At 64.7% G+C, this 56,127-nt stretch carries 52 protein-coding genes (1 of these 52 running past the window's edge); 18 read left to right on the top strand and 34 right to left on the bottom strand.

The window, feature by feature from the left end; all coding sequences use genetic code 11:
* The 3 genes from AC07VU_RS27250 to AC07VU_RS27240 all read left to right on the top strand — a co-directional run.
* On the top strand, positions 1-499 hold the final stretch of the coding sequence (locus tag AC07VU_RS27250; protein ID WP_009045724.1) for a C4-dicarboxylate transporter DctA. It extends 815 nt beyond the left edge of the window; the window shows 499 of its 1,314 coding nt (coding positions 816-1,314); its start codon lies off the left edge, out of view; the stop codon is at positions 497-499.
* A gap of 83 nt (positions 500-582) precedes the next feature.
* The gene (locus AC07VU_RS27245) at positions 583-1,287 is read left to right on the top strand and encodes a FadR/GntR family transcriptional regulator (RefSeq protein WP_274302068.1); all 705 of its coding nucleotides are present in this window, start codon (positions 583-585) and stop codon (positions 1,285-1,287) included.
* A 44-nt stretch (positions 1,288-1,331) separates the two neighbouring features.
* Positions 1,332-2,042, top strand: a complete 711-nt coding sequence (locus AC07VU_RS27240) for a GntR family transcriptional regulator (RefSeq protein ID WP_274304687.1) — start codon at positions 1,332-1,334, stop codon at positions 2,040-2,042.
* 81 nt (positions 2,043-2,123) lie between these two features.
* Here AC07VU_RS27240 and yjiA read toward each other — a convergent pair whose 3' ends face one another.
* The 3 genes from yjiA to AC07VU_RS27225 all read right to left on the bottom strand — a co-directional run bounded on the left by yjiA (position 2,124) and on the right by AC07VU_RS27225 (position 5,526).
* Positions 2,124-3,095: a GTPase gene (gene yjiA, locus AC07VU_RS27235; RefSeq protein WP_495030822.1), complete on the bottom strand. Its 972-nt coding sequence runs from the start codon at positions 3,093-3,095 to the stop codon at positions 2,124-2,126.
* A gap of 151 nt (positions 3,096-3,246) precedes the next feature.
* On the bottom strand, positions 3,247-3,444 hold the full coding sequence (locus AC07VU_RS27230) for a YbdD/YjiX family protein (protein ID WP_007930039.1): 198 nt from the start codon (positions 3,442-3,444) through the stop codon (positions 3,247-3,249).
* A gap of 15 nt (positions 3,445-3,459) precedes the next feature.
* Positions 3,460-5,526 (bottom strand): carbon starvation CstA family protein, encoded by a 2,067-nt coding sequence (locus tag AC07VU_RS27225; protein WP_277589649.1) that lies wholly within the window; start codon positions 5,524-5,526, stop codon positions 3,460-3,462.
* A 209-nt stretch (positions 5,527-5,735) separates the two neighbouring features.
* On the opposite strand from AC07VU_RS27225, the gene AC07VU_RS27220 reads away from it, so the two are divergent.
* Entirely contained in the window at positions 5,736-6,197 is a 462-nt protein-coding gene (locus AC07VU_RS27220) for a methyltransferase family protein (protein ID WP_007930037.1), read from the top strand.
* A 53-nt stretch (positions 6,198-6,250) separates the two neighbouring features.
* Positions 6,251-6,619: a PilZ domain-containing protein gene (locus AC07VU_RS27215; RefSeq protein ID WP_457274968.1), complete on the top strand. Its 369-nt coding sequence runs from the start codon at positions 6,251-6,253 to the stop codon at positions 6,617-6,619.
* A 25-nt stretch (positions 6,620-6,644) separates the two neighbouring features.
* On the opposite strand, the gene AC07VU_RS27210 is transcribed toward AC07VU_RS27215, so the two are convergent.
* The 4 genes from AC07VU_RS27210 to katB all read right to left on the bottom strand — a co-directional run bounded on the left by AC07VU_RS27210 (position 6,645) and on the right by katB (position 11,091).
* Positions 6,645-7,373 (bottom strand): hypothetical protein, encoded by a 729-nt coding sequence (locus tag AC07VU_RS27210; protein ID WP_495030821.1) that lies wholly within the window; start codon positions 7,371-7,373, stop codon positions 6,645-6,647.
* A gap of 24 nt (positions 7,374-7,397) precedes the next feature.
* Positions 7,398-8,765: a DNA repair protein RadA gene (gene radA, locus AC07VU_RS27205; RefSeq protein WP_007930034.1), complete on the bottom strand. Its 1,368-nt coding sequence runs from the start codon at positions 8,763-8,765 to the stop codon at positions 7,398-7,400.
* A gap of 46 nt (positions 8,766-8,811) precedes the next feature.
* The gene (locus tag AC07VU_RS27200; RefSeq protein WP_495030820.1) at positions 8,812-9,360 is read right to left on the bottom strand and encodes an ankyrin repeat domain-containing protein; all 549 of its coding nucleotides are present in this window, start codon (positions 9,358-9,360) and stop codon (positions 8,812-8,814) included.
* A 189-nt stretch (positions 9,361-9,549) separates the two neighbouring features.
* Positions 9,550-11,091 (bottom strand): catalase KatB, encoded by a 1,542-nt coding sequence (katB, locus tag AC07VU_RS27195; RefSeq protein WP_009045732.1) that lies wholly within the window; start codon positions 11,089-11,091, stop codon positions 9,550-9,552.
* 286 nt (positions 11,092-11,377) lie between these two features.
* Between katB and mscL the strand changes: the two genes are divergently transcribed.
* Positions 11,378-11,791, top strand: coding sequence for a large-conductance mechanosensitive channel protein MscL (mscL, locus tag AC07VU_RS27190; protein ID WP_007930031.1), 414 nt, complete (start codon positions 11,378-11,380; stop codon positions 11,789-11,791).
* A gap of 57 nt (positions 11,792-11,848) precedes the next feature.
* Here the strand turns inward: mscL and AC07VU_RS27185 are convergent, their stop codons facing one another.
* Positions 11,849-12,625: a ferredoxin--NADP reductase gene (locus AC07VU_RS27185; protein ID WP_457274971.1), complete on the bottom strand. Its 777-nt coding sequence runs from the start codon at positions 12,623-12,625 to the stop codon at positions 11,849-11,851.
* A 228-nt stretch (positions 12,626-12,853) separates the two neighbouring features.
* Between AC07VU_RS27185 and AC07VU_RS27180 the strand changes: the two genes are divergently transcribed.
* Positions 12,854-13,978 carry a methyltransferase gene (locus AC07VU_RS27180; protein ID WP_495030819.1) on the top strand — a complete coding sequence of 375 codons (1,125 nt, stop codon included), beginning with the start codon at positions 12,854-12,856 and terminating at the stop codon, positions 13,976-13,978.
* A 212-nt stretch (positions 13,979-14,190) separates the two neighbouring features.
* Here the strand turns inward: AC07VU_RS27180 and AC07VU_RS27175 are convergent, their stop codons facing one another.
* From AC07VU_RS27175 to AC07VU_RS27165, 3 genes are all read right to left on the bottom strand, one after another.
* Positions 14,191-14,358, bottom strand: coding sequence for a DUF2474 domain-containing protein (locus AC07VU_RS27175; protein WP_023969448.1), 168 nt, complete (start codon positions 14,356-14,358; stop codon positions 14,191-14,193).
* Between the two features lie 91 nt (positions 14,359-14,449).
* Positions 14,450-15,457 carry a cytochrome d ubiquinol oxidase subunit II gene (cydB, locus tag AC07VU_RS27170; RefSeq protein WP_053262756.1) on the bottom strand — a complete coding sequence of 336 codons (1,008 nt, stop codon included), beginning with the start codon at positions 15,455-15,457 and terminating at the stop codon, positions 14,450-14,452.
* Between the two features lie 3 nt (positions 15,458-15,460).
* Positions 15,461-16,897 (bottom strand): cytochrome ubiquinol oxidase subunit I, encoded by a 1,437-nt coding sequence (locus AC07VU_RS27165; RefSeq protein ID WP_102681518.1) that lies wholly within the window; start codon positions 16,895-16,897, stop codon positions 15,461-15,463.
* Positions 16,898-17,398: 501 nt separating this feature from the next.
* On the opposite strand from AC07VU_RS27165, the gene AC07VU_RS27160 reads away from it, so the two are divergent.
* Entirely contained in the window at positions 17,399-18,667 is a 1,269-nt protein-coding gene (locus tag AC07VU_RS27160) for an MFS transporter (RefSeq protein WP_277589652.1), read from the top strand.
* Between the two features lie 21 nt (positions 18,668-18,688).
* Here AC07VU_RS27160 and AC07VU_RS27155 read toward each other — a convergent pair whose 3' ends face one another.
* The 3 genes from AC07VU_RS27155 to AC07VU_RS27145 all read right to left on the bottom strand — a co-directional run bounded on the left by AC07VU_RS27155 (position 18,689) and on the right by AC07VU_RS27145 (position 20,280).
* The gene (locus AC07VU_RS27155; protein WP_277589653.1) at positions 18,689-18,967 is read right to left on the bottom strand and encodes a hypothetical protein; all 279 of its coding nucleotides are present in this window, start codon (positions 18,965-18,967) and stop codon (positions 18,689-18,691) included.
* A 242-nt stretch (positions 18,968-19,209) separates the two neighbouring features.
* A complete protein-coding gene (locus AC07VU_RS27150; protein ID WP_009050978.1) occupies positions 19,210-19,761 on the bottom strand; it encodes a DJ-1 family glyoxalase III in 552 nt (183 codons plus the stop codon).
* Between the two features lie 69 nt (positions 19,762-19,830).
* Entirely contained in the window at positions 19,831-20,280 is a 450-nt protein-coding gene (locus AC07VU_RS27145; RefSeq protein ID WP_037035572.1) for a DUF4879 domain-containing protein, read from the bottom strand.
* 205 nt (positions 20,281-20,485) lie between these two features.
* Here AC07VU_RS27145 and AC07VU_RS27140 point away from each other — a divergent pair, with 205 nt between their 5' ends.
* Positions 20,486-21,781 (top strand): NCS2 family permease, encoded by a 1,296-nt coding sequence (locus AC07VU_RS27140; protein WP_009045742.1) that lies wholly within the window; start codon positions 20,486-20,488, stop codon positions 21,779-21,781.
* Entirely contained in the window at positions 21,778-22,857 is a 1,080-nt protein-coding gene (gene trmA / locus AC07VU_RS27135; RefSeq protein ID WP_495030818.1) for a tRNA (uridine(54)-C5)-methyltransferase TrmA, read from the top strand. The genes AC07VU_RS27140 and trmA overlap by 4 nt, the downstream gene beginning before the upstream one ends.
* A gap of 170 nt (positions 22,858-23,027) precedes the next feature.
* On the opposite strand, the gene AC07VU_RS27130 is transcribed toward trmA, so the two are convergent.
* The 7 genes from AC07VU_RS27130 to AC07VU_RS27100 form a co-directional block, all read right to left on the bottom strand.
* Positions 23,028-24,371 carry a TolC family outer membrane protein gene (locus tag AC07VU_RS27130; protein ID WP_495030817.1) on the bottom strand — a complete coding sequence of 448 codons (1,344 nt, stop codon included), beginning with the start codon at positions 24,369-24,371 and terminating at the stop codon, positions 23,028-23,030.
* Positions 24,368-25,720 (bottom strand): HlyD family type I secretion periplasmic adaptor subunit, encoded by a 1,353-nt coding sequence (locus tag AC07VU_RS27125; protein ID WP_495030816.1) that lies wholly within the window; start codon positions 25,718-25,720, stop codon positions 24,368-24,370. Before AC07VU_RS27125 ends, AC07VU_RS27130 begins: the two co-directional genes overlap by 4 nt.
* The gene (locus AC07VU_RS27120) at positions 25,717-27,501 is read right to left on the bottom strand and encodes a type I secretion system permease/ATPase (RefSeq protein WP_495030815.1); all 1,785 of its coding nucleotides are present in this window, start codon (positions 27,499-27,501) and stop codon (positions 25,717-25,719) included. Before AC07VU_RS27120 ends, AC07VU_RS27125 begins: the two co-directional genes overlap by 4 nt.
* A gap of 218 nt (positions 27,502-27,719) precedes the next feature.
* Positions 27,720-28,340 carry a heme acquisition protein HasA gene (locus tag AC07VU_RS27115; protein ID WP_007928863.1) on the bottom strand — a complete coding sequence of 207 codons (621 nt, stop codon included), beginning with the start codon at positions 28,338-28,340 and terminating at the stop codon, positions 27,720-27,722.
* Between the two features lie 81 nt (positions 28,341-28,421).
* Positions 28,422-31,106, bottom strand: a complete 2,685-nt coding sequence (locus AC07VU_RS27110) for a TonB-dependent receptor (protein WP_495030814.1) — start codon at positions 31,104-31,106, stop codon at positions 28,422-28,424.
* A gap of 132 nt (positions 31,107-31,238) precedes the next feature.
* Positions 31,239-32,243, bottom strand: coding sequence for a FecR family protein (locus AC07VU_RS27105; protein WP_277589659.1), 1,005 nt, complete (start codon positions 32,241-32,243; stop codon positions 31,239-31,241).
* 63 nt (positions 32,244-32,306) lie between these two features.
* Entirely contained in the window at positions 32,307-32,825 is a 519-nt protein-coding gene (locus AC07VU_RS27100) for an RNA polymerase sigma factor (protein ID WP_007928868.1), read from the bottom strand.
* A 256-nt stretch (positions 32,826-33,081) separates the two neighbouring features.
* On the opposite strand from AC07VU_RS27100, the gene aroQ reads away from it, so the two are divergent.
* Together aroQ and AC07VU_RS27090 are read left to right on the top strand one after the other, a co-directional pair.
* Positions 33,082-33,531 (top strand): type II 3-dehydroquinate dehydratase, encoded by a 450-nt coding sequence (gene aroQ, locus AC07VU_RS27095; RefSeq protein ID WP_007928871.1) that lies wholly within the window; start codon positions 33,082-33,084, stop codon positions 33,529-33,531.
* Positions 33,528-34,382, top strand: coding sequence for a shikimate dehydrogenase (locus AC07VU_RS27090; RefSeq protein WP_495030813.1), 855 nt, complete (start codon positions 33,528-33,530; stop codon positions 34,380-34,382). Before aroQ ends, AC07VU_RS27090 begins: the two co-directional genes overlap by 4 nt.
* Positions 34,383-34,468: 86 nt before the next feature.
* Here the strand turns inward: AC07VU_RS27090 and AC07VU_RS27085 are convergent, their stop codons facing one another.
* Positions 34,469-35,668, bottom strand: coding sequence for a benzoate/H(+) symporter BenE family transporter (locus AC07VU_RS27085; protein WP_495030812.1), 1,200 nt, complete (start codon positions 35,666-35,668; stop codon positions 34,469-34,471).
* A gap of 134 nt (positions 35,669-35,802) precedes the next feature.
* Here AC07VU_RS27085 and pdxR point away from each other — a divergent pair, with 134 nt between their 5' ends.
* Positions 35,803-37,290 carry a MocR-like pyridoxine biosynthesis transcription factor PdxR gene (pdxR, locus tag AC07VU_RS27080; RefSeq protein WP_495030811.1) on the top strand — a complete coding sequence of 496 codons (1,488 nt, stop codon included), beginning with the start codon at positions 35,803-35,805 and terminating at the stop codon, positions 37,288-37,290.
* A 4-nt stretch (positions 37,291-37,294) separates the two neighbouring features.
* On the opposite strand, the gene AC07VU_RS27075 is transcribed toward pdxR, so the two are convergent.
* Both AC07VU_RS27075 and quiC read right to left on the bottom strand, forming a co-directional pair.
* Positions 37,295-37,972, bottom strand: coding sequence for a TetR/AcrR family transcriptional regulator (locus AC07VU_RS27075; RefSeq protein ID WP_007928882.1), 678 nt, complete (start codon positions 37,970-37,972; stop codon positions 37,295-37,297).
* A gap of 104 nt (positions 37,973-38,076) precedes the next feature.
* A complete protein-coding gene (gene quiC, locus AC07VU_RS27070) occupies positions 38,077-39,987 on the bottom strand; it encodes a 3-dehydroshikimate dehydratase QuiC (protein ID WP_062824518.1) in 1,911 nt (636 codons plus the stop codon).
* A gap of 646 nt (positions 39,988-40,633) precedes the next feature.
* On the opposite strand from quiC, the gene AC07VU_RS27065 reads away from it, so the two are divergent.
* Entirely contained in the window at positions 40,634-41,971 is a 1,338-nt protein-coding gene (locus AC07VU_RS27065; protein ID WP_007928884.1) for an MFS transporter, read from the top strand.
* 91 nt (positions 41,972-42,062) lie between these two features.
* On the opposite strand, the gene AC07VU_RS27060 is transcribed toward AC07VU_RS27065, so the two are convergent.
* From AC07VU_RS27060 to AC07VU_RS27045, 4 genes are all read right to left on the bottom strand, one after another.
* Positions 42,063-42,941: a DMT family transporter gene (locus AC07VU_RS27060; protein WP_274304706.1), complete on the bottom strand. Its 879-nt coding sequence runs from the start codon at positions 42,939-42,941 to the stop codon at positions 42,063-42,065.
* 122 nt (positions 42,942-43,063) lie between these two features.
* The gene (locus AC07VU_RS27055; protein ID WP_274304707.1) at positions 43,064-43,879 is read right to left on the bottom strand and encodes a sugar phosphate isomerase/epimerase family protein; all 816 of its coding nucleotides are present in this window, start codon (positions 43,877-43,879) and stop codon (positions 43,064-43,066) included.
* A gap of 2 nt (positions 43,880-43,881) precedes the next feature.
* Positions 43,882-44,937: a Gfo/Idh/MocA family protein gene (locus tag AC07VU_RS27050; protein WP_495030810.1), complete on the bottom strand. Its 1,056-nt coding sequence runs from the start codon at positions 44,935-44,937 to the stop codon at positions 43,882-43,884.
* A 503-nt stretch (positions 44,938-45,440) separates the two neighbouring features.
* Positions 45,441-46,217: an IclR family transcriptional regulator gene (locus AC07VU_RS27045; RefSeq protein ID WP_495030809.1), complete on the bottom strand. Its 777-nt coding sequence runs from the start codon at positions 46,215-46,217 to the stop codon at positions 45,441-45,443.
* A gap of 209 nt (positions 46,218-46,426) precedes the next feature.
* On the opposite strand from AC07VU_RS27045, the gene AC07VU_RS27040 reads away from it, so the two are divergent.
* Positions 46,427-48,154: an FAD-dependent oxidoreductase gene (locus AC07VU_RS27040; protein WP_274304710.1), complete on the top strand. Its 1,728-nt coding sequence runs from the start codon at positions 46,427-46,429 to the stop codon at positions 48,152-48,154.
* Positions 48,155-48,387: 233 nt separating this feature from the next.
* On the opposite strand, the gene pcaG is transcribed toward AC07VU_RS27040, so the two are convergent.
* The 3 genes from pcaG to pcaQ form a co-directional block, all read right to left on the bottom strand.
* Complete coding sequence (gene pcaG / locus AC07VU_RS27035) at positions 48,388-48,993, bottom strand: protocatechuate 3,4-dioxygenase subunit alpha (protein WP_009045754.1); 606 nt, start codon at positions 48,991-48,993, stop codon at positions 48,388-48,390.
* A gap of 10 nt (positions 48,994-49,003) precedes the next feature.
* A complete protein-coding gene (gene pcaH, locus AC07VU_RS27030) occupies positions 49,004-49,723 on the bottom strand; it encodes a protocatechuate 3,4-dioxygenase subunit beta (RefSeq protein WP_007928900.1) in 720 nt (239 codons plus the stop codon).
* 103 nt (positions 49,724-49,826) lie between these two features.
* Positions 49,827-50,756, bottom strand: coding sequence for a pca operon transcription factor PcaQ (gene pcaQ / locus AC07VU_RS27025; protein WP_457274996.1), 930 nt, complete (start codon positions 50,754-50,756; stop codon positions 49,827-49,829).
* 139 nt (positions 50,757-50,895) lie between these two features.
* On the opposite strand from pcaQ, the gene ypfJ reads away from it, so the two are divergent.
* Both ypfJ and AC07VU_RS27015 read left to right on the top strand, forming a co-directional pair.
* Positions 50,896-51,792, top strand: coding sequence for a KPN_02809 family neutral zinc metallopeptidase (gene ypfJ, locus AC07VU_RS27020; protein ID WP_085534569.1), 897 nt, complete (start codon positions 50,896-50,898; stop codon positions 51,790-51,792).
* Positions 51,792-52,769: a hypothetical protein gene (locus tag AC07VU_RS27015; RefSeq protein ID WP_097135090.1), complete on the top strand. Its 978-nt coding sequence runs from the start codon at positions 51,792-51,794 to the stop codon at positions 52,767-52,769. Before ypfJ ends, AC07VU_RS27015 begins: the two co-directional genes overlap by 1 nt.
* A gap of 120 nt (positions 52,770-52,889) precedes the next feature.
* On the opposite strand, the gene AC07VU_RS27010 is transcribed toward AC07VU_RS27015, so the two are convergent.
* The 3 genes from AC07VU_RS27010 to AC07VU_RS27000 form a co-directional block, all read right to left on the bottom strand.
* Positions 52,890-53,483, bottom strand: a complete 594-nt coding sequence (locus tag AC07VU_RS27010; RefSeq protein WP_495030808.1) for an HAD family hydrolase — start codon at positions 53,481-53,483, stop codon at positions 52,890-52,892.
* A complete protein-coding gene (gene tesB / locus AC07VU_RS27005) occupies positions 53,480-54,349 on the bottom strand; it encodes an acyl-CoA thioesterase II (protein WP_007928905.1) in 870 nt (289 codons plus the stop codon). The genes AC07VU_RS27010 and tesB overlap by 4 nt, the downstream gene beginning before the upstream one ends.
* A gap of 101 nt (positions 54,350-54,450) precedes the next feature.
* On the bottom strand, positions 54,451-55,020 hold the full coding sequence (locus tag AC07VU_RS27000; protein ID WP_007928906.1) for a GNAT family N-acetyltransferase: 570 nt from the start codon (positions 55,018-55,020) through the stop codon (positions 54,451-54,453).
* Positions 55,021-55,094: 74 nt separating this feature from the next.
* Here AC07VU_RS27000 and AC07VU_RS26995 point away from each other — a divergent pair, with 74 nt between their 5' ends.
* Complete coding sequence (locus tag AC07VU_RS26995; RefSeq protein ID WP_062824509.1) at positions 55,095-56,015, top strand: histone deacetylase family protein; 921 nt, start codon at positions 55,095-55,097, stop codon at positions 56,013-56,015.
* The last annotated feature ends 112 nt before the right edge of the window (positions 56,016-56,127 follow it).

Here is a 56,127-nt window from a genome sequence, read left to right as displayed (position 1 = left end):
CGTACTGCCACAGATCATGCGCAAACTGGAGCACCTGGGCATCGGCAGCTCCACAGTCGGCCTGGTCATCCCGACGGGTTATTCGTTCAACCTCGACGGTTTCTCGATCTACCTGACCCTGGCCATCGTCTTCATCGCCAACGCCACCGGTACGCCGCTGTCGATGTCCGACCTGCTGACCATCCTGCTGGTGTCGCTGATCACCTCCAAAGGCGCCCACGGGATTCCCGGTTCGGCGCTGGTAATCCTGGCCGCCACCCTGACGGCGATCCCGGCTATCCCGGTGGTAGGCCTGGTGCTGGTGCTGGCGGTGGACTGGTTCATGGGCATCGGCCGGGCGCTGACCAACCTGATCGGCAACTGCGTCGCCACCGTGGCGATCGCCCGCTGGGAAAAAGACATCGATATTCAACGGGCCAACAAAGTCCTGAGCGGCCAGCAGGGCTATGGTTTCCAACCGCGCAAACCGCTGCCCGGCGCGCAGCAGCAGGAGTTCTGAGGCATGCCTTGTGCCTCTCGCCGGCAGGCACAACAATCAGCGCCTGCCATGGGCCTCATCCGCCATATTCCAGGGAGTGAACAGTGATCACCTCGTCAACGGTTGTAAATTCAGTGGTAGAAAAGCTGCGGGCGGCCTTGGCCCGTGGCCAATGGCGCTCCGGCGACATGCTGCCGGGGCAACGTGAATTGGCCGAGCAACTGGGCATCAGCCGCCCGAGCCTGCGCGAGGCGGTGACTGTTCTGGAAACCCTGGGCCTGGTGCGCTCCATGCCCGGCAAAGGCGTGGTGGTGCTGGAGGCCAGCCTCAACGAACAACCGGCAACGGACAGCGGCGTGGCGGGCGCCAGCCTCGAGGACGTGCTGCAACTGCGCTACACCCTCGAGCCATTCATCGTCGGCCTGGTGGCGCAGTCCATCAGCAGCAAGGAAGTGGGCCAGTTGCGCCTGACCCTGATGGACATGCGCGAAGCCCTGGACGCCAACGACAGCGAAGCCGGGATGAACGCCTACATCGCCTTCCACGAAGAACTGTTCACCCTGACCTCCAACCCGATCTTCCAGAACGTGGTGCAGCAGACCAGCAACGCCCTCAAGCAGAGCGCTGAGATCCTGCGCAACTCGCCGGAGCACCTGGCCGAACGCCTGGAAGAAAACGAAGCGGTAGTCCGGGCGATCCGCAACAAGAACAGCGCGCTGGCCAGTGCCGAAATGCGCCGGCACATCCTCAGGGAAGGCCAGCGCATGGGCATCGAGCTGAACATCCCGGACGACCATCTGGGCAACTAAGCCGCACAACACTTTCGTATCGGTAACCGGACTGGAGACAGGCCATGGCCAGCTACGCCTTGAACAAACTTGCATTCCCCCTCCCCGCTGCCCTGCCACGGCGCCGCAGCGGCGAGAAAAAACTGCTGGTCGACGATGTCTATCCGCAGATTTTCGATGCCATTCTCGAACAACGCATCGCCCCCGCCAGCCGGTTCACCGAGGACAGCCTCGGCGAAGTGTTTGGGGTCAGTCGCAGCATCATTCGCCAGGTCCTGGCGCGTTTGTCCCACCAGCAGGTGATTATCCTGCGGCCCAACCACCGGCCTCAGGTGGCAGCACCGGACCATGAACAGACGCGGCAGATCCTGCACGCCCGCCGCCTGACGGAAATCACCCTGGTCAGGCTCGCCTGCCAGCAATCGGCACCGCGCAACCTCAAGCGCCTGCGGGAGCTGATCGCCGCTGAGCGCGATTGCATCGACCGCGGCTTGCGTGGCCCGGCGATCCGCCTGTCTGGCGAGTTCCACCTGCAATTGGCCGAGGTGGCCGGTAACGCGCCGCTGGCGCATTTCCTCGGCAGCCTGGTGCCGCTGACGTCACTGGCGATTGCCCACCATGAAACCCGCGCCTGCAGCCATTGCGCCTGGCAAGAGCACGCGGCGATTGTCGATGCCATCGAAGACGGTGACGTAAAGGCCGCGGTCGCCTTGATGACCGGGCACCTGGATCACCTGGAGGAAAGGTTGCTCAAGGCCAGCGCGGTTCCACAGTAACCGGCGTTTCGCGAGCACACTCGCTCCTGCAGACCGGAGCGGGCTTGTTCGCGATGACCTCGTGGCAAATGTGTAACGAAACTACTGCGTCGCCATCCTGGCGAACCCGGCACGGATCTTCTCTTCCGGCAGATCGTCGGCAATGAACACAATCACGCTCTCCCGCGCCTCGCCTTCGGCCCATTCGGTATCCCAGTCGAAACCGTACAGCTTGAGCACGCCCTGGAACACCAGGCGCCGTGGCTCACCGGCAATGTTCAGCACGCCCTTGTAGCGCAGCAGCTGCTTGCCGTGCTCTTCCAGCAGTTCGTTCATGAACTCGCTGAGCCGGTCGATATCCAGCGGCGCGTCGGTGCGCAGCACCAGGCTGGAAATACGATCGATGGAGGGCGCCCTGCTCACCGGACGCAGGCTGACTCCGCCACCCAGGTCGGCATTCAGGTTGAAGCCTCGCACATCCAGCAGTTCGGCCAGGTCGATGCGGCCATGCTCGACCACACGGATCGGCGCACGGCGGTTGATCCGGGTCAGGCGCTCGCTCAGCGCATTGAAGGTCTGCTCGTCCACCAGGTCGCGCTTGCTCACCAGCAGACGGTCGGCGAAGCCGATCTGGGCCTGGGCGATGGTCTGGGTCAGGTGGTGCTCGGCATGCTTGGCGTCCACCAGGGTGATGATGCCGTCGAGGATATAGCGCTCGCGCAGCTCTTCGTCGATGAAGAAGGTCTGGGCCACGGGCGCGGGGTCGGCCAGCCCGGTGCATTCGATTACCAGCCGGTCGAAGGCGATCTCGCCGCTGTCCAGCCGTTCCAGCAACAGGTACAGCGCCTTGGTCAGATCGGTGTGGATGGTGCAGCAGACGCAGCCATTGGACAGCGTCATCACTTGCACCGGCTCGTCGCCCAGCAACTGGGTGTCGATACCGGCATCGCTGAATTCGTTTTCGATCACGGCGATTTTCAGGCCGTGTTCGGCCTTGAGCAGGTGACGCAGCAAGGTGGTCTTGCCCGCGCCGAGGAAGCCGCTGAGAACGGTGACGGGGATTGGAGAGGACAAAAGCGGTTCTCCTGAAAAAATGGGAACGCAAAAACAACGGTAGGAGCGAGTTTGCTCGCGAAGAACTCAAGGACACCGCGTGCGTTCAGAATGAACTCGGTGTCTTTACGTTTTTCGCGAGCACGCTCGCTCCTACAGAGGGACTAACGAATCAACAGCATTTTGGCCCGGCTTTGCCGCCGTACCGTGCTTCCTGGCGTTCCCGGAAGAACGCCTCGTACGACATCACCGGCTTGTCCGGGTGCTTGGTCTGCATATGCTCGACGTAGTTGTCGTAGTCGGGCATGCCGACCATCAGGCGCGCGGCCTGACCGAGGTATTTACCGAGGCGACTCAGGTCATTGAACACGATTGCAGTCCTCGATCAAGCATCTGGCAGTGCATGGAATGGCGACTCTTTATCCGTGCGTTCTTTTTTACCCCAGGCGGAAATACCCACCTTGAGTGCGTAGAACAGGATGCTGAATACCACCAGCAGGAACAGCACCGTCAGCGTGGCGTTGGTGTAGGCGTTGAAGATCACGTGCTGCATCTGCGTGATGTCCTTGGCTGGCGCGAGGATCTGACCATTGGCCAGGGCATCGCTGTACTTCTTGGCCAGGGCCAGGAAACCGACTGCCGGGTTGGCGTCGAACAGCTTGATGAGGCCCGCGGTGGTGGTGCAGATCAGCAGCCAGGCGGCTGGCAGCAAGGTCACCCAGATGTAGCGTTGACGCTTCATCTTGATCAGCACCACGGTGCCGAGCATCAGCGCGATACCCGCCAGCATCTGGTTGGAGATGCCGAACAGCGGCCACAGGGTGTTGATGCCGCCCAGCGGGTCGATCACGCCCTGGTACAGCAGGTAACCCCAGAGGGCCACGCAGCCCGCGGTGGCGATCAGGTTGGCGGTCCAGGACTCGGTGCGTTTCAGTGCCGGCACGAAGGAACCCAGCAGGTCCTGCAGCATGAAACGACCGGCACGGGTACCGGCGTCCACCGCGGTCAGGATGAACAGCGCTTCGAACAGGATCGCGAAGTGGTACCAGAACGCCATGGTGTTCTCGCCCGGCAGCACATGGTGGAGGATCTGCGCGATACCGACCGCCAGGGTCGGCGCACCGCCGGCACGGGCCAGGATGGTGGTTTCACCAATGTCCTTGGCCACTGCTTGCAGGGCGTCCGGAGTAATGGCGAAGCCCCAGCTGCTGACCGTCTGCGCCACAGTGACCACGTCACCGCCGACGATGGCCGCCGGGCTGTTCATGGCGAAGTACACGCCAGGCTCGATCACCGAAGCGGCAACCATCGCCATGATGGCCACGAAGGATTCCATCAGCATGCCGCCGTAACCGATGTAACGGGCGTTGGTTTCGTTATCCAGCAGCTTCGGCGTGGTCCCGGAAGAGATCAGCGCGTGGAAGCCGGACACCGCGCCACAGGCGATGGTGATGAACAGGAACGGGAACAGGCCGCCTTTCCAGACCGGGCCGGTGCCGTCGGTGAACTGGGTCAGCGCCGGCATCTTCAGCTCGGGCATGGTGATCAGGATGCCGATCGCCAGGGCGATGATGGTGCCGATCTTGAGGAAGGTCGACAGGTAGTCGCGAGGCGCCAGGATCAGCCATACCGGCAGCACCGCGGCGACGAAACCGTAGCCGATCAGCATCCAGGTGATCTGTACGCCGGTGAAGGTGAAGGCCTTGGACCACACGGGGTCCGCGGCAATCTGGCCCCCCAGCCAGATCGAGCCCAGCAGCAGGAGCACCCCGATGATGGAGATTTCACCGATGCGGCCCGGGCGGATGTAGCGCATGTAGACGCCCATGAACATCGCGATCGGGATGGTCGCCATCACCGTGAAGATGCCCCACGGGCTTTCGGCCAGGGCCTTGACCACGATCAGCGCCAGCACCGCGAGGATGATGATCATGATCAGGAAGCAGCCGAACAGCGCGATGGTCCCCGGGATCCGGCCCATTTCCTCACGGACCATGTCGCCCAGGGAACGGCCGTTGCGCCGGGTGGACATGAACAGGACCATGAAGTCCTGCACCGCCCCCGCCAGCACCACCCCGGCAATCAGCCAGAGCGTGCCGGGCAGGTAGCCCATCTGCGCCGCCAGTACCGGACCCACCAGCGGGCCCGCGCCGGCGATGGCCGCGAAGTGGTGACCGAAGAGAATGTGCTTGTTGGTCGGAACGTAGTCCAGACCGTCGTTGTTGAGCACGGCGGGGGTGGCCCGGCGCGCATCGAGCTGCATCACGTTGTTAGCGATGAACAGGCTGTAGTAACGGTATGCGACCAGATAGATGGCCACGGCAGCGACCACGATCCACAAGGCGTTGATCGCCTCGCCGCGGCGCAATGCCACTACGCCGAGGGCGCACGCTCCTACGATTGCCAGCAGCAGCCAGGGTAAGTGGCGTAGCGGGCTATTATTATTTTTCATTTTATTATTCCAGCCAGGGTGGACAAGAAAGACAGCCATCCGGAGTTTAGCGCTACTGGCCCCAAAGGCCACCCCCCACGTTGGTCTAGAGCGTCCTTTTGAGTTTTTTCCTAGGTTTTGCACCGCCTCGGTGCAAGCGTTCCCGGAGCACTGAACCACCCGAGCGAAAAAGCGGTCGCACCTGTAAGGACTCGTCGTCTGGAGTGCCCATGCCCGCGCCGCCCAATAGACCGCCGTTGTCACCGCCGCTGCTGTATCTGCTGTTCCTGGTGGCGGCGCTGTCGCTTGCCGACGGTGTGCCCTTGCCGGTCCCGGTCAACGGCTGGCTGCGCACCCTGGCCCTGCTGTTGATTATCGGCGGCCAGGGCCTGTCGTTCTGGGCGATGTGGCGTCTCAGGCAACGGCACACCACCACCAGCAATGCCGGCGAACCCCGGCGCCTGCTATGCGATGGCCCATTCGCAATCTCGCGCAACCCCATCAATCTCGGCGACACCCTGGGTTACTGCGCCATCGCCCTGTTGCTCGGCAGCCTGTGGCCGTGGCTGCTGTTGCCGCTGCTGATTTACCTGATGAACCTGACGGTGATCCGGCCGGACGAGCACCATCTGCTGGAGTTGTTCGGCGACCGCTACCGTGACTATTGCCGCAAGGTGCGCCGCTGGCTGTAGCGGGTTGGGCAAACCCGGGTCTATAGTCATTTCACCATGCAGAGGGGCTGCTCATGAGCGAACACCATTCCGATCGTCGCCGTTTCAAACGCATCGCCTTCGATGCCCGTACCGAACTGAGCCAGGGCCCTTATCGCTGGTCCGTGCAGTTGGTCGATCTCTCGCTCAGGGGCATGCTGATCCAGCGCCCCGATCCCTGGCTGGGGGACGAAAGCCAGCCGTTCGAAGCCGATGTTCATTTGAGCGATGACGCCGAAGTACGCATGGACGTGCGACTGGCGCACGACGATCACGGTCAGTTGGGCTTCGTCTGCCTGCATATAGACCTGGAGTCGATCGAACATCTGCGCCGGCTGATCGAACTGAATCTCGCCGACCCGCAGGAGCTGGAGCGCGAGCTGGGGGCGCTGCTGGAGGTTTGAGCGCCCGCCTCTTCCCGTCAGCCGTTCAGGGGAACGCCGAGGGCTCGGGGAACTCGCTTTCCATATCCCAATAACCGGGCTGTTGCCGACTGGCGGCGGTCCACTGTCCGTCCACCCAGCGATAAATCCGGTAGGTGGTCACAAAATCGTCACCCTCGCTGGCAGGCGCCGAAGACACCTGGGCGATCGACTCGGTAGCCCCCGATGCCGATGGAAGGATCTGCCAGGCCGCCTTGCCGGTCTGGGCCATCGCCAGCGGGCGCTGCTCCCCGTTTTCGTCCCGATACAGTACGGGCTCCAAGCGGCTTTGCGTCGGAGCCAGGATCTGCGTGGCCGGGCCGCTATAGCTGCCCATTGGAGCCGTCTGATCGACGGTGAGGAAAAATGCCGGGTATGGCAGGCCACTGAGTGGTGCCTTCTCCACCTTTGCCAGCGGGTAGCCCAGGGACTGCTCGGCCAGCACTTCGCCAACCTCCGATACCAGGCGCACCCGAGCCTCCAGCTGCGGCTGGTGCTCGCTGTCCGTCGACTCGTCGAAGGTTTCCTCGTCCAGGCCGCTGCCCCAGCTCTGCGCATGCAATTGCGCGGTAATGCGCCGGTCTTCCAGCACCTCGAGCACCGTGCCGTCGCCGACCAGCAGTTCCTGGGCGATCCGATAGCCGTGCGGCGCATCTTCCTGGCTGGCCGCAGCCAGGCCGCTGGCCCACAACAGCGTAAAACCAAGGGCGCCAAGGCCCGCTCCTATCATCCGCATCAACTGCTTCCTTTCAGTAAGGGGTCATTCGAACAGCGCATCCAGCGCCTGCTCCAGACGGGTTACCGCAATGATTCGCAGGCCCGGTGGAGGCTCTTTTGGGGCATTGCCCTTGGGCACGATGGCCCTCTTGAAGCCGTGCTTGGCCGCTTCCTTGAGGCGCTCCTGGCCGCTCGGCACCGGGCGCACTTCGCCGGACAGGCCGACCTCGCCGAACACCAGCAAGTCGTGGGGCAAGGGCCGATTGCGCAGGCTCGACATCACCGCCGCCATCAGCGCCAGGTCGGAGGCGGTTTCCAGCACCTTGACCCCGCCGACGACGTTGAGGAACACGTCCTGATCGTGGGTCGGAATGCCGCCGTGGCGGTGCAGTACCGCCAGCAGCATCGCCAGGCGGTTCTGGTCCAGGCCCAGGGTGACCCGCCGCGGGTTGGCCAGGTGGCTGTCATCCACCAGCGCCTGGACTTCCACCAGCATCGGCCGGGTGCCTTCCCAGGTAGCCATGACCACACTGCCCGGGACTTCTTCCTGGGCTCGAGTGAGAAAGATCGCCGAAGGATTGGAAACTTCTTTCAGGCCGCGGTCGGTCATGCCGAACACGCCCAGTTCGTTGACCGCGCCGAAGCGGTTCTTCACCGCCCGCAGCAAGCGCAGGCGGCCGTCGGATTCACCTTCGAAATACAGCACGGTGTCGACCATGTGCTCGAGAACCCGCGGCCCGGCCAGCGCGCCCTCCTTGGTCACGTGACCCACCAGGAAGATCGCCGTGCCGCTCTGCTTGGCGTAGCGCACCAGCAGCGCCGCGCTCTCGCGCACCTGGGAAACACCGCCGGGGGCCGATTGCAGTTGCTCGGTGAAGATGGTCTGGATCGAGTCGATCACCATGACCTTGGGCTTTTCCTGCCGGGCCGTGGCGATGATGGTTTCGATACAGGTTTCGGTCATCACCCGCAGCTGGTCCTGGGGCAGGCCCAGGCGCCGGGCGCGCATCGCCACCTGTTGCTGCGATTCCTCGCCGGTGACGTAGAGCGCCGGCATGCGCGTGGCGATGTTGCACAAGGTCTGTAACAAAATGGTCGACTTGCCGATCCCCGGGTCGCCGCCGATCAGCACCACCGAACCGTCGACCAGGCCGCCGCCGAGCACCCGGTCCAGTTCGCCGGAAGCCGTGGAAAAACGCGGGATCTCTTCGACGCTGACCTCGGCCAGGGTCTTGATCTGCGCCTGCTGCCCGGCCCAGCCGGTACGACCGCTGGGGGCCGCGGCACCGCCGCTTTCCACCATGGTTTCAGTCAGGGTGTTCCAGGCCCCGCATTCGCCGCACTGGCCGGCCCATTTGGGAAAGGTTGCGCCGCACTCGGTGCAGCCGTACATGCGCTTGGCCTTGGCCATCTGATCCCCCGGGCAAAAACCGCGATGATAGCTCAGCTGGAGCGGATCAGCGCGGCGCCACCGTGCGGATTTCGCCCTCGGCCAGACGCGTGGCGCTGTTGCCCAGCGAGTCCTCGGCATTCAGGTCGGCGCCCTTGGTCGCCAGGGCGTCGAGCAGCTCCACCCGCTTGAACAGCCCGGCGTACATCGCCGCCGTCTGGCCGGCGCCGTTGCGCTGGTCGGGGTTGCAGTCGGTGGCCAGCAGGCGCCGGGCGATCTTCACTTCGCCCTTGAAAATGGCGCCCATCAGCGCCGTGTTGCCCCTTTTATCCTGCACGCAGGCGTCGGCACCGGCGGCCAGCAAACGCTCCACCGCCGGCCCCTGGCCGTGATATGCCGCGAGGATCAGGGCGGTGTAACCCTTCTCGTCCTGGGTATCGAGGGAATAACCAGCCTCGATAAAGGTATTGAGCATCTCGACGTCACCGCGACGGGCCGCATCGAAGTAGTAATTCTCTAGTTGGACCTTGACCGCCACCGGGTCCGCGGGGGCCGGCTGCTGCGCATGAGCGCCCAGCGAGCAGGCGGCCAGCAGCAGCGAAATGAACAGGTGCATGGTGCGACTCCCTTGTCTCAAAGATTCTGTAGGAGCGAGGCTTGCCCGCGATGACTTCAACCGGGGCAAATACGCTCGTCAGTTAGAACGCCATCACCGGTATTGGGGCCGCTTTACGGCCTTTCGCGGGCAAGCCTCGCGCCTATATAAAGAGGAAGCGTCACGCCAGGGGCGTGACGCGGGGTGGGATCAATCCGACAGCTTGGCGGCCAGGGCCTTGACCCGGGCCAGGTCGCCCTTGGCCACCTTGGTCACGCCAGTGCCGTACTCCGGATCGGCCTTGTAGAGGAACGACAGCATGATGTGCTTGCTCTCGTCATCGGTGGTCGCCAGGGAACCGCCGAAGTTCTCGATCAGGTCCTGACGCTCCTTCTGGCTCAGCGAACGATACAGATCGCCGGCCTGCTTGAAGTTCTGCTCGCGCTGGATCTTCGCCTGCTGGGTGCTGCCACTCAGCGCCAGCTGGCTGTAACGCGCGCTTTGCGGCTCTTCACGCGGCATCAGGCGGCTCGGCTGGTAGTTCACGCCGGTGCTGGTGCTGCCGCTGTTCATCGCGCCGTCCTGGTTGCCATTGTTCACCGCGACTTTCGGCGCGTTGATCGGCAATTGCAGGGCGTTGGCGCCCAGGCGGTACAGCTGGGTATCGGCATAGGAGAACACCCGGCCTTGCAGCAGGCGGTCTTCCGACGGCTCGATGCCCGGCACCAGGTTGGCCGGGGCCATGGCCACCTGTTCGGTTTCCTGGAACACGTTGGCCGGGTTGCGGTTGAGCACCATCTGCCCGACCTTGCGCTCAGGCACGCCCGGCCAGATCTTGGTGGCATCCAGCGGGTCGAAATCGAACTTGGCCAGATCTTCCGGCTTCAGGACCTGGACATACAGGTCCCATTTCGGGAAGTCGCCCTTGTTGATATGCGTGACCAGGTCATTGGTCATATGGCTGTAATCACGCCCCTGCACCTCGACCACTTGTTTGGGATCGAGGTTGTTGATGCCCTGCAAACTCTTCCAGTGAAACTTCACGTAATGCACTTCGCCCTTGGCATTCACCAACTTGTAGGCGTGCACGCCGTTACCGTCCATTTCCCGGTAACTGGCCGGAGTGCCGGAATTGGAATACAGCTCGGTCAGGGTCCGGGTGGCTTCCGGAACATGGGAGAAGAAATCGAAGCGCCGGGAATCGTCATCCAGGTTGGTGCGCGGATCAGGTTTGAACGCATGCACCATGTCCGGGAATTTGATCGCGTCGCGAATAAAGAAAGTCGGGAAGTTGTTGCCGACCAGGTCCCAGTTACCGTCGGCGGTATAGAACTTGGTGGCAAAACCGCGCGGGTCACGCAGGGTTTCCGGCGAGTGGTTGCCATGCACTACCGCGGAAAAACGCACGAATACCGGTGTTACCTGGCCGGCGGCGAATACCTTGGCCTTGGTCAGGTCGCTCAGGCTGTCGGTCACGGTGAAGGAACCATGGGCACCGGTGCCACGGGCATGCACCACCCGCTCTGGAATGCGCTCGCGATCGAAACGCTGGAGCTTCTGGATCAACTGCACATCCTGCAGCAGTACCGGTCCGGTAGCGCCCGCGGTCTGCGAGTTCTGGTTATCGCCCACCGCGGCCCCGTTATCGCGGGTCAGAGTGGCGGCCTGTACGGAAAGAGAAAGCATACTGGCGGCGAGTACGCCCAATACGCGTCGTTGGGAAAAACTCCCAAGGCCAATGATCATGGTCATGTTTTATTCCTCTGGTTTTAATCAAACGCATCCAGGTGCGCCTGTCAGAGGCTAGTGACCAAAGAGTCGAACTCTAAATAGAAAGGTCGCAACAGTCTGATTGAAAAAATATTCTGGTATGTAAGAGCAAGCGCAGGTATTTCGCGCGCGATTGATGGCACTTTGTAAACTATTTGCCGTTAACTCGGTCGATAACTGCGAACGCTGTAAGCAGTTGTTGCAAGCAAGATGCCTTGTGCTGAATTACACTGCGTTCACCAACCTCATCTGTAACAAGGAATAACCTATGGGCGTGCTAAGTGAGTTCAAGGCCTTCGCGGTCAAAGGTAATGTGGTCGACATGGCCGTCGGTATTATCATCGGCGCCGCATTCGGCAAGATCGTCTCGTCGTTTGTTGGCGATGTAGTCATGCCGCCAATCGGCTTGCTGATCGGTGGGGTGGACTTCAGTGATCTGGCGATCACGCTCAAGGAAGCTGTCGGCGAGACGCCGGCCGTGGTGCTGGCCTACGGCAAATTCATCCAGAGCCTGATCGACTTCATCATCGTTGCCTTTGCCATCTTCATGGGTGTGAAGGCAATCAACCGCCTGAAGCGCGAAGAGGCCGTGGCGCCAACCCTGCCGCCGGTTCCGACCAAGGAAGAAGAGCTGCTGGGCGAGATCCGCGACCTGCTCAAGGCGCAGAACAACAAGCCCTGAGACTCCTGCCGCAACAAAACGGCGCCCCCTGCAAGTCATGCAGGCGGCGCCATTTTTTTACCAGTAGTTTTCCACTGCCACCTGCCCGGGCCGCCGGGTCAGGCTCAGGTGCATGTCCCGTTGTTTGAGCAAGGCGCGGGTGTCGTCGATCATCTGGGGGTTGCCGCAGAGCATCACTCGCGAGTGCTCGGCGCTCAGGGGCACGCCAGCGACACGTTCCAGTTCGCCGCTCTCGATCAGATGAGTGATCCGCCCGTTGAGGCTGCCCGGATGCTGTTCACGGGTCACCGTGGTGATGACTTGCAGCTTGTGGGCAACTTCCGCCAGATAATCGCGCTGTTTCAGCTCAGCCAGCAATTGCTGATAAGCCAGTTCCTTGGCTTCGCGCACGCTGTAGACCAGGATAATCCGCTCGAATTTCTCCCAGACTTCGAAGTCCTGCAGGATCGAAACAAAAGGCGCGATCCCGGTGCCGGTGGACAGCAGCCAGAGGTCGCGGCCATCGACGAAACGGTCCAGGGTCAGATAACCGAACGCCTGCCGGTCCACCATCAGGGTATCGCCCTCCCCCAGCCGGCTCAGCTCGCTGGTGAACTCACCGCCAGGCACGACGATGGAGAAGAACTCGAGATACTCGTCGAAGGGCGAAGACACCATGGAGTACGCACGCCACACCGTGCTGCCATCGGCCTTGGTCACGCCCAGACGGGCGAATTGCCCGGCGCGAAAGCGAAAGCCCGCGTCCCGCGTGGCGCGCAGGGTAAACAGGCTGGGAGTCAGGGGCTGGACGTCGAGCAAGGTCTGGCGCGTGTATTTTTCTGCACTGGCAGTCATGGCAGGCTCCAATAAGCGAATGCCCTTAGTGTCCCGCAAAGCGCGCGGCAGAAACACCGGCGGTTTGTAATGGCATAGAGCGCGGGCAATCGAGCGCAAAAAAACGTACCATTGGCCCCCTCTTCGGGCACCTGCCACGCGGCCTGCGCGCCACCTGCCCGAACGGTCCAGCCCGCATCGCACCCCTCCCGCCGGCAGGACATTCACCGATTACCAAGAGTCCGTCCCATGCCCCTGCTCGAAAGCCCCTTCGCCCAGCTCGACCTGATCCGCCAGCCCGAACAACAGAACGAGCCCCTGCAAGCTTTCGACGCGGCGGACGAGTACCTGCTCAATCACCTGGCCGAACAGCAGCCGATGGCGGACACCCGGGTGCTGGTGCTCAACGACAGTTTCGGCGCGCTGGCGGCCAGCCTGGTCGGACGCGTACAGGTGCACAGCAGCGGCGATTCGTTTCTCGGCGCGCTGGCGCTGGAGAAAAACCTGGTGCGCAATGGCCTGCCATTCGACGCCGTAACAGTGGTACCGGCCAGCGAGCCGTTGACCGGGCCGTTCGACCGCGTATTGATCCGCGTGCCCAAGACCCTGGCCCTGCTGGAAGAACAGCTGATCCGCCTGCAAGGCCAACTGGCCCCGGGCGCCCAGGTGGTGGCGGCGGCGATGGTCAAACACCTGCCGCGGGCCGCCGGCGACCTGCTGGAACGCCATATCGGCCCGGTACAGGCCTCGCTGGCGGTGAAAAAAGCCCGTTTACTGATCGCCACCCCGGAGGCGAAAACCCCGGCGGTTTCGCCCTACCCGACCCGCTACAAGCTCGACGAGCCCGCCATCGAGCTGCTCAACCACGCCAACGTGTTCTGCCGCGAAGGCCTGGACATCGGCACCCGCGCCTTCCTCCCGCACCTGCCGAAAAACCTCGGCAAGGCCCGGGTCGCGGACCTGGGGTGCGGCAACGGTGTGCTGGCCATCGCCAGCGCCCTGCACAACCCCGACGCCCATTACACCCTGGTGGACGAATCCTTCATGGCCGTGCAATCGGCCCTGGAGAACTGGCGCGCGACCCTGGGCGAGCGCGAAGTGACCGTGCGCGCCGGCGACGGCCTGGCCGGCCAGGAGCCGCAGTCGCTGGACGTGGTGCTGTGCAACCCGCCCTTCCACCAGCAGCAGGTGGTCGGCGACTTCCTCGCCTGGCGCATGTTCCAGCAGGCCCGCGAAGCCCTGGTAGTGGGCGGCGCGCTGTACATCGTCGGCAACCGCCACCTGGGTTATCACAGCAAGCTGGCGCGGCTGTTCCGCGGCGTCGAGCAAGTGGCCGCCACGCCCAAGTTCGTGATCCTCAAAGCCCGCAAATAATCCCCCTCTCTGTAGGAGCGAAGCTTGCTCGCGATACGTGCCACGCGGAATGCCTGAAGCACTGCGTTATCGTTCATCGCGAGCAATCGAGCGTCGACCGACTGCTCCTACGAAAGAAAAAATGTAGCAACCCCAGACCAAAAAAAACCCTCCAGAGGAGGGCTATAAAACCGTGCCGCAAGGCAACGGGATGGGATGAGCGGTAGTAAAAATCAGTGCGTGGTCAGGCCCGCGGCGTTCATGAACATGCGCATCAGGCTGGCGACGATAAACAGCGCCAGCACGCTGCCGACCCAGATCCCGGCGAGCCAGCCCAGGCGCTGCCAGAGCGGTTTCTTCTCGGCTTCTTCGATTTCCTGCAACGTGGGTTTACCAGCCATCATCGAATACTCCTCTCGGAATGGAGACGATGACGTCGCTCGGGGCGCCATCGCGAGCAGGTCCGCTCCCGCACGGGGAGCGGCGCATTGACTAGTGGTAGCCGTCTTCGTGGGTGACCTTGCCGCGGAACACGTAGTAGCTCCAGAAGGTGTAACCCAGGATGAACGGGATGATGAACAGCGTGCCCACCAGCATGAAGCCCTGGCTTTGCGGCGGCGCGGCGGCGTCCCAGATCGAGATCGACGGCGGCACGATGTTCGGCCACAGGCTGATGCCCAGGCCGCTGTAGCCGAGGAAGATCAGCACCAGGGTCAGCAGGAACGGCGTGTAGTGAGCATTGCGGGCCACCGCGCGCAGCAGGCCGTACATGGTCACCAGCACCAGGATCGGCACCGGCAGGAACCAGAACAGGTTCGGCAGGGTGAACCAGCGCGAAGCGATTTCCGGGTGGGCCAGCGGCGTCCAGATACTGACGACACCGATCACCGCCAGCAGCACGAAAGCCAACGGCCGCGCCAGGTCATGCATCTGCTCCTGCAGCTTGCCTTCGGTCTTCATGATCAGCCAGGTGCAGCCGAGCAAGGCATAGGCCACCACCAGCGCAACGCCGCAGAACAGGGTGAACGGTGTGAACCAGTCCAGCGAACCGCCGGCGTACTGGCGGTCGACCACCGGCAGGCCATCGATGAAGGCGCCCAGCGCCAGCCCCTGGAAGAAGGTCGCCGCCACCGAACCGCCGATGAACGCCTTGTCCCAGATGTGGCGCTTGGCTTCCTTGGCCTTGAAGCGGAACTCGAAGGCCACGCCGCGGAAGATCAGGCCGATGAGCATCAGGATCAGCGGCATGTACAGCGCCGAGAGCACCACCGAATAGGCCAGCGGGAAGGCGCCGAACAGCGCGGCACCGCCCAGCACCAGCCAGGTTTCGTTGCCGTCCCAGACCGGGGCGACGGTGTTCATCATCACGTCACGGTCGCGGGAGTCCTTGACGAACGGGAAGAGAATCCCGATCCCCAGGTCGAACCCGTCCATGACCACGTACATCATGATGCCGAAGATGATGATCACGGCCCAGATCAGCGGAAGATCGATACCCATGACTCAATTCCCCTTGTTCAGGCTGGTGCCGTTGTCTTCGGCATCGTCGTCGGCGGCCGACAGCGGACGGGCCGGCGTGCGTTTCTGGCCAGGACCACCGTGGCTGACTTCCGCGCCTTCGTTGGTCTTCGGCCCTTTGCGCACCAGGCGCATCATGTAGCCGATACCGACCCCGAACAGCGAGAAATACACCACGACAAACAGCGCCAGGGTGATGCTCATCTGCATCAGGCTGTGCCCGGACGAAGCGTCCGCGGTACGCATCAACCCGTAGACCACCCACGGCTGGCGGCCGATCTCGGTGGTGAACCAGCCGGCGAGGATCGCGATCAGGCCGGATGGGCCCATCCACAGCGCCAGGTACAGGAACGCGCGGTTCTGGTAGATGCGGTCACGCTTGCGCAGCCACAGGCTCCACAGGCCGGTGAGGATCATCAGCATGCCGAGGCCGACCATGATCCGGAACGACCAGAACACGATGGTCGAATTCGGTCGGTCCTCTGGCGGGAACTCCTTGAGCGCCGGCACCTGCTTGTCCAGCGAGTGAGTGAGGATGAGGCTGCCCAGATACGGGATCTCGACGGCGAACCTGGTCTTTTCTGCCTTCATGTCCGGCCAGCCGAACAGGATCAGCGGAGTCGGCTCGTTACCGACGTTTTCCCAGTGCCCTTCGATCGCGGCGATTTTCGCCGGCTGGTGCTTGAGGGTGTTGAGGCCGTGGAAGTCGCCGATCACGGCCTGGATCGGCGCGACGATCAGGGCCATCCACATCGCCATCGACAGCATGCGGCGGATTGCCGGGTTATCGCGGCCGCGCAGCAGGTGCCAGGCAGCGGACGAACCGACGAAGAACGCGGTGGCGACAAAGGCGGCCGTGGCCATGTGCGCCAGGCGGTACGGGAACGACGGGTTGAATACCACCGCCAGCCAGTCCACCGGAATCACTCGGCCGTCGATGATTTCGTAGCCTTGCGGGGTCTGCATCCAGCTGTTGGACGAGAGAATCCAGAAGGTCGAAATCAGCGTACCGATGGCCACCATCACGGTGGCGAAGAAGTGCAGCTTGCGCCCGACCCGGTTCCAGCCGAACAGCATCACGCCGAGGAAACCGGCTTCGAGGAAGAATGCGGTGAGCACTTCATAGGTCAGCAGCGGCCCGGTAACGGAGCCGGCAAAATCGGAGAAGCGGCTCCAGTTGGTGCCGAACTGGTAGGCCATGACCAGGCCCGAGACCACCCCCATGCCGAAGTTGACGGCGAAGATCTTCGACCAGAAGTGGTACAGGTCACGGTAGGTATCGTCGCGGGTCTTGAGCCACAAACCTTCGAGCACCGCCAGGTAGCTCGCCAGACCGATGGTGATGGCGGGGAACAGGATGTGGAACGAGATGGTGAACGCGAACTGAATTCGGGCGAGATCTAGTGCCTCCAAACCGAACATAAGCTTTCCTCTGTCAGGTAATACCGGCTGCCGGCTGGAGGCCTGCACCCACTGCCCCCACGGATCTGGAGTGTGGCGAATTCGAATTCGTTCTTTTTAAACCCATCGCAACGCAGGGAGTCTGGCCATCTGGCCACCAGACCCAACCTTGCAAAAGGTTTTGATCTGGATCAATCAACGTTGAAAGAGTAGTCGCATTTTCGCCGTTGGTTTGTGTGGTCTTTTGTCGCGTGACAGGTTGCCTCACCACGTCAAGCACGGGGTTTCCCCGAAGTTTTGCTCTCCCTGTAGCCGCTGCCGCAGGCTGCGATCGCCCGGAACGGTCGTGGCGATTTCTGCGCCGTCAAAGGTCCTTCGGCCCTTATCGCAGCCTGCGGCAGCGGCTACAGGGATTGGGCTATTTCGAATAAACGGGATAGATGCGGGGCTAACGATTCTGCAACTATTGGTTACATCTTGGTGATAACCTCGCCTTACTCCACGCCCAGACCTGCCTTTCAGATGCCCAGCCAAGACCCTCTGCTGCTTCGCCATCACCGTCCGTTCATGGCTTTCTGGCTGGCGCGGATCTTCACCGCCAGCGGCTTCCAGATGCTCACCGTGGCCATCGGCTGGAACCTCTACCAACTGACCGGCAACGTGCTCGACCTGGGCCTGGTCGGGCTGGTGGAGTTCGCGCCGCGGGTGCTGTTCATGCTGCACACCGGGCATGTGGCGGACCGCTATGACCGACGCAAGGTGGCAGCCATCTGCCAGTCGCTGCAGGCGCTGATCGCCCTGTCCCTGGCCATCGGCAGCGCCACCCATAACGTCACTCGCGAGATGATCTTCATCCTCGCCTTCCTGCTGGGCGCCGCCCGCTCCTTCGAGATGCCGACCACCCAGGCGCTGCTGCCGAGCATCGTGCCCAGCGCGCTGTTCCCCCGCGCCGTGGCAGCCGCGCAGTCCGCCCAGCAATCGGCGACCATCGTCGCGCCGGCCCTCGGCGGCCTGCTCTACGCCTTTGGCAGCGTGTGGGTCTATGGCCCGACCGTGCTGCTGTATGTGATCGCCTGCTGCCTGATGCTCAACCTGCCCGCGCGGCAGACGCCGCTGAACAAGGGCAAGGCCACCCTGGATTCGTTGCTCGCTGGGGTGCGCTTCATTCGCAGCCGCCCGGACATTCTCGGGGCGATCTCCCTGGACCTGTTCGCCGTACTGCTGGGCGGCGCCACCGCCCTGCTGCCGGTGTTCGCCAAGGACATCCTGCTCACCGGCGCCTGGGGCCTGGGCCTGCTGCGCTCGGCGCCGGCGGTGGGGGCGCTGCTGATGTCGCTGTGGCTGGCGCGCTTTGCCGTCGACCGCCATGTCGGCCGGGTGATGTTCACCGCCGTCGGCGTGTTCGGCGTCGCCACCATCGCCTTCGGCCTGTCGACCTCGTTCTGGTTCTCGCTCGCGGTGCTGGTGGTGCTGGGCGCGGCGGACATGATCAGCATGGTGATCCGCGCCTCCTTCGTGCAACTGGAAACCCCGGACGAAATGCGCGGCCGGGTCAGCGCCGTCAACGGCCTGTTCATCGGCGCTTCCAACCAGCTCGGCGAGTTCGAGTCCGGGCTCACCGCCCACTGGTTCGGCACCGTGCCGGCGGTGGTCCTCGGCGGAGTCGGCACCCTGCTGGTGACCGGGGTGTGGATAAAACTGTTCCCGACCCTGGCCCATCGCGATCGCATGCATGGGCCGGTGGAAGAGGCGAAGACCGAGGCCGCTCCTGCTGGAAGCGGCCAGGCATAAGGCTCAACGACTCGGCTAGGCCTAGATAAAGGCTCGTCGCTGTGCCACCTCCAGCAGGTCGCAACCGTCCTGAGTCAGCACATAGAGCACATCGATAATGTGCGGAATGTCTTTCACGTCACCATGGCTGAAGTTCAGACAGTTCAAAGTTTCCAACAGGTTGGCGGCAGCGCGGATGCGCTGTTGTGCAGCGGCGTGCAGGTCTTCCGAAGACGCGCGAGCATCAATGAAGAAAACTCCTGGGTTGCTTATGTTGGATTTGAGCGGGAGAAAGCGGGGAGTGTCTGTTGAGATATTCATCGGCAAATCCTTATTGGTCATGAACCCACTGAACTGAACAACAATCCAGTGCCCACAAAGCTTGAATGCAACAAAGCCTTCTTATTTGCGGGTGACCAAACCCGATCGCAGATTTCAAAGCGACGGTCAGGACTATAGGGTTAGACAGAGATCAAGGACAAGAAAGGGTTCGTGAGTCTTTATTACTGGCTTCCGACTGAAAGTCGGAAGCCAGTAATAAAGACGTTTCGCTGGATAGCGCCCTAAACCAGCAACTCCCCCTCCACCACCGTCCGCCGGCCCCTGCCGCACAGTTGTTCCACCAGGGTCAGGGCAAAACTCAGGGCCGCCCCCGAGCCTTGCGCCGTGATGCAGTTGCCATCCACCACCACCGGCTGGTCGACGAAGTTGCAGCCCGACAGCTGATGGCTGGCGCTGGGCAGGCAGGTCATGCGCCGCTGGCGCAGCACCCCGTAACTCTGCAAGGCCAGGGCCGGCGCTTCGGCGATGCCGGCGAACAGGCGCCCGGCGGCGGCCTGGTCCTTGACCAATTGCATCAGCGGTTGATGGGCCGCCAGGTGCTGCGCGCCGACGGCACCACCGGGCAGCACGATCAGGTCGAAGTTCTGGGCCAGCACATCCACCAGCATGCCGTCGGCGGTCATCCGGGTGCCGCGGGCGCAGGTGAGCATGCGCCGCCCTTCGATACTGGCCACCAGCACTTCGACTTGAGCACGGCGCAGCACATCGATCAGGGTCACGCTTTGCAGGTCGTCGACACCCTCGGCGAGGGGAATCAGGGCTCTAAAGGTCATGGGCTGTGTCCGCGGTAGGGTCTTTAAAGCTTAGTCAGCTTTAAAGCCCTCCGCGTTCGGACGCTGCCGTCACTTGATGTAGATCTGCGCGCTCATGCTGTTGCCCGGCGCGTTGAGCGAGGTGTTGCTGAAGGTGAAGGTGCCTTCCTGTTTGCCGGCCAGGTCGAAGGTATAGATGTAGCCGACGGTGATCCCCGAGTTGCCGCACGGCACCAGGCTGGAACCCTCTTCGCAGACTGCCGCGCGCGTGCCGTTGACCTCGAAGCCGTCCAGCGCCACCCGGGGCTGGCGGCCATAGCCGATTTCCAGCACGTACACCTTGATGTTCGGGCCCTGGTGATCGCAGGCGGTCTTGTCGCGTCCGTCCGACACATCCTCCAGGCCGCAGGACTGCGACTCGACCTTGAGGATTTCCACCTGGCTCAAGGGTGGCGCGGAACGGGCCATGGCCGGCGCCGTGCCCAACCACAGGCTGCTGGCCACTACCGCCAAGGCCATCGTTTTTATCGTGCTGTGCATAAGTCCCCCCAAAACGTCGGCGCAGTATGCCCCAGTCGCCACTCGGGCAAAACATCGCCGAGGATCGCAGCCATAGCCCTGCGCTGCTGGTATGATGCGCGGCTTTTTCCGACCCGCACAAAATCCCCGGACGCTTTTTCAGGGTCTGTGCTTTGCTGTCTGGGTCGATACATTCACGGCGCCCTGCGCGCCACGGGGAGCAGACATGCTGGAAAGGCTGTTTCAACTCAAGGCACACAACACCAATGTGCGGACCGAGATTCTTGCGGGCCTCACGACCTTCCTGGCCATGGCCTACATTCTGTTCGTCAACCCGAGCATCCTCGGCGAGACCGGCATGGACAAGGGTGCGGTGTTCGTCGCCACCTGCCTGGCCGCCGCCATCGGCTCGACCGTGATGGGCCTGATCGCCAACTACCCGATCGCCCTGGCTCCAGGCATGGGCCTGAACGCCTTCTTCACCTACACCGTGGTCCTGCACATGGGCCATACCTGGCAAGTGGCGCTGGGCGCGGTGTTCATTTCGGCGGTGCTGTTCTTCCTGCTGTCGATCTTCAAGATCCGCGAATGGATCATCAACAGCATCCCGCTGCCGCTGCGCTCGGCGATCGCCGCCGGTATCGGCCTGTTCCTGGCGCTGATCGCCCTGCACAACGCCGGCATCGTGGTCAGCAACCCGGCGACCATGGTCGGCCTCGGCGACCTCAAGCAACCGGCACCGATCCTCGCGACCCTGGGCTTCGCCCTGATCGTCGCCCTGGAAGCCCTGAAGGTCCGCGGCGCGGTCCTGATCGGCATCCTCTCGGTGACCATCGTCTCCATCGCCCTGGGCTTCACCCCGTTCGGCGGCGTGACCTCGATGCCGCCTTCGCTGGCGCCGACCTTCCTGCAACTGGATATCAAGGGCGCGCTGGACATCGGCCTGGTCAGCGTGATCTTCGCCTTCCTGTTCGTCGACCTGTTCGACAACTCCGGCACCCTGATCGGCGTCGCCAAGCGCGCCGGCCTGATGGGCAAGGACGGCCACATGCCGAAAATGGGCCGGGCCCTGATCGCCGACAGCACCGCGGCCATGGCCGGCTCCCTGCTGGGCACCTCGACCACCACCAGCTACATCGAATCCGCCGCCGGCGTCAGCGCCGGTGGCCGTACCGGCCTGACCGCCATCGTCGTGGCCATTCTGTTCCTCCTGGCGCTGTTCTTCTCGCCGCTGGCGGCCAGCGTGCCAGCTTTCGCCACCGCCCCGGCCCTGCTGTTCGTCGCAGTGCTGATGACGTCGGGCCTGGCGGAAATAGACTGGGACGACATCACGGTCGCAGCGCCGGTGGTGGTCACCGCCCTGGCCATGCCGTTCACCTACTCCATCGCCAACGGCATCGCCTTCGGCTTCATTGCCTGGACCGCGATCAAGCTGCTGTCGGGCCGCGCCCGTGAGCTGAACGCGCCGCTGGTGATCCTGTCGGTACTGTTTGTGATCAAGTTGGGTTGGTTCAACGCATGACTTTCGATTCCCAGGCTTACGCCACCCAGCTCGCCGACAAGGTCGCGCGCCTGCGTGAACTGCTGGCGCCGTTCGATGCCCCCGAGCCACAGGTCTTCGATTCGCCGCTGCAGCACTTCCGCCTGCGCGCGGAGTTCCGCCTGTGGCGCGAAGCCGGCGAGCGTCATTACGCGATGTTTTCCCAGGAAGACAAACGCACGCCGATCCTGATCGAAGAATTCCCGATCGCCAGCCTGCGCATCAATCAGCTGATGCCGCAACTCAAGGCCGCCTGGCAAGCCAGCAGCGCCTTGAGCCACAAGCTGTTCCAGGTCGAGTTCCTCACCACCCTGGCCGGCGACGCGATGATCACCCTGTGCTATCACCGCCCGCTGGACGAGCACTGGCACGCCGCGGCGAGCCAGTTGGCGACCGACCTGAACGTCAGCGTCATTGGCCGTTCCAAGGGCAAGCGCGAAGTGATCGGCCACGATTACGTGGTGGAGAAACTCGAAGTCGGCGGGCGCACCTTCAGCTACCGCCAGCCCGAAGGCGCCTTCACCCAGCCCAACGGCACGGTCAACCAGAAGATGCTCAACTGGGCCTACGACGCCCTGGGCGATCGTCCGGACGACCTGCTGGAGCTGTACTGCGGCAACGGCAACTTCACCCTGCCCCTGGCCACCCGGGTGCGCAAGGTGCTGGCCACCGAGATCAGCAAGACCTCGGTCAACGCGGCCCTGAGCAACCTCAGCGAAAACGCGGTGGAGAACGTCACCCTGGTGCGTCTGTCCGCCGAAGAGCTGACCGAAGCCTTGAACGAAGTGCGTCCGTTCCGCCGCCTGCAGGGCGTGGACCTGAAGAGCTACGCGTTCGGCAGCGTGTTCGTCGACCCGCCGCGCGCCGGCATGGACCCGGACACCTGCGAGCTGACCCGGCGCTTCGACAACATCCTGTACATCTCGTGCAACCCGGAAACCCTGGCGGCCAACATCGCCCAATTGCACGACACCCACCGCATCACCCGCTGCGCGATGTTCGACCAGTTCCCGTGGACCCACCACATGGAATCCGGGGTCTTGCTGACCCGGCGTTGAACCCGCCCCGCTGCACAGCAAACAGCCGTCCTCGTGACGGCTGTTTGCATTCCACGGTTTCCTGTAGCCGCTGCCGCAGGCTGCGATAAGGCCCGCAAGACCTTCAGCGATTGCAAGATCGCCACGGCCGTTGGCCGATCGCAGCCTGCGGCAGCGGCTACAGAAGAGTGTCAGCTGACAGGGCGGAAGTAGCCGGCCAACTGCTGCAAGTCCTGCTCATTGAGCAGGCCGGCGTAAAACCTGAGCTGGACCCGCGCCAGCAGGTAGGCGTGCCGCGCATCGGCGAGGTCGCGCCGGGCGCTGAACAGCTGCTGCTCGGCATCCAGCACGTCGAGGTTGACCCGCTCGCCGCCGCGCACGCTTTTCAGGGTGGCCTGGACCAGGGCCTCGGCCGATTCGACCGCCATCTCATAGGCGCGGACCCGCGCCGCGCCGCTGGTGTTGAGGTTGAACTGCTTGCGCAGCTCAATCAGCACGTTGGCGGTCTGCGCATCCAGCTCGTATTGCGCCTGGGACAGCTGGCTGGCCGCCTGGCGGGTCGACGCCGACACCGAGCCGCCGGCGAACAGCGGCAGGCTGACCTGGATACCGACGCTGTTGGTGTCGTACTTCTGGTTGTAGGTGCTTTCCGAATCCGAACGGGTCTGGCGGCTGCTGGCGTAGAGGCTGACCTTTGGCAGATGCCCGGCGCGCTTGCGCTCCACCTCATATTCCGCGGCCTGCAACGCGTGCTGCTGGGAAGCCAGTTCCGGGTTGTTGGCGATGGCCAGGTCGCGCCAGCTCTCGAAGCGGTTGGGCTGCACCGGCTGGATAGCGAACCGGCGGGCCAGCGGGTCGAGTTCGTCGACCCGTAACGGCCGGCCGACTATCGCTTCCAGCTCGCGCAGGGCACTGTCCTGCAGGTCACGGGCCTCGATCTCCTCGGCCAGGGCCAGGCTCAAGCGCGCCTGGGTTTCCAGCACGTCGGTGCGGGTGCCTTCTCCGCCCTTGAGCAAACGCTGGTTGAGTTGCAGGCGCTCGGCATAGGCGCGCCGCTGGGCCTGGCTCAGTTCGATACGCTCCTGGGCCAGCAGGGCCTGGCTGTAGGCGCCCAACAGCCGCACCGCCAGTTCCTGGCTCTTGCTGCGAAAACGCTCGTCGGCGAACAGCGCCTGGGCCGCGCCCTGGCGAAAGCGCGCATAGGCTTCGTAATCCAGCAGCGGCTGCTGCAGGGTCAGGTTGGAGGCGTAGCTGCGGTAGTCGCGATCGGTGGAAGAGTCCCCCAGGGGTGTGGTCTGAGTCACCTCGGATTGGTTGCGCGAGTTGTTGTAATTCCACGACAGGGTCGGCAACAGGGCGGCGCGGCCCAGCACGCGGTTCTCTTGCCCGGCGTCGCGCTCCTGGATCGCCGCCTGGAAGGTCGGATCGTTGCGCACCGCCAGCGCGTAAGCGTCCAGCAGCCCCAGGGCGTGGGCCGCGGGGGCGCACAGGCCATACAGGCTGGCCAGCAGCCAAGGGATAAGACGCCGGTTCATTCTTCCACCAGTGCCATGTGCGTGCGGTCCAGCAACGGCTTGAACAGGTAATTGAGCATCGAGCGCTCGCCGGTGCGCACAAAGGCTTCCACCGGCATGCCCGGGCGGATCTGCAAGCCGCTCAGTTGCTGCATGCCGTCGGCGCTGACCTCGGCACGCAAGGTGTAGTACGGCTCGTCGGTGCGCTCGTCCACCTGCCTGTCGGCCGACACCAGGGTCACCTGCCCGGCGACCCGCGGCGTGGTGCTCTGGCTGAAGGCCGAGAACATCAGTTCCACCGGCAACCCGGGGTGCACCTTGTCGATCATCTGCACCGGCACCCGCGCCTCCACCAGCAGCGGCTCGCCCTGGGGCACGATTTCCATCAGCGCCTGCCCCGGCTTGACCACCCCGCCCTCGGTGAACACCTCCAGCCCGACCACCACCCCGGCCGCCGGCGCGCGCACCAGGCTGTTGGCCAGTTCGAACTCGGCCGAGGCCAAACGGTTGCGCAGGTCCTCGCTGCGGGTACGGGTTTCGGCCAGCTGGCTGCGCACCTCTTTCTGGAACTCCTCGGCCCGTTGGCGGATGCGCAAGCGCATCTCGAGGATCTGCCGCTGCAACTGGCCGATGCGCCCGAAGTCCTCGGCGATCGAACCGTCGATCTGCGCATACAGACGCTCGCTGTCCAGCAGCCGGTTGCGCGGGATATAGCCGTCGCGTGCGAGTTCGCGCAGCCCTTGCAGTTGTTCGTTCAACGAGCGGCGCTGGAGCACCTTGCTCGCCTGGGAATCGCGGGTGCCGCGCAGTTGGGCCTCGGAGCCGGCGATGCTTTCGGCGATGCCCTGCTGCTCCATGGCCAGGGCCTGGGCACGGCTGCTGAACAACTGGTGTTGCAGGGCCATGGTGACGGCCACTTCCGGGTCATCGGCCTGGGCCAGCAGTTCCGGGGCAAAGGCCAGGACCTGGCCACCATCGCGCTCGGCACTCAAGCGGGCCTCGCTGGCCAGGGAGCCGAGGAACTGGGTCCGCAGCGACTGCACCTGGGTGCGCAGCGGCAGCTCCTTGAGGCGAATCAACACCTGGCCGGCGCTGACCACTTCGCCGTCGCGCACCTCGATGCGCTCGATGATGCCGCCGCTGGGGTGCTGCACCGCCTTGCGATGCCCGGAGACCATGACCTTGCCGGCCACCGCCACGCCCTTGTCCAGGGGCGCCAGCGCGGCCCAGCCGAGGAAGCCGGCAAAACCGCCAAGCACCAGCAGCCAGCCCAGGCGCGAATATTTCTTCTCGTCCAGGGCCAGCAGAGTGCCCGGCGCGCGCTGGTGGTCGGCGGTCGGCAGGCGACCCAGAGGTTGTGCTGGGTTCATGCTTTTTTTCCTTCGCCGGCGGCCACGCCCAGGCGATAACTGACATTCATGCTGGCCGCGGGGGTGCTCGTCGGCGTCACCGGGGCCGCGGCGGCCTTGGGCTTGTGCATCGTCTCCAGGACTCGCGTCGTCGGCCCGAAGGCCTGCAACTGGCCCTCGCGCAGGATCATCAACTGGTCGGTCAGGCTCAGCACGTTGGGCTTGTGGGTGATCAGCACCAGGGTCCGGCGCTGCTGCTTGAGCTGGGCAATCGCCTGCAACAGCGCCTGCTCGCCGGCCTCATCGAGGTTGGCGTTGGGCTCGTCGAGCACGATCAGCGCCGGCAGGCCATACAACGCGCGGGCCAGGCCGATGCGCTGCTTCTGCCCTCCAGACAGCCCCGCCCCGCCCTCCCCCAGGCGCGTGTCATAACCTTGCGGCAGTTGCAGGATCAGCTGATGCACCCCGGCCATCTGCGCCGCCGCCAGGACCTGGTCAGAGTTCACCTCGCCAAAGCGCGCGATGTTCTCGGCGATGCTGCCGGCGAACAGCTGGATATCCTGGGGCAGGTAACCGATGTGCGGGCCAAGTTGCTGGCGGTCCCACTGGCTCAGTTCCGCGCCGTCGAGGCGGACCTTGCCGGCCAGCGGCGTCCAGGCCCCCACCAGCAGCCGCGCCAGGGTCGACTTGCCGCAACCCGAGGGGCCGATGACTCCCAGCACCTGCCCGGCCGGCAGGCTGAAACCCAGGTTGGCCAGGGCCGGACGGCGACTGCCGGGGGCGCAGGCGCTCAGTTGCTCGACGCTCAGTTCGCCCTTGGGCGTGGGCAGGCTCATGCGCGCCGGGCGTGGCGGATTGGCCTGCAGCATCTCTGACAACCGCGCATAGGCCAGGCGCGCCGAACTCCACTGTTTCCATACGGCAATCAACTGGTCGATGGGGCTGAGCACCCGGCCCATCAGGATCGAACCGGCGATCATCATCCCCGGGGTGATTTCCCCCTGCACCGCCAGCAGCGCGCCAAGGCCCAGCACCAAGGATTGCAGGGCCAGGCGCACGCCCTTGGACCAGGCACTGATCAGCGCGGTCTTTTCACTGGCCAGGTTCTGCTGGGCGAGGAACGCCTGGTGCCCACCGAACCAGCGCGCGCGCAGCGCGGCAAGCATGCCCATGGCTTCGATGGCGTCGGCGTTGCGCAGGTTGGCCGTGGCCTGCTGGCTGGTGCTGATGGACAGCTGGCTGGCCTCGGCCAGCGGCGCTTGGCAGATGTGCTGGTTGATCCAGGCCAGGACCACCAACAGCAGCGCACCGCCCAGGGCCAGCAGGCCAAGCCAGGGGTGAAACAGGAAGATCACCAGCAGGTAGACCGGAAACCACGGCGCGTCGAAAAACGCGAACAGCGCATTGCCGGTGGCGAACTGGCGCAGGGCCGTCAGGTCATTCAGGGCCTGGCCGGCGGCTTGCGGGCTGCCCTTGAGCTGGGCCTCGAAGGCCGCGTCGTAGACCCGCTGGTTCAGGCGCATGTCCATCTGCGTGCCCAGGCGGATCACCACCTGGCTGCGCACCCACTCCAGGGCGCCCATCAGGCCGAACAGGCCGACGATCATCAGCGTCAGCATCAACAGGGTCATCTGGTTGCCGGACGCCAGCACCCGGTCGTACACCTGCAGCATGTACAGCGCGGGCGCCAGCATCAGCAGGTTGATCACCGCCGAGAACAGGCCGATGTTGAAGAAGCCGCTTTTATAGGCGGCCAGGGCCGCCAGCGTCTCGGAACCGGCAAGTGGGTTCGGCCTGCTCATCGAGGTGTCCTGTTGGAAGTCGAGAAATACACCACCACCCGCTCCGTCGGAGCGAGTCGGCAAGAGGCGCGCTGCGCGCGTTGACAGCCATCGCGGCGCTCCCCAGAATTTGCCACCGCCGCCGCCCTGGCCTTCGAAAACTCGGGCGACGGGGGTGATTCAAGCGAACGAATGGAAGAGCGATCTTTCATTCGTTTTTTTATGCCTCAAGCGGCCATTCAGGCTGCCAGCGCCCAGTCCTGGGCCACGTCCTGCACACCCACCAGACCAATGTCGGCCGCGGCGGCGGATGCCGGGGCAACATGGGCGACACCGGCCGCGGCCAGGTCGTCGAACGTCGAGTTGACCGACAGGTTCGGGCTGATCGCCTTGAGCAGGGCATCGATCTCGCCGGCCAGCGCCGAGCTGTCGCCGCTCATCAGGCCATACACCACCTTGTGCACTTCGCCGGCACGGCCTTCGTCGCGCAGGCTGTTGAGGCCCAGGTTGGTGAAGCTGACTTCCTGGCTGACCAGGTCGTAGCCGCCGGCGCTCGGGCCACCGGTCAGGGTGTCGCCCAGCGAGACGGTGTTCAGGTTGCCCCACAGGGTGTGGCTCGGGCTCTCGAACAGGGTGTAGTTCAGGTTGCCTTCGGCCACGAACGCGGCGTCGCTGTTGGTGCTTTTCAGGGCGTACTCGGTACCCGAGAACGGGCCCGGGTTGAAGCCGCCGGTGTTGGTGCCATCGACCACCTGGCCCGGGCGATGGTTGACGTCGCCAAAGTAGGCCGACCAGTCATTGAGGTAGTTCGCAACGCTGACGCCGCCGTAGGTAGCGCTGTAGGAAATGGAAATGCTCATGCAAAACTCCAGTACATAGGTTGGTCACTCCGCAGCGAGCCGATGCCCGCTACGGTTTTGCCCTTCTCTGGGCAAAAGCAGTCAGAACTGATATTCGAGGGTGCCCTGCAAGGTGCGGCCACGCCCCAGGGTGAAGGCCAGCACGTCGCCCATGGGCACCAGGTAGGCGCGGTCGGTGACGTTCTCCATCGCCAGGCGCAGGGTCAGTTCTTCGGTGGCGCGGTAGCTGCCGTACAGGTCGTAAACGGTGTAGGACTTCCAGTCCGCGGGGTAGACGCTGGTGGTGGTGCGGGTGTTGCTGCCGCCTTCCGAGTAGCCCGCGCTGTAGCGGGCTCGGGCGCCGATATCCAGCTTGCGCTCGAAGAAGCGCGCGCCCAGGGTCAAGGTGCCGCGGTCCATCGGCATGTGTTCGGCCGAGCCGAGGATCGCGCTGCAATGGCTGGCGCTGTTGGCCTGTGCGTCCGGGCGCATGCCGACCACCGGGGCGCGTCCGGCCGTGCTGTTCTTTACGGTCTGGGTCACCCCGCCCAGCCATGCGGTCTTCGAGCAGAAGTCGTTGCTGCCGATCATATGGGTGTAGGCCAGCTGCCCGTAGGCGCGCCCGGCGTCGTAGTCGAGCTGGTACTCCACGCCCTTGAAGCGGGTGTCCTGCAGGTTGTTGACGTAGGCGCTGTTGCCGATCCCGGCCATGCCGTAGCCGGGGGGCTGCACGCCCATGTTCATGAAGATGAAGTCTTCGACGCGGGTGTCGAAGTACGCGACCTTGATCCCCAGCCGGTCATCGTCGAACCACAGGTTTTCCTTGAACACATTGACCCCGGCTTCCCAGGTGGTGGAACGCTCCGGGCGCAGGAAGGGGTTGGGGTACATGCTTTCGGCGCCACCGCCGTGGGGCCGGCCGGTGATCAGGGTCTCGGTGATCGCCGGCGGACGCCAGCCCTTGCCGTAGCTGGCGAACAGTTGCAGCCAGTCCACGCCGGGCTTGATCGACAGGCCGAAGGTCGGCGAGAAACGCCCTTCCTCGGTGTCCACGTCATAGTTGACCGGCACCGTGGTTTGCCGGGTGGTGCCGAGAATGAAGGTGCGGGTATTGATCCCGGTATCGCCGCGCAGCCGGTAACGGTCGTAGCGCAACCCGGTGTTCAGGTTCAGCCAGCCGTCGTAGTCGTAGTCCAGGCGCGCGAACAGGCTGCCGAGTGCGCGGTCGCCCTTGGGTGTCATGCCTTCCGAGGCCGGGGCGTTCACCGCCGAACCGCTTGCCACCGGCTGGCTGGAGTCCGGGCGCACCTTGTCGTAGAAGAACTCCAGGCCGTAGTTGGCCTTGAGCGTCGACAGCTCGCCGAGGGCGAAGGTCGAGGTGTTCTGCGCCTGGGCGCCGTAGGTGTCGGTCTGGTAGGTGATCGAATATCCGGGAGTGATGCCCCGTTGCAGGGTGCTCTGATCGTTGCGGTTGTCGACGTAATAGAGCTTGGCCTTGAAGTCCACCAGCGGGTTGTCCGGGGTGTAGCTGTAGTCGAGGGCGAAGTTCTGCGAGCGCACATCGCTGCTGCCCAGCTTCTCCCACAGCTGATCCTTCTCGGTGTTGAGCATGTTGGCGTCGTCGTAGGACACCTGGGTGGTCAGGTAGCTGAACTGCAGGCGCTGGTCCTGGGGCAGGTTCAGCCCGAGCTTGGCCAGGCGCGAGCGCATCACCGAAGCGGAATAGGCCACCGGCGAGTTCTTCACCCGGTCGTTGATCGAAGGGTCCCGCCAGCCGCCGGTGCGCAGTTCGCCGATGCTGCCGCGGGTTCCCGGGTCGTAGTCGCCCAGGTGCCGCTCGCTGGCGGCGACCAGCATGTCCCAGACTTCAGTGCCGATGGCGAAGGCCGAACTGCCGATAAAATGCGTGCCGTTGCTGCGCCCGCCCAGGCCGCTGGTCAGGCGGATGCGCCCGCCCATTTCCTCGCCCGGCTTGATCAGGTCGCGGGCTTCCAGGGTGCGGAAATTGGCGATCCCGCCGATCACCCCGGCACCGCCCATGCTGGAGGTCGCGCCCTTCTCGATCACCACCTCGGAGAGCAGCTCAGGGTCGACATACAAGGTTCCGTTGCGTTGCTGGTGGCCGCTCTGCTGGTAGTTCTGGCGCATGCCGTCGACCGCCATGTTGACCCGGCCGTAATCCTGGATGCCGCGGATGTTCACCGACAGGCCGGGGTCCTGCTGGCTGACCGCCGAATACACGCCGCTGGTTTCTTCCAGCATGTCCGCCGCGTGCCGGGGTGGGTTGCGGTCGATTTGCTCACGGCTGACGACGCTCACCGAACGCGGCGCGCTGTAGACCCAGTCGCCTTTGCGCCCTTCGAGGTTGCCGGACACGGTGGTGGTGGCCAGGGCCAAGGCCCCCTGATGCTCGGCGGCGACGCGGTTCAGGGTGACCTGGCTGTCGCCGGTGAAGCGGTATTCCACCGGCGCGTTGCCCAGCAGCCGCGCCAACCCTTCCTGGACGCTGTAGCTGCCCTTGAGCGGCGAACTGTGCAGGCCCTTGAGGCGCTGGCTGTCGAACAGCACTTGCAGCCCGGCCTGTTCGGCGAAGGCCAGCACGGCGCTGTCCAGGGCCTGGGCAGGAATGTCGAACATCAGGCGGCTTTGCTGCTCGGCACCGGCAACCGCGGCCCCCTGCGCCGCATGCGCCAACCCGGCATCGAGCAGCAGCCCCGCGGCGCCCAGATGAATGGCCAGGGCCAACCGGCTTGCGGCGTGAACTCCAGTGCGACTGCTTACCCTCATATCCGTATTCCTGCGCTGGCTGCTTTTTATTGATGCGAATGCATCTCAATTAGCTAGACGTGCCAGGCAGGAAAACTCAGTAAGGTTTTTTCCAACTATTTTTCACGGGGAGGAAAGCGGCGGCGCCAGGCCTCAGTAAATCAGGCTGACGCCGGCCAGATCGAAGTGCCGCACCTGCAGTTCCCGGGTCAGGGTGGCCAGGGCAGTGTCGAGCATGTCCAGGCGGAACACGCCGCTGACCTGACGCTGGGCCAGGGCTTCGTTACCCAATACCACCCGGCCGGGGCGATAACGATTGAGCTGTTCGATCACCAGCGCCAGCGGCTGGCGATCGAACACCAGCACGCCACGCCGCCAGCTCGTGGCCCGTTGCAGATCCAGGCCATCCAGAGTGACCACCCCCGACAGCGGGTTGTAGCGGGCGCTCTGCCCTTCCTGCAGGACCCGCTCGGAAGCGCCCTGCTGCGCCGGCGTATCCAGGTTTACGGCAACGCTGTGTTGCAGCACGCCGACCCAAGCCTGCTGGCTGCTTTCACGCCCCACCACGAAGCGCGTGCCCAGGGCACGGGTTTGCCCGCCGGCACTCTCGACCACAAAAGGGCGGGACTCCTCGCCGCCCATGGGCGCCACGTCGAACACCGCGGAGCCGGCGAGCAAATGCACCTGGCGCTGGGCCTGGTTGAAATTGAGGCGAATGGCGCTGGACGAATCCAGCTCCACGGTACTGCCGTCGGCCAGGTGCACGGTGCGCACTTCGCCTTTGTCGGTGAGATAGTCGGCCTGCATCCGCAGCAAGGCGTGCGGCCCTTGCCACCAGCCGAGCGCGACAGCCAGCACCAGCACCGCCGCGCTGGCCGCCCGTGGCAGGAAACGCCGGCGGCGCGGCCGCTGAACCGCCGTGGCCCTGGCAGCGGGCGCGCGACGCGGTTGCGCCAGTTCCGGCTCCAGGCGCAGCTCACCCAGCGCGTCCCAGGTCCGCCGGGCAAACGCCAGCGCCGGGGCGTGGCGCGGGTCCCGCGCTTGCCATTGCTCCAGCTCGGCCTGCTCGGCGGCGCTCAGTCCACCGTCATGCAAACGCACCGCCCAGTCGGCGGCGGCCTCAGTGATACTGCGCTCTTGCGGACCCTGGCTATTCACGTGTGAATCTCGATTTCTCGTTATATATAAGCAGTGACGACTGACCCCGGGGTTTACCGTAACTCACTCGTCGGCCGCCCGACCGCCGGTAGCCAGGCGCTGCATCACATGGGCCAGGGCCCTGGACAGGTGTTTCTGCACCGAGCTGTCGGAAATCTCCAGATGCCTGGCCACTTCGGCGTGGGTCATGCCTTCGATCCGGTTCAAGCGGAAGATCTCCTGAGTGCGCGGCGGCAACTCCAGAATGGCCTGCTTCAATGCCTTGCGCTGTTGCTGCGCCATCGCCTGAGCCTCCAGACCGGCCTGCTCGTCTTCGATCTCGGCCAGGGCTTCATGGGGCACGGTGTCGGTCTTGCGCCGCGCCTCCTGACGGACATGGTCGATCAGCAGATTGTTCGCCGTGCGGTAGAGATAGCCCTGGGAATTGTCGATGCGCTCGCCGCGCGTCTGTTCGGCCAGCCGCAGGAAACTCTCCTGCACCAGATCAGCGGCCAACTGCGGGTCCCGTACCTTGCGCGCCAGGTACCCACGCAAGGTAGCGGCATGCTTGAGAAACAGCCCCTTGAGATCCACGTCCGACAAACCGACTCCCTGGAACTTGAAGGAAATTGGCCGGCATCTTACGGCTTACTAAGAATTATTTTCAATTGATATGAATACGCATCTTCTGCCGAGAAGGTGAAAGAACTTCTCCACTCATCCGGGTAGTGTTCGATTATCGAACCATTATTTCGGGGCTGTCTCCCGGCTCATTGACCAAATTAACTAGTTAGTACAATTTAGCCCCAGCCGCTGGCCGCTCAAGCCACGTCCACAATAACAACGGAGAATTCCCCCCATGCGCCCTATCGTTCTGGTGCTCAACGGCCCGAACCTGAACCTGCTCGGCACCCGCGAACCCGCCACCTATGGTCACGAGACCCTGGCCGACATTTCCGCCCTGTGCGGGCGTGCCGCCGAGGAGTTCGGCCTGACCGTGGAGTTTCGCCAGACCAACCACGAAGGCGAACTGCTGGACTGGATTCACGGCGCCCGTGGCCGTTGCGCCGGGATCGTGATCAACCCGGCGGCCTGGACCCACACCTCGGTGGCGATCCGCGATGCCCTGGTGGCCAGTGAGTTGCCGGTGATCGAAGTGCACCTGTCGAACGTCCACGCCCGCGAACCGTTCCGCCATCACTCCTTTGTCTCGGGCATCGCCCTGGCAGTAATGTGCGGCTTTGGCAGCCATGGCTATCGCCTGGCACTGGCGCATTTCAGCCAGCGCTTTCAAGGAGCCCAGGCATGACCCAGCAGCACACAGTACTGGCCGGACTGATCGGCGCCGGCATCCAGGCCTCGCGCACCCCGGCGCTGCATGAGCACGAAGGCGACGCCCAGGGCCTGCGTTATCTGTACCGGCTGATCGACCTGGACCAGCTGCAGCTCGACAGCAACGCCCTGCCCGACCTGCTGCTGGCCGCCGAGCGCATGAACTTCACCGGGTTGAATATCACCTTCCCGTGCAAGCAGAGCATCATCCCGCTGCTCGACGAGCTGTCGCCGGAAGCCCGCGGCATCGGCGCGGTGAATACCGTGGTGCTCAAGGACGGCAAGCGCGTCGGCCACAACACCGATTGCCTGGGTTTTGCCGAAGGTTTCCGTCGCGGCTTGCAAGGCGTGGCCCTGTCGCGCGTGGTGCAGATGGGTGCCGGCGGTGCCGGTGCCGCGGTGGCCCATGCGCTGCTCAGCGAAGGCGTGCAACAGTTGCATATCTTCGATGTGGAAAGTGCCCGCGCCCAGAGCCTGGCGGATAACCTCAACCAGCATTTCGGCCCCGGCCGGGCCAAGGCCGGCGTCGACCTGCCCGCCACCCTGGCTGCCGCCGACGGCCTGGTGAACACCACACCCGTGGGCATGGCCAAGCTGCCGGGCATGCCGGTACCGGTCGAGTTGCTGCGCCCCGGATTGTGGGTCGCGGAGATCGTCTACTTCCCCCTGGAAACCGAGCTGCTGCGCAACGCCCGAGCCCTCGGTTGCCGCACCCTGGACGGCGGCAACATGGCGGTGTTTCAGGCGGTGAAGGCGTTCGAGCTGTTCAGCGGCGTGGCGCCGGATGCCCAGCGCATGCTCGCGCATTTCCAGAGCATGAATGGCTGACAGTGCCTGACCGGGTCAGTGCGGGGCTGTGATCGGCTCCGCTCTCGGCAGGTGCCTGCCGCACTCCCCACGGCCATGCATGGCGATTAGGCGCGCTCATGGCGACCGGCTGGCCGCAGCCGTCCGTGCATCACGCCGTGCGCCAGCAACCCCGCCAGCAAGCCCCAGAATGCACCGCCCAACCCGAACAAGGTGATATTGGCGGCGGTCGCCAGGAAGGTGATCAAGGCGGTTTCCCGGCCACTCGGCTCGACCAGCGCGGTGGCGAGGCTGCCGCCGATCGCCCCCAGCAGGGCCAGGCCCGCCAGGGTGGTGATAAAGGTCGCCGGCAGGACCACGAACAGCGCCGCCAGGGTGCTGCCGAAGATCCCCACCAGCAGATAGAACACCCCACACGCGAGCCCGGCCAGATAACGCTTGGCCGGTTCTTCATGCGCCTCCTTGCCCGTGCAGATGGCGGCGGTAATGGCGGCGACATTGAACGCATGGGAACCGAACGGCGCCATCAACAAGGAGCCCAGGCCGGTCGCCGTGAGAATCGGATTGGCACTGGTCTTGAACCCATCGTTGCGCAGCACCAACATGCCGGGCATGTACTGGCCAGTCAGGGTGATCAGGAACAACGGCAGGGCCACGCTCAGCAGCGCATTCAGCGAGAACACCGGCACGGTCGGCACCGGCAGGGCCGGCTTGAGTTCAAGGCCGGCGAAACTGACCTGCCCCAACCCGAGCAACAGCACGATGCCAATCAGCAACACCCCGACAATCGCATAACGCGCAGTAAAGCGCCGTAGCAGTACATAGCTGAGCAGCAGCGCACCCACCAGCAAAGGATCGACCCCAGCGCCGTCGAAAGCGCCAATCCCGAAGCGCAACAGAATGCCCGCCAACAGGCCCGCCGCGATCCCCGGCGGGATCAGCTTCACCACTCGCTCGAAATAACCCGACATGCCCAGCACCACGAAGCCGGCAGCCGACAGCATGAAGGCGCCGATCATTTCCGGGTAAGGCGTGCTCGGCAGTACCGCGATCAGGAAGGCCGCGCCCGGTGTCGACCAGGCGGTAATGATCGGCTCGCGGTAGCGATAACTCAGCCAGGCGCCGGTCAGGCCGACGCCGATCGAGATCGACCAGATCCACGAGGCGGTCTGCTCCGGGCTCAGCCCGGCCGCCTTGGCCCCCTGGAAAACCAGAATGAAGGTTCCCCCGTAATTGACGATGACCGAGATCAGCGCGGCAACGCTTGGATGCAGCAGGTCAGCAATTCTGATGCTGGCGGTTTTCATCGGGGAAACCCTCTGGCTGTGTTGGCAAGGCGAGGGAGTATCCGCAGGTAATGGCCTGTATAAAATATCCACTTTCGATCAATATCCCAGACCACTTTTCCAGCTGCCGTCGACCGGCAATCCACAGGCCCCCAATGAAAACCCGCAAAACCGCCTATCCCATCTGGAACCGTCTGCAACTGGCCAAGGACGGCCACTTGTCCTTGCGCGAGCAATTGCTGCTGTTCCTGCGCAAAGGCATCGCCGACGGCAGCGTCAAGGCCGGGATCCGCCTGCCGGCTTCACGCGTGCTGGCGACACAGTTGGGGCTATCGCGCATGACCGTGACCGAGGCCTATGGGCAGTTGATCGCCGAGGGGTTCCTCGAGGCCCGGACAGGTTCGGGGACCTACGTCATGGCACGGATCGCCGAGCAAACGGCCTCACCGCCCGCCCGGACAGAGGCCCCCGTCGGCTCCACCCGGGCCCGGGCGCTGACGGGGACCGACTCGATGTCCGTGGCCCGGGCCGCCTGGCCGCTGACCCCGGGCCTGCCGGCGCTGGACGCCTTTCCCTATGCGCTGTGGGGGCGCCTGGAAGGCCGCTTCTGGCGACGCCGGCCACTTCCCGACCTGTCCTACGGCGACCCGCAGGGTTTCCTGCCATTGCGCGAAGCCCTGGCGGCGTATCTCGGCGCGGCACGCGGAGTGGTGTGCCAGGCCAGTCACATCGTGATTACTCCCGGTGCCCAGGCGGCGGTGTCGATTGCCACTCTGGCGCTCACCGACCTGGGAGAGCGGGTCTGGGTCGAGAACCCCGGCTACGACGCGGCCTACCGCAGCGTGCTGCTGGCCGGTGTGCAGGCCGTGGGCGTTCCGGTGGATGCAGAAGGCCTGGATGTACAGGCCGGCCGCCGGCTCGCGCCCGACGCCAGGCTGGCGCTGGTATCGCCTTCGCACCAGTATCCCCTGGGGGTCGGCATGAGCCTGGCGCGACGCCTGGCCTTGCTGCAATGGGCCCACGATGCCGATGCCTTCATCCTCGAAGACGATTACGACAGCGAGTTCCGCTACGGCGGCGCGCCAACCCCGGCGCTCAAGGCCCTGGACGGCCATCAGGGGCGGGTCATTTATGTCGGGACCTTGAGCAAGCTGCTGGCGCCGGGCCTGCGCCTGGGCTTCCTGGTCGCCCCCGAGGCGGTGGTGGAGGTGTTGCGCAACGTGCGCAATGGCAGCGGCCACCGCGTGCCTTTGTCGCTCCAGGCGACGGCGGCGGAGTTCATCGGCAATGGCCACCTCGGCAGCCATATCCGTCGTAGCCAGGCGGTTTATGCGCAACGTCGCGCCGCCTTGCTGGCGGCCATTCACAACGCCGGCAGCGAGCGCATGACGGTAGCCAGCAGCGCCAGCGGATTGCACCTGCTCGCCGAACTGCCCGATGGGCTCGACGACCAGGCGATCGCGGCCGCCGCCCATGCCCGGAAGATCGGCGTCGCGCCGCTGTCAGGTTTTTTCGTGGGTGCCCAGGGCGGATCACGCCCCGGCTTGCTGATGGGCTTTGGCAATACCCGGGCGGAGTCGATGCCGGATGCGGTTGCAACCCTGTGCCGGCTGATCGACCAGCAACGGGGTTCAACCCCCTAGGCGATCAGGCCTGCAAGTAGCGCAGCACCGACTCGCAGATCATCTCGCGGTGGCGCTGCTTGATCGCTTCGTCGGGCAGGTCGATCTGGAAGATCTCGCCGAAAGTGTGGCGGTTGGACACGCGGTAGAAGCAGAACGAACTGATCAGCAAATGCACGTCCAGTGGGTCCAGGCCGGCGCGGAACACGCCCTCGTCGGCCCCGCGCCGGAGGATCTCGCCCAGGGCATGCAGGATGGTGTTGTTCATCGCCTTGATCGCTTCGGAGCGCTTCACGTATTCGGCGTTATGGATGTTCTCGATGCTGACGATGCGCACGAAATCGACGTTGCGGTCGTGGTGATCGAAGGTGAACTCCACCAGCCGGCGAATCGCCTCGCGCGGCGCCAGCTCCGCCAGGTGCAGGCGGCTTTCGGTGTTGCGGATATCGCCGTAGAGCTTCTCCAGCACCTCGACGTACAGCTGCTCCTTGCTGCCGAAGTAGTAATAGATCATGCGCTTGGAGGTGTGGATGCGCTCGGCGATGGCATCCACCCGAGCACCGGACAGGCCCTGCTGCACGAACTCCACAATGGCTTCTTGCAGAATGTTCTCGCGGGTCTTTTCCGGGTTGTTCTTGCGACTCTTGCGTGGCTCGATCACGGGCTGCTCGGGCGCTACGGAGAGTTCTGTGGTCATTGTCATTCTGGGGCTCACGGCCATCGCTGCACACGCGGGCGATTATGGGCCGCCTCGCGCAGCGAAGGAAAGCAGGACGGCGGCCCTTTGCCGCCGCCGTTACGAAACTCCTACAACTTCGCGTGCCGCACCCCGCCACTGCGCGACTTGGCCATGGCCGCCAGGCGTACCGCGACGTTCGCCGCGCCATAACCGACGTAGCCATTCTTGCGCTGGATGATCTCGAAGAAGAAGCGCCCCTCGAACGGCTCGGTGTAGACATGGAACAGCTCGCCACCCTGGGCGTCACGGTCGTAGAGCACGTTGTAGTAGGCCAGTTCGCTGAGGAACTCGTCGTCGAAATCGAAGCGCGCCGCCAGGTCGTCGTAGTAGTTGAGCGGGATGTCCAGCAGCGGCACGCCCGCCTCCTTGGCCCGGCTGACTTCGGCAAAGATATCGTCGCAATCGAAGGCGATGTGATGCACGCCCGAGCCGCCGTAACTGGACAGCGCGTGGGAGATCGCGGTCTTGCGGTTCTCGGAAATGTTCAGCGGCAAACGAATGGTGCTGCAACGGCTGCGCAGCGCCCGGCTCTTCACCAGGCCGTAGGGGTCGGGCAGCACCACTTCGTCGTCGGCGGTGAAGTCCAGCAGGCTCTTGTAGAACAGCACCCAGCTGTCGAGGCTGTCGGCCGGCAACGCCATGGCCATGTGGTCGATGCGCTTGAGGCCGCCCTTGGCCACCACGCCGGGGAGCATATTGAAATCGGTGTCGTACAGGTGCTGGCCGCCCTGCTCCTGGTCCACCAGGTAGATCAGGCTGCCATCCAGCTCGCGTACGGCGGCCAGTTCCAGTTCGTTGGGGCCCACCAGCCCGCGGTACGGCTGGCCCTTGTAGGCCACCGCGCGCTCCAGCGCCTTGGCGCTGTCCTTGACCCGGATCGCCGTGGCGCACACCGAGGGGCCGTGGGCCTCGAAGAAGCTGTGGGCAAAGGAATAAGGCTCGGAGTTGAGGATCAGGTTGATATCGCCCTGGCGCATCAGGCTGACATTCTTCGAGCGGTGCTGGCCGGCCCTGGCGAACCCCAGGCGCTCCAGCCAGCCGCCAAGCTTGGCGCCCAGCGCTTCGTCCACGGCGAACTCGAGAAACTCGGTGCCGCCATATTCACTGGCCGGCGGCGGCGCGAACAGCGTATCGATATTGGCCACCGGCGCGGCTTCCTGTTCCAGGCGCTGGCGGGTTTTCTCCTCGAGGTACAGCAGCGAGCGCAGGCCGTCCGCGGCGTTGGCCCGGGGCGGGGCGGCACGGAAACCGTCGTTGAAGATCTCCAGGGACAAAGGCCCGGTGTAGCCGCTCTTGATGATCGGCGCGAGGAACCCCGGCAAGTCGAAATCGCCCTGCCCCGGGAAGCAGCGAAAATGCCGGCTCCACTCCAGCACGTCCATGGCCAGGATCGGCGCGTCGGCCATCTGCACGAAGAAGATCTTGTCCCCGGGAATCTCGGCGATCGCCGCCGGGTCGCCCTTGAGCGACAAGGTGTGGAAGCTGTCGAGCAGCACGCCCAGGCTCGGGTGGTCGGCCTCACGGACGATGTCCCAGACCTGCTGATAAGTATTGACGTGCCGGCCCCAGGCCAGGGCTTCGTAGCCGATCCGCAGGCCACGGCTGCCGGCGCGCTCGGCCAGCAGGCGCAGGTCGTCCACCAGGATCTGCCGGTCGCCGACGCTGTCGGCCGCGGCATTGCTGCACACCAGCACCAGGTCGGTGCCCAGTTCCTGCATCAGGTCGAACTTGCGCTCGGCGCGTTCCAGGTTGCGTTGCAGGCGATCACGGCGGCAGCCTTCGAAATCGCGAAAAGGTTGGAACAGGGTGATGGCGATGCCCAGGTCCGCGCACATCTGGCGGATTTCCCGAGGGCTGCCGTCGTAGTAGAGCAGGTCGTTCTCGAAAATCTCCACGCCGTCGAAACCGGCGGCGGCAATGGCTTCGAGTTTTTCCGGCAGGGTACCGCTCAAGGAGACGGTGGCAATGGAACGCTGCATGTTTCAACTCCCGGTAATGACCACAGATCGGGCGCCGTGCCTGTGGCCGCTGCCGCAGGTCCTCCAGCGCACTGAAGATCCCGCGCCCGCTTCGCGGGCGATCGCAGCCTGCGGCAGCGGCTACAGGTACGTTTGTTATTGGATGGGGCGGATTATTGAGCCGGGCAGTACAGACAGCAATTCAAAGTGTACGAACCAGTTAGTTTTTCGTGCGATTATCGAACAAAATGGCCGTTGGCGAATTGACGATTTTTCGTCCGCTGCGCACCATCGACAGCACATTGAGCCGGCACCTAAGCGCCGGTTTCAATCGCCCAAGACCCAGAACACACCATAAAAATTTCAAAAATCGGGTACACCCTCATGCTTGCACTCAACGCCACACCTCTCTGCCTGGCCCTCTGGCTCTCACCTGGCCAGACCTCCAACAGCCGCCTTCAGACGGACGCACTACGGCCCCTGGGCTGACCATGCCCGCACGCTGACCAACCCGCTTTCCACCGCCGCGCCCGATGCGCGTCGACCAAAGCACTCAGCCGATCGATCATCGAGTTCACCCGCGGTCCGTCCGCACAGTCGACAATCGATCACGCGCCCTTGAGTCCCGACGAGTTGTCCCTCGTCAGTCATTGAACGGATGGCACACATGATTCCTTCTCAAAGCTCCCGCATGGCCCCAAGCCTCGGCACCGCCTCCGGCGGCATCGGCGACAAGATCCGCGGCGCCATGGCGGTCGGCAAGACCCGCTGGGGCATGCTCGCCCTGGTGTTCTTCGCCACCACCCTGAACTACATCGACCGCGCCGCCCTGGGTGTGATGCAGCCGATCCTGGCCAAGGAAATGAGCTGGACGGCGATGGACTACGCCAACATCAACTTCTGGTTCCAGGTCGGCTACGCCGTCGGTTTCGTCCTGCAAGGACGGTTGATCGACCGGGTCGGCGTCAAGCGCGTGTTCTTCTTCGCCGTGCTGTTGTGGAGCCTGGCCACCGGCGCTCACGGCCTGGCCACTTCGGCCGCGGGCTTCATGGTCTGCCGCTTTATCCTCGGGCTGACCGAGGCCGCCAACTACCCGGCCTGCGTGAAGACCACACGCCTGTGGTTCCCGGCCGGCGAACGCGCCGTGGCCACCGGCATCTTCAACGCCGGGACCAACGTCGGCGCCATGTTCACGCCGATGCTGCTGCCGTTGATCCTGCACGCCTGGGGCTGGCAGGCAGCGTTCCTGTGCATGGCTGCGCTGGGCGGCATCTGGCTGCTGTTCTGGGGCCTGAAGTACTTCAACCCGGAAGATCACCCGAGCGTCAAACAGTCCGAGCTCGAGTACATCCAGAAAGAAGTCGAACCGGAGCAGGCCCGCGTGCCTTTCTCGCGCATCCTGCGTATGCGCGGCACCTGGGCTTTCGCCCTGGCCTACTCGATCACCGCGCCGGTGTTCTGGTTCTACCTGTACTGGCTGCCACCCTTCCTCAACCAGCAATACAACCTGGGCATCAACGTGACCCAGATGGGCATCCCGCTGATCATCATCTACCTGACCGCCGACTTCGGCAGCGTCGGCGGCGGCATCCTCTCGTCGTTCCTGATCGGCCGCGGGGTCAACCCGATCAAGGCGCGCCTGATGTCCATGCTGCTGTTCGCCTGCTGCATCGTCGGCGTGGTCATGGCCGCCGGCGCCAGCAACCTGTGGCTGGCGGTGTTCGCCATCTCCCTGGCCATCGGCGCGCACCAGGCCTGGACCGCCAACATCTGGAGCCTGGTGATGGACTACACGCCCAAGCACATGATGAGCACGGTGTTCGGTTTCGGCGGCATGTGCGCGGCCATCGGCGGCATGTTCATGACCCAGCTGGTGGGCCATATCCTGACCGTCACCAACAACAACTACACCGTGCTGTTCACCCTGATCCCGGCGATGTACTTCATTGCCCTGACCTGGATGTACTTCATGGCCCCACGCAAGATTCCAAAAATAGAAGACTGACGCTTTCCTCTCGCAGGCCCGGTTCCGGGCCTGCTTTTTTCTCCCCCCTTCTCTCAGTCGATACCGGCTGTCCTCCCGTAGCCAACGCCACTCAGCGCCGCCGCTGTTGCCAGGCAGCCGCCAGGCCGCTGAGGCAGATCACCGCGATGCCCAGCTGGGTGATTGGCTGCGGCGTATGGCTGAACAACAGCCAGCCCAGCAATCCGGCGAAGACGATCTGGCAATAGCCGAACGGCGCCAGCAGCGCCGGTGCCGCGTGGCGGAAGGCCTGGGTCAGGAACAGGTGGGCGGTCATGCCGCAGGCCCCCAGCGCCAGCATCAACACACCATGGACAAAGCCCGGCACCTGCCAGAAGAACGGCACCAGCGCGCTCATCACCAGGGTGTTGCACAGGCCGGCGAAGAAGTTGCTGGTGGTCGGGCTGTCGTGCTCGGCGAGCTTGCGGGTCAGCAGTTGGTAAAAGCAGAAAAACAGTGCCGAGCAGAAAGGCAGCAGCACCGCCGGGGTGAACAGGTCGCCGCCCGGGTGAACGATGATCAGCACGCCGATAAAACCGCAGATCACCGCCAGCCACTGGCCCTTCGTGACCCGCTCGCCCAGCAGCGGCACCGACAGCGCGGTGACCAGCACCGGCGCCAGGAAGTTGACCGCCGTGGCTTCCGCCAGCGGGATAAACAGCAGCGCCGAAGTGAACAGCAGGCTGGTGCCGAGCAGGCACAAGGCCCGCGCCAGTTGCAGCAACGGCCGCTTGGTGCGCAACACCCGCAGGCCCGATTGTGGCAGGAAGATCCCGGCCATCAGCAGGGTATGAACCAGGTAGCGGGCCCAGACCACCATCACGATCGGATAGAACCCCGAAAGGTATTTCGACAAGGCATCGTGACTGGCGAACAGGAAGGTCGCCACGACGACCAGCAGGATGCCCTTGAAGGGCTGGTTGACACCGGAAAGGGGTGTGCTGAGGGTCATCCGTGGGGTCTCTCAAGATAGGGTTTGTTTGTAGAAACAGCTTCGCGGGCAGCCTCGCTCCTACAGACGCGGCGTCCGTAGGAGCGAGGCTTGCCCGCGAAAAGGGTCACACCTGCTACTCGCTAAAGCCGGGTCAACAACGCCCGGGTCTTGTCCAGGGCCATCTGCGCCCTCTCCAGGGCGCCGACACCCTGTTCGAGCAATTTCACCGTGGGGATCTCCAGGCTCAACGGCAGGTTGGCCGGCAGACAATGCAAGAGCCCCGCCAGGTCGCAATCGCCATCCCCGGGGAAACGCCGTTCGTTGCGGGCCTGGCGCAGGATCTCCTGCATATCGTCCGGTCGCGGGCCGGCCACGTCGCACAGCTGGGCATAACGCAGCCGCGCCGGCGCGACCTTTGCCAAATCCTCCAGGCGCGAGGCCGAGCGATCGAAGTGGAATGCATCCACCAGCACGCCGGCGTTGTCGCGGCCGGCGTTCTCTACCACCCGCACCGCCTGCTCCAGGTTGCGTGCATCGGTCCAGGGCATGAACTCCAGGTGCGGGTGCAAGCCGTAGATCGACGCCAGGTCGCACAGTTCGGCGAAGCGCTCGGTCATGCGCCCCTCGTCGGGGTCGTTGCCGGCCACCAGCAGCTCGCTGGCACCGAACTCCGCGCCGACTACCAGCACCGCTTCGAAATCCGCCACCCGGGTGTGCGGCTCGAGCCGCAGGATCTCTACATCCAGCACGCCGACGCCGGTGTCGCGCAGGCGGCTCAGGGTCTGTCGGCGCAGCTCGGCATCGGCCACCAGGGCAAAGTGATGCTCCTGCGGCGTCGCCGGTACCAGGCGCAAACCGACGTGACTGTAACCGGCACGGGCCGCCACCTCGACCATCTGCGGCGGTGAAATTTCCAGCACCGTGAGGCTGGCCAGGGACAGAATACGTTCGCTCATGCTCATCCCTCGATCAGCGCCGGGGCACAGGCCCGACCGGTCGCCGCCGCTTCGCGGATCGCCTCGATCAGCGCCAGGGTCCGCGCCGCATCGGCCACGCTGACCAGCGGCTCGACCTCGCGCCGCGCCACTTTGACGAAATGCTGCAACTGCAGGCGCAGGGCCTCGGCGGCGGTGAAAGGTTCCTCGATCGCCAGCAACGGCTGATGCCAGCCAGCGCCGGCCTCGGCGTACCGCCAGCGCTTGAGTTGCGGAATGCTCAGCGCGCCAGCGGTGCCAGCCAGCAGATAGCACGGCTGGTCGGCCTGGCGCGGGTACACCGGGTTTTCGCCGGAATCCAGCTCCCAGCTCCAGGGCGCCGCCACGGCGTCGGAACCGGTCAGGCTGCCCAGGGCACCGTTGGCGAATTGCAGCAGGACGGCGGCGCAATCCTCGTTGGCAAAACCACGCACCGCGTTGCTGGTGACGGCCTGCACCTGATGCACCTCGCCGCACAGATGACGCAGCAGGTCGAGGTCGTGAATCAGGTTGGTCAGCAGCATCCCGGCCCCGGGTTCGCGGCGCCAGGGAATCTCGAAATAGCTGTCGGGCTTCTGCAATTGCCAGAGCGCGGTGACCGTGGTCAACCGGCCCAATGCCCCGCCCCGCACCAGCGCATGGGCACGGACGATCAGCGGATTGTGGCGCCGGTGATGGCCCACCAGCACGGGAACACCGCTGCTTTTCACCGCGGCCACCAGTTCGCGCGCTTCATCCAGGTGCACGCCGACCGGTTTCTCCAGCAGCACCGGCACCCCGGCCGCCAGGCAATCCAGGGCGGTGCCGACGTGCAGGTTGTTCGGGTTGGCGACTATCACGGCGTCGGGGCGGGCCTGTTCGAGCATCTGTCGAGGGTCGGAGTAATACGCCACCTGCCACTGCGCGGCGATCCCGGCGGCTTGCGGGCCGGGGTCAGCCACGGCGCAGAGCCTGGCCTCGGTGAGGGTCTTGAGGTGCTGGTAATGCTGCTGGCCCATGTTGCCGGCGCCGATCAGGGCAATGCGCAAAGGCGAGTCCAAGGCGGGGTCCTTTTGTGATTGTTATGGGAACGTGAGATTTCAAATATTTAGAACCCAGTTCCACTTTCACACAAGAGCAAAACGAAATAGTGTCCGATCAGCGAACAGCTTTAAGGCTTGAGATCGTGAAGGCCCTGCGACCAGCGTGGCCCGGGCTTATCGCAGGCTGCGCCAGCGGCTACAGAAAACGGAGGAAACCCTGTAGCCGCTGCCGAGCCCCGCGAGGCTGCGATCGGGCGCTCAGCGGCCGTAAAACAGGCGACCGCGTTCAGCCTGCCCCACCCGTAGCGACCGGTTTTGCGGCTCCTGCGGAGCCGATCGCAGGCTACGCCAGCGGCTACAGGAAACGGGGAAACCTTTGTAGCCGCTGCCGAGCCCCGCGAGGCTGCGATCGGGCGCGCAGCGGCCGTAAAACAGGCGACCGCATTCAGCCTGTCCCACCGCAGAGGCTGGTTTTGCGGCTCCTGCGGAGCCGATTGCAGGCTGCGCCAGCGGCTACAGGGTCAGCTGAAGAGTTCGGAGGCCTGGCTGGCGGCCGAGAGTTCGTCGGTGAACTTCAACAGCAGCGGCGCCAGTTCATGCAGGCGCGCCAGCGGCATGCGCGCGCTGGGGCCGGCGATGCTCAGCACTCCGACCACCCGGCCGTCGACCGGATGATGCACCACCGCGGCCACCGCCGAGGTGCCCACCGCCGAACTTTCCTCGACCCAGGCGTAGCCCTGTTCCCGGGCCAGGCGCAGGCGTTCGAGCAGTTCGATGTTCGAGCGCGGCGCGTTCGGGCCCAGGTCCGCGGGGATCTCGGCCGCCTGGCGCTCCACCAGCGACAACGCCTCGGCATCGCTCAGGCAGGCCAGCCAGGCGTGCCCGGAAGCGGTGTAGAACAACGGCGCCTCGCGGCCCATGTCGGGGTCGTAGCGCAACCCGGAACGGGCGCCCTGGGACTTGGCGATCCAGGTCTGGCGCTCGTCCTCGATCACCCCGAGGCGCACCAGCTCGCCGGTTTCCTGGGCCAGCCGGTCGAGCACCGGCTGGACGATATCCGCGCCGCTGCTGGACAGGTAGCGAAAGCCCATGGCCACCAGCTTGGTCGACAGGTGATAGCGCAGGTTGTCCGGGTTCTGGCGCACGTAGCCCAGGCGAATCAGCTCCGCCAACAGCCGGTGGGTGGCGCTTTTGGGGATGCCCAGCTGCTCGGCCAGGGTCTGCATCGGCAGGCCGCGGGGGTCACTGGTAAGACTTTCCAGAACGCTGAAGACGCGCTCGATTTGACTGCCGGCCATGGTCGGGTCCAGACGAAATTTGGCCGATTCTAGTGACAACCGGCGCAATGGGAAACACACCGCGGCCTCGTTCGATAACCGCCCATAAAAACCTCGGCACGGCGCAGATGATCCTGCCCTCGCCTTGCTGCCGACTATTCGACTCCGTATATTTTTTAGAATCAAGTTCCAAAAACAATAATCGTTCGTTTAGCGGAGTTGCTTCTTCCATGCCTGCCACCGCCTCCCTGCACCACCCCGATATCGATTGCGACGTGCTGGTCGTCGGCTCCGGCGCCGCCGGCCTTTCGGCGGCCGTGACCGCGGCCTGGCATGGCCTGAAGGTCATAGTGGTGGAGAAAGACCCGGTGTTCGGCGGCGCCACCGCCTGGTCCGGCGGCTGGGCCTGGGTGCCGTGCAACCCGCTGGCGCGACGGGCCGGCATAGTCGAGGACGTGGAACTGCCGCGGACTTACCTGAAACACGAGCTGGGCGAACGCTACCGGCCAGCACTGATCGATGCCTTCCTCGAAGCCGGCCCGCGCATGGTGTCATTCTTCGAGCGCCATACCGCGCTGCAATTCGCCGACGGCAACGCCATCGCCGATATCCACGGCGATACGCCGGGCGCCGGCACCGGCGGACGCTCGGTGATCGCCGCGCCCTACGATGGGCGCGAGGTCGGCACGCTGCTCAAGCGCCTGCGCAAGACCATGCGCGAAACCTCGTTCATCGGCATGCCGATCATGGCCGGCGCCGACCTGACGGCCTTCCTCAACCTGAGCCGTTCGCTGCCGGCGGCCTGGCATGTGAGCAAACGCGTCGCTCGCCACCTGCGCGACCTCGTCACCCATCGCCGCGCCCTGCAACTGGTCAATGGCGTGGCGCTGGTGGCGCGCCTGGCCAAATCGGCGCAGGACCTTGGCGTGCTGCTCTGGGAATCGGCGCCGGTCATCGAATTGCTGCGTGACGGCGACGCGGTGACCGGAGCGATTGTCAGAAGCGCCACCCGGGGGCCCATTCGTATCCGCGCCCGCAAAGCGGTGGTGCTGGCAGCCGGTGGTTTCGCCAATGACATCGAGCGGCGCAAGGCACTATTCCCACGTACGCCCACCGGCCACGAGCATCTGGCCCTGCCGCCGCTGGCGGTCTCGGGCGACGGCTTGCGCCTGGGGGAAAGCGTCGGTGCCCGGGTCGATACCGACATGGAATCCCCCGTGGCCTGGGCCCCGGTTTCCGCGGTGCCCTACCAGGACGGCAGCCGCGGGCATTTCCCGCACATCATCGAGCGCGGCAAGCCGGGGATTATCGGCGTTTTGCGCAACGGCCAACGCTTCGTCAACGAAGCCGACGGTTACTACGACTATGTACGAGCGATGGTCGCGGCGGCGCCCGAGGGCGAAGAAGTGGCGTCATGGCTGATCTGCAGCCACGGGTTCCAGCGCCGCTATGGCCTGGGCATCTCTCGGCCCTTCCCGGTGCCGCTGGCGCCCTTTATCCGCAGTGGCTACCTGAAGCGTGGCGCGAGCATCGAGGAACTGGCCCAGGCCTGCGGCATCGATGCGGACGGCTTGCGCGCCACCCTGGCGGAATACAACCGGCATGCCCGACAAGGCCAGGACCCGCTGTTCGGCCGGGGCTCGACGCCCTACAACCGCAAGCAGGGCGACCCGCGCCAGCAACCCAACCCGTGCGTGGCGCCCATCGAACAGGGGCCGTTCTACGCGGTGAAAGTCCAGCCGGGCTGCTTCGGCACGTTCGCCGGGCTCAAGGTCAGCCCCCACGCCCAGGTGCTCGACGGCCAGGGCCAGGCCATCGCCGGCCTGTACGCCGCCGGCAGCGACATGGCCAGTATCATGGGCGGCCACTACCCCGCCGGCGGTATCAATCTCGGCCCGGCGCTGACCTTCGGCTACATCGCCGGGCGGCACATCGCGGGCGCCAGCGCTTACGAATAAAGCGGCAATCAAGCTCAAAAAGGGCGTGGTTCCTGAGATCGCTTGAAGGTCCTGCGGACCTTATCGCAGGCTGCGCCAGCGGCTACAGAAAACACGCAAGCCTTGTAGCCGCTGCCGAGCCCCGCGAGGCTGCGATCGGGCGCGCAGCGCCCGCAAAACAGGCGACCGCATTCAGCGTGCCCTACCGCAGCAAACGCAAACCAGACCGGGCCACTTCCGGCACCAATGGCCAATCAGAAATCGAAGAACACCGTCTCCCCTTCCCCCTGGATGCGGATATCGAAGCGGTACGCCCGCTGCCCATCCACGTCACAGGGATGCGCCAGCAGGGTGTCGCGCCGCTGCGGCTGCTCGATCAGGTTCAGCACCGGGCAGGCGGCGTTGGCTTCCGGCTCGTCGGCGAAATACAGGCGCGTGTGCAGGTGGATGTTGATCCCCCGGGCGAACAGCGCGACGTTGATGTGCGGCGCCATCGGCACCCCGGCGGCGTTGTTCACCACGCCCGGCTTGACCGTATGCAGCGTCCACTCGCCGGCATCGAAGGTGGTGGCCGTGCGCCCGAAGCTGTTGAAGGCTTTCTCCGAATCGAACACAGGGTCGTAGACGCCCTCGTGGTTGGCTTGCCAGAACTCGAGGAACGAGTCGCGCACCAGATGGCCGTTGCCGTCGTACACATGGCCGATCAACAGGATCTTTTCCCCCTGGGCGTCGGGCCCGGCCATCCGGTTCCAGATCTCGTCACTGCGGGTCGGGTTGCCCGCGGCGGCCAGCGCCAGGCCAATGTGCACATAAGGGCCGGCCGTTTGCGAAGGGGTTTCGGGCAGCAATTGGATAGGCATGGCGGGCTCCTCAGCAATTCTCGAAGTGGGTCTTGCGCTGGCCGCGCAACACGATGTCGAAGCGATAGGCCAGGCAGTCCATCGGGTTGGCGCTGCTCATGTCCAGCCGCGCGATCAGGCTCTGCACCGCGTCCGGGTTGGCGATCGACTTGACGATCGGGCACAGCGGGATCAGCGGGTCACCCTCGAAATACAGCTGGGTGATCAACCGCGTGGCGATCGACGGCCCGCTGATGGAGAAGTGAATATGCGCCGGGCGCCAGTCGTTCGGGCCGTTGCGCCACGGGTAGGGGCCGGGCTTGATGGTGCGGAAACTGTAGTAGCCATCGCGGTCGGTCAGGGCCCGGCCGACACCGCCGAAGTTCGGGTCCAGAGGCGCCAGGTAGCGGTCGTTCTTGTGCCGGTAGCGGCCACCGGCGTTGGCTTGCCACATCTCCACCAGGGTGTGGGGAATCGGCTGGCCGTACTGATCGCAGACCCGGCCGGCGACGATGATCCGCTCGCCCACCGGCAAGCCGCCGTTATTGAAATTGAGCAGCAGGTCGTTGTCGAAACGCCCGGTCTTCAGATGGGAGAAATCGGGGCCGCTGGTTTCGCTCAGCGATTGCGGGATGCTCACCAGTGCCTGGCGTGGCGAACGGGCCACGGAGGTCTTGTAGTCGGGGGTCAGGGCCTTGGGATGCCAATTACGGTCACGGATAACGAAACGACTGCTGTCTGCATCAGACATGTCGGTCTCCTGTTGTTTGATTTATGGAGCGCAGCCCGCGCAGTTTCAAACAACGGCAGCCCGACGACTATTGAAAAGCCCCCTCAAGAACATAACCAAACGGTTATGGATAACGCCCCTCGCGATAGGCCTGCCCGACCTCCCGCAGCACCTCCACGCACCATTGCGCCGCCAGCGACAGCGGCAGGCTGGCGTTGCTGGAGATGCCCACCGAGCCGCCCGGCTCACGCTGCCCCAGGTCGATCTCGCGCAGCTCGCCATTGGCCAGGTCCAGGCGCACTGCATCCAGTGGGGCGATCCACAGCGCATCGCTGGACAGCGTATAGCGCCGGCTCAAGGCCACCGAGAGGGTTTCCAGGCGCTGGCGCGACTGGCTGATGCCGCACTGCACGAACAGGCTGTCGGCGAACTTGCGGATGGTGGTGCCGGCCAGCGGCAGTACCAGCGGGTAGCGCTCCAGCGCATGCCGGTCCAATGGCCCGTGCAGCAACGGATGATCGGGGCGCGCCACCAGGGTCATGGACTCGCTGTACAGATGCTCGAAGCTCAGGCCCTGGATCTGCGGGCTGTCCGTCATGCGCCCGACCACCAGGTCGACATCGCCGACCCGCAACTGCGACAGCAGATAGGCGCTGGGGCCGGTGACCACGCTCACCACCAGCGCCGAATGCCGTTCGTGCAGGCGCCGCACCACCTCCGGCAGCAGCAGGCTTTCGGCGGTCGAAAGCACACCCAGGCGCACCACGCCGGCGGCATATTCGCCACCACGCAAGGTGTTCACCCCCTCGCGCAGGGCCTGCACCGAGGGCCCGGCGTAACGCAGAAAGGCCATGCCGGCCTCGGTCAGGCTGAGCCCGGCCTTACTCCGGGCGAACAGCCGGGTATCGAGCAGTTCTTCCAGTTCCTTGAGGGTTTTCGACATCGCCGGCTGGCTTACCGCGAGCACATCCGCCGCCCGCGCCAGGCTGCCCTGGCGAGACATTTCAAGAAAACATACGAGGTGACGGAATTTGATGCGGGTATCGATGTTCAAAGGAGGCCCCGGATGTGTCGCGACAGGATCGATGCGGCTGCGGGCCATGGTAGCGTGCATGCAAAAGGCTGACGACCGGACTGGCGTCTGCCCTACTCACCAGCAACACTGATCAGCAAATTAGAACGAGGATTCACCCATGCTTTGGAAGAAAGGACGGCGCAGCGACAACGTGGTGGATGCTCGCGATGACAGTGGCGGCGGTGGAGGCGGCGGTCTGCGCTTTGGCGGCGGCAAGGGCCTGAGCCTGACCGCCATTATCCTGATCGTCGGCATCGGCTGGGTCACCGGCCAGGACCCGCTGCAAATCCTCGGGCAGCTCGCCGGGCAGATGGACCAGTCCTCGGCGCCCGCCACCACCCAGCAGACCCGCCAGGCGCCGCCGGCCAACGACGAGCAGGCGGAATTCGTGCGCTCCATCCTCGGCGACACCGAAGACACCTGGGGCCAGATCTTCCAACAGGCCGGACGCGCCTATCAGCAACCCAAGCTCATCCTGTTCCGTGGCCGGGTGAACTCCGCCTGCGGCTCGGCGACCTCCGCCACCGGCCCATTCTATTGCCCGGCCGACCAGCAGGTGTACCTGGACATGGACTTCTTCCGCGAGATGGACCAGCGCTTCTCGGCCGCCGGCGACTTCGCCCAGGCCTACGTGATCGCCCACGAAATCGGCCACCACGTACAGACCCTGCTCGGCGTCTCGGCGAAGATCCAGGCGGCCCGCCAACAAGGCCGGCAGATGGAAGGCGACGGCGGCCTGCTGGTGCGCCAGGAACTGCAGGCCGACTGCCTGGCGGGTGTCTGGGCCAACCATGCGCAGAAACGCCTGAACTGGCTGGAGCCGGGGGATATCGAAGAAGCCCTGAACGCCGCCAATGCCATCGGTGACGACCGCCTGCAACAGCAAGGCCAGGGCCGCGTGGTACCGGACTCCTTCACCCATGGCAGCTCGGCGCAACGGGTACGCTGGTTCAAGGCCGGTTTCACTCAAGGCCAAGTTGCCCAGTGCGACACCTTCGCCGCGAAGAGTCTGTAATGCGCCGGGTACTGGTGCTGCTCACGTTATGGATGATCTGCGCCGGTGCGCAGGCAGCGGAAAATGGCGTCAAGACGATCAGCCCCGCGCGACTGAACCTCGAAGGCGGCGAACTGGCCATCGGCCTGAGCCAGGACTGGCAGCGGCCGCTGCCCGAGGTCCAGCGGGCGCTGATCATTGTCCACGGGCGTCTGCGTAACGCCCAGACCTACCTGCAAAGCGCCGAACAGGCCGCCAGCCAGGCCGGGCAAAGTGCGTCCACCCTGGTGGTCGCCCCGCAGTTTCTCAACCAGAGCGATATCGAGCGTCACCCACTACCCGGTTCACTGCTGCGCTGGCAGGGCAATGACTGGATGGCCGGCGAGCCGTCCAGCGGGCCCAGGGCGGTCAGTTCCTATGCGGTGCTGGACGCGATCATCACGCGGCTGAGCGATCGCCAGCAGTTCCCGGCCCTGACCGAGATCGTCATCGCCGGCCACTCCGGTGGCGCCCAAGTGGTGCAGCGTTTCGCCCTGCTCGGCCAGCACCATCCGGGCCTGGAGGATGACGGCATCAAGCTGCGCTACGTCATCGCCAACCCGTCGTCCTATGCCTATTTCGACGAGCAGCGCCCGGTGAAGGTCGATGCCGGCGCGTGCCCCGGCTTCAACCACTGGAAGTACGGCCTGCTCAAGCTGCCGGCCTACGCCGCCGGCCAGACCGCGCAGCAACTGGAGCAGAGCTACGTCAAGCGCGATATAACCTACCTGCTGGGCAAACAGGACACCGACCCGCACCACCCGGCGCTGGACACCAGCTGCGCCGCCGAGGCCCAGGGCGCCTACCGCTTGATTCGCGGGCACAACTATTTCAACTACCTGAAACAGCGTCATCCCCAGGGATTGCAACAGCAACTGATCGAAGTGCCCGGGGTCGGGCATGACGGCGACAAGATGTTCACTTCGCCCGAGGGGCAGAAGGCATTGTTCGGCCAATAAACAGAGTGAGATCAGCAAGAACGCTATCGCGGGCAAGCCTCGCTCCTACAGGTTCGTTGTCGTACCCGGCAGAGGGCTACAACGCAGATCCGTAGGAGCGAGGCTTGCCCGCGATGCTTTTTAAGCCAGCACCATCCGCCGCAGCGCGCTGCAATCCTCGGCATGCCAGTCGGCCAGCTGCGGCCACGGGTTATCCGGCAGGTTGACCAGCACCGTATGGGTGCCCGCCGCGCGACCGCAGTCGAGGTCGAAGCGGTAGTCGCCGACCATCACCATCTCGGCGGGCGCCACCGCCCAGGCCGCGGCCAGCTTCAGCAAGCCGCCCGGGTGAGGCTTGGGCGGCGCTTCGTCGCGCCCCAGCACGTCTTCGACGGCAAAGCAGTCGGCCAGGCCGATGGCCTCCAGGGTGATATGGGCCAGCTCCCGCGCATTGCGGGTCAGGATGCCCAGGCGATAGCCCCGCGCCGCCAGCTCCCGCACCAGTTCCACCGCCCCCGGCGCCGGGCGCGAACCCAAGGCCAGGTCGCGCTCGTGCTCCAGCAGCCAGGCGTGTTTCGCCGCGGCTTCAGCGGCGGGCAAGGCCGCGAGGTGGGTCAGGATGTCATGCTCCGGCGGGATCCCCAGCGCTTCGCGGATAGCCGCGAAATCATGCACGGCCACCGTCAGGGTGCCGTCCATGTCGAACACCCAATGCCGAACCTCGGCCAGGCTCATGCCCAGTCCTTGCGGTGGCGGATCAGGCCTTCCTGGGTCACCGACGCCACCAGCTGGCCGGCGCGGTTGAACACGCTGCCACGGGAGAAACCGCGGGAATTGCCGGCCCACGGGCTGTCCATGGCATACAGCAGCCAGTCGTCGGCGCGCAGGTCGGCATGGAACCACAGCGCGTGGTCGAGGCTGGCGACCTGCATGTCCTTCTGCCACACCGACTTGCCATGGGGCAGCATCGAGGTGGTCAGCAGGCCGAAGTCCGAGGCGTAAGCCAGCAGGTATTTATGCAGCGCGGGAATGTCCGGCAGGCTGCCGTCGGCGCGGAACCAGACGTATTTGATCGGGTCCGCCGGCTGCGGGTTGTAGGGGTCTTTCTCGGTGACCGGGCGCACTTCAATAGGCTTGGGGCACAGCAGTTTTTCGCGCATGTGCTCGGGGATCAGGTGCGCGCGCTGCTGGGTGATCTCCAGCTCCGACGGCAGGTTTTCCGGGCCGACCACCTGAGGCATCGTGTCCTGGTGCTCGAAGCCTTCCTCGTCGTACTGGAACGAGGCGCTGCAGGTGAAGATCGGGTTGCCCTTCTGGATCGCCGTCACCCGGCGGGTGCTGAAACTGCCGCCATCGCGTACCCGGTCGACCTGGTACACCACCGGCAACGCCGCGTCGCCCGGGCGCAGGAAATAACCGTGCAGCGAATGCACATGGCGGGCCTCTTCGACAGTCTGGCTGGCCGCGGACAGGGACTGACCCAACACCTGGCCGCCGAACAGCTGGCGGAAACCCAGGTCCTGGCTACGACCGCGAAACAGGTTTTCCTCGATCGGTTCCAGGGTCAACAGGTCGACCAGATCATCCAACACGTGGCTCATTCAGACTCTCCTCACACAGAGCAATGCCGCGCAGTCTTCGCTGCTGCGGTCGATTCAATCGGGTTCACACACATGGGCACACTCCAGATGCCCCCGACCTGCTATCCATGCAAGGTTTCCAACCATTGTTCGCGGTTGATGCGATACAGCACATGATGACGCAGCGGATGCTCGCTGCCGAGCTTTGGGTGATCGAAATCGTCGTGCGCAGCGTGTTGCATGCCGATGGCCTGCATGACTTTCTGCGACGGCAGGTTGCTGGTGGTGGTGAAGGCGACGATCTCCTTCAGGGCCAGGCGATCGAAGCCACAGCGCAACGCGGTCCAGGCCGCTTCGCTGGCATAGCCCAGGCCCCAGTGCTCGCGCGCCAGGCGCCAGCCGATTTCCACCGCCGGGGTGAACGGCGCCTCGAAGCCCACCACGCCCAGCCCGGTAAAACCGATAAAGGCCCCGGTATCCTTGCGCTCCAGCGCCCACGTGCCAAAACCGTGCTCGGCGAAATGCCCACGGATCCGACCGATCAGCGCAGCACTTTCCAGGCGGCTCAGGGGGGCCGGAAAGTAACGCATCACCTGCGGATCGGCACACATCGCCGCGAACGCCGGCAAATCCTCGTCGCGCCACTGGCGCAACAGCAGTCGAGCACTTTCGAGTTGCAGTATCGGCTCCATCGTCCCCTCCATTTCCATGCGTGCCAGTCTACATCGCTGGTAGGATCCTTTTCGGATTCCTACATGAAATTGCCATGCCACTGCCGCTGATCTACCACGAAGACTACAGCCCTGAGTTCCCGGCGGAGCACCGCTTCCCCATGGACAAGTTTCGCCTGCTGCGCGACCACCTGGTGGACAGTGGCCTGACCCGCGATGCCGACCTGCTGCGCCCGGAGCTGTGCCCCAGGGAAATTCTCGCCCTGGCCCACGACCCTGGGTATATCGAACGCTATATGGCCGGCGAGTTGTCGCGGGAAGACCAGCGGCGCCTCGGCCTGCCCTGGAACGAAGCCCTGGCCCGGCGCACCGTGCGCGCCGTCGGTGGCTCGTTGCTGGCCGCCGAACAGGCCCTGGAGCATGGCCTGGCCTGTCACCTGGCAGGTGGCACCCATCACGCCCACTACGACCACCCGGCGGGCTTCTGCATCTTCAACGACCTGGCGGTGATCAGCCATTACCTGCTGGAAGCCGGACGGGTCGGCCGGGTGCTGATCTTCGACTGCGACGTGCACCAGGGCGACGGCACCGCGCGGATTCTCGAACATACCCCGGATGCCGTGACTGTCTCGCTGCACTGCGAAAAAAACTTCCCGGCGCGCAAGGCCACCAGCGACTGGGACATCCCCCTGCCGATGGGCATGGGCGACGCCGACTACCTGAAGGTGGTCGACGATGCCCTCAATTACCTGCTGCCGCTGTACCAGCCGGACCTGGTGCTGTACGACGCCGGGGTGGATGTGCACCAGGACGATGCCCTGGGTTACCTGAAGCTGACCGACCAGGGCGTCGCCGCCCGCGACGAACAGGTGATGCGCCATTGCCTGGGCCGCGACATCCCGGTGCTCGGGGTGATCGGCGGCGGCTACAGCAAGGACCGCCAGGCCCTGGCCCGGCGCCACGGCATCCTCCACCACAGCGCGCAACGGGTGTGGACGTCATTGGGTTGCCATTGAAAAATGAGCGCCACCGCATCATCAGGTTGTCATCAAAAGGTGAGCGTCTTACCCCCAACCGCTGTGGAGCCGCTTGTGGATAACCTGCGCGTAAGCCGCTGCACGCCAGGCA

The organism is Pseudomonas sp. GW821-FHT02B10, from assembly GCF_059421865.1.
Note: the sequence above shows the minus strand (reverse complement) of the source record. Positions and strands in the feature narration are given on the sequence as shown.

Bases quoted from the DNA above. Each gene is read 5' to 3' on its own strand.
- AC07VU_RS27240 (WP_274304687.1), top strand. From the start codon at position 1,332: ATGGCCAGCTACGCCTTGAACAAACTTGCATTCCCCCTCCCCGCTGCC.
- AC07VU_RS27225 (WP_277589649.1), bottom strand. From the start codon at position 5,526: ATGAAAAATAATAATAGCCCGCTACGCCACTTACCCTGGCTGCTGCTG.
- AC07VU_RS27220 (WP_007930037.1), top strand. From the start codon at position 5,736: ATGCCCGCGCCGCCCAATAGACCGCCGTTGTCACCGCCGCTGCTGTAT.
- AC07VU_RS27215 (WP_457274968.1), top strand. From the start codon at position 6,251: ATGAGCGAACACCATTCCGATCGTCGCCGTTTCAAACGCATCGCCTTC.
- AC07VU_RS27210 (WP_495030821.1), bottom strand. From the start codon at position 7,373: ATGCGGATGATAGGAGCGGGCCTTGGCGCCCTTGGTTTTACGCTGTTG.
- radA (WP_007930034.1), bottom strand. From the start codon at position 8,765: ATGGCCAAGGCCAAGCGCATGTACGGCTGCACCGAGTGCGGCGCAACC.
- AC07VU_RS27200 (WP_495030820.1), bottom strand. From the start codon at position 9,360: ATGCACCTGTTCATTTCGCTGCTGCTGGCCGCCTGCTCGCTGGGCGCT.
- katB (WP_009045732.1), bottom strand. From the start codon at position 11,091: ATGACCATGATCATTGGCCTTGGGAGTTTTTCCCAACGACGCGTATTG.
- mscL (WP_007930031.1), top strand. From the start codon at position 11,378: ATGGGCGTGCTAAGTGAGTTCAAGGCCTTCGCGGTCAAAGGTAATGTG.
- AC07VU_RS27185 (WP_457274971.1), bottom strand. From the start codon at position 12,625: ATGACTGCCAGTGCAGAAAAATACACGCGCCAGACCTTGCTCGACGTC.
- AC07VU_RS27180 (WP_495030819.1), top strand. From the start codon at position 12,854: ATGCCCCTGCTCGAAAGCCCCTTCGCCCAGCTCGACCTGATCCGCCAG.
- AC07VU_RS27175 (WP_023969448.1), bottom strand. From the start codon at position 14,358: ATGGCTGGTAAACCCACGTTGCAGGAAATCGAAGAAGCCGAGAAGAAA.
- cydB (WP_053262756.1), bottom strand. From the start codon at position 15,457: ATGGGTATCGATCTTCCGCTGATCTGGGCCGTGATCATCATCTTCGGC.
- AC07VU_RS27165 (WP_102681518.1), bottom strand. From the start codon at position 16,897: ATGTTCGGTTTGGAGGCACTAGATCTCGCCCGAATTCAGTTCGCGTTC.
- AC07VU_RS27160 (WP_277589652.1), top strand. From the start codon at position 17,399: ATGCCCAGCCAAGACCCTCTGCTGCTTCGCCATCACCGTCCGTTCATG.
- AC07VU_RS27155 (WP_277589653.1), bottom strand. From the start codon at position 18,967: ATGAATATCTCAACAGACACTCCCCGCTTTCTCCCGCTCAAATCCAAC.
- AC07VU_RS27150 (WP_009050978.1), bottom strand. From the start codon at position 19,761: ATGACCTTTAGAGCCCTGATTCCCCTCGCCGAGGGTGTCGACGACCTG.
- AC07VU_RS27145 (WP_037035572.1), bottom strand. From the start codon at position 20,280: ATGCACAGCACGATAAAAACGATGGCCTTGGCGGTAGTGGCCAGCAGC.
- AC07VU_RS27140 (WP_009045742.1), top strand. From the start codon at position 20,486: ATGCTGGAAAGGCTGTTTCAACTCAAGGCACACAACACCAATGTGCGG.
- trmA (WP_495030818.1), top strand. From the start codon at position 21,778: ATGACTTTCGATTCCCAGGCTTACGCCACCCAGCTCGCCGACAAGGTC.
- AC07VU_RS27130 (WP_495030817.1), bottom strand. From the start codon at position 24,371: ATGAACCGGCGTCTTATCCCTTGGCTGCTGGCCAGCCTGTATGGCCTG.
- AC07VU_RS27125 (WP_495030816.1), bottom strand. From the start codon at position 25,720: ATGAACCCAGCACAACCTCTGGGTCGCCTGCCGACCGCCGACCACCAG.
- AC07VU_RS27120 (WP_495030815.1), bottom strand. From the start codon at position 27,501: ATGAGCAGGCCGAACCCACTTGCCGGTTCCGAGACGCTGGCGGCCCTG.
- AC07VU_RS27115 (WP_007928863.1), bottom strand. From the start codon at position 28,340: ATGAGCATTTCCATTTCCTACAGCGCTACCTACGGCGGCGTCAGCGTT.
- AC07VU_RS27110 (WP_495030814.1), bottom strand. From the start codon at position 31,106: ATGAGGGTAAGCAGTCGCACTGGAGTTCACGCCGCAAGCCGGTTGGCC.
- aroQ (WP_007928871.1), top strand. From the start codon at position 33,082: ATGCGCCCTATCGTTCTGGTGCTCAACGGCCCGAACCTGAACCTGCTC.
- AC07VU_RS27090 (WP_495030813.1), top strand. From the start codon at position 33,528: ATGACCCAGCAGCACACAGTACTGGCCGGACTGATCGGCGCCGGCATC.
- AC07VU_RS27085 (WP_495030812.1), bottom strand. From the start codon at position 35,668: ATGAAAACCGCCAGCATCAGAATTGCTGACCTGCTGCATCCAAGCGTT.
- pdxR (WP_495030811.1), top strand. From the start codon at position 35,803: ATGAAAACCCGCAAAACCGCCTATCCCATCTGGAACCGTCTGCAACTG.
- AC07VU_RS27075 (WP_007928882.1), bottom strand. From the start codon at position 37,972: ATGACAATGACCACAGAACTCTCCGTAGCGCCCGAGCAGCCCGTGATC.
- quiC (WP_062824518.1), bottom strand. From the start codon at position 39,987: ATGCAGCGTTCCATTGCCACCGTCTCCTTGAGCGGTACCCTGCCGGAA.
- AC07VU_RS27065 (WP_007928884.1), top strand. From the start codon at position 40,634: ATGATTCCTTCTCAAAGCTCCCGCATGGCCCCAAGCCTCGGCACCGCC.
- AC07VU_RS27060 (WP_274304706.1), bottom strand. From the start codon at position 42,941: ATGACCCTCAGCACACCCCTTTCCGGTGTCAACCAGCCCTTCAAGGGC.
- AC07VU_RS27055 (WP_274304707.1), bottom strand. From the start codon at position 43,879: ATGAGCGAACGTATTCTGTCCCTGGCCAGCCTCACGGTGCTGGAAATT.
- AC07VU_RS27045 (WP_495030809.1), bottom strand. From the start codon at position 46,217: ATGGCCGGCAGTCAAATCGAGCGCGTCTTCAGCGTTCTGGAAAGTCTT.
- AC07VU_RS27040 (WP_274304710.1), top strand. From the start codon at position 46,427: ATGCCTGCCACCGCCTCCCTGCACCACCCCGATATCGATTGCGACGTG.
- pcaG (WP_009045754.1), bottom strand. From the start codon at position 48,993: ATGCCTATCCAATTGCTGCCCGAAACCCCTTCGCAAACGGCCGGCCCT.
- pcaH (WP_007928900.1), bottom strand. From the start codon at position 49,723: ATGTCTGATGCAGACAGCAGTCGTTTCGTTATCCGTGACCGTAATTGG.
- ypfJ (WP_085534569.1), top strand. From the start codon at position 50,896: ATGCTTTGGAAGAAAGGACGGCGCAGCGACAACGTGGTGGATGCTCGC.
- AC07VU_RS27015 (WP_097135090.1), top strand. From the start codon at position 51,792: ATGCGCCGGGTACTGGTGCTGCTCACGTTATGGATGATCTGCGCCGGT.
- AC07VU_RS27010 (WP_495030808.1), bottom strand. From the start codon at position 53,483: ATGAGCCTGGCCGAGGTTCGGCATTGGGTGTTCGACATGGACGGCACC.
- tesB (WP_007928905.1), bottom strand. From the start codon at position 54,349: ATGAGCCACGTGTTGGATGATCTGGTCGACCTGTTGACCCTGGAACCG.
- AC07VU_RS27000 (WP_007928906.1), bottom strand. From the start codon at position 55,020: ATGGAGCCGATACTGCAACTCGAAAGTGCTCGACTGCTGTTGCGCCAG.
- AC07VU_RS26995 (WP_062824509.1), top strand. From the start codon at position 55,095: ATGCCACTGCCGCTGATCTACCACGAAGACTACAGCCCTGAGTTCCCG.